This window comes from Bradyrhizobium sp. dw_411 (assembly GCF_018449695.1).
In the GTDB taxonomy this organism is placed as follows: Bacteria; Pseudomonadota; Alphaproteobacteria; order Rhizobiales; family Xanthobacteraceae; genus Bradyrhizobium.
Genome location: NZ_JAAVUY010000012.1, coordinates 115,210 through 172,880 on the forward strand (window position 1 = coordinate 115,210; position 57,671 = coordinate 172,880).

A 57,671-nucleotide genomic window follows, 5' to 3' on the forward strand; every position below is an offset into this window, starting at 1 on the left:
AGAATACGGCAAAACCGGTTGGTTGCTTCCAGGGTTTTCCCGACATGTAGCTGAAGGGCCGAGAGCCTGATCTCGACCCGGATCAGGAAATAGCGATGGTCTGCGGCTTCGGCTTCGCGCTGCAGCTCCCGCAGCAGTGACATCGCCTCCTCAGGGCGCTCGCGTTGTGCCAACAAATGAGCGTGGGCGAGTTTGTAATCCCAGTGAATTTCCGACCAGGCGCAAAGCCGGGGCGCAGGGTATTTTCGGGAGAGTTGTTCCAGGCGATCGACGCATGCCGCGCCTTCATCGATGCGGCCTTCATTGAGGTAAAGCCGCGCCTGTTCTGCCGTCGCAGCCGCCGTCAGCCTTCCCCAATCCCGTGAGATGCCATGATTTTCACCCCGCTCCAGCAGCGTGTGAGCCCGTTCGAGGTTCATCCGGGCCGTGGCGGTCCTGGCCATCACGAAATAGGCACTCCGAACGCAGTCCAGCATCGTTCCAGAGCTTATCAGCGAATGGCGATCGACCACCAAGGCTTCGGCTTCGTCCAACTTCCCCTGCTCGTACAATATCCGTGCGATCAGACTGGCAGGCAAAGCCGCTGCAATCGAGTTCAGGCCGACATACTGTTCCGCGATGCGCAACCCCTCACGGTAGTGTCCTTCCGCCGAGGTAAGACGTAACTGCCGCAGCTCTGCGAGACCTTGAAGGCAGCGCCGATAGACCGACGCGAACACGTTTCTGCGGTCTTCCTCGACGGAATATGGGATCCAGGGTGTCGCATGGAACTGCTTGAGGTTGCCGGCCTGCAGGTGGCCGAAGCGAACGACATTGGAGGCGACATTTGCGGTCCACGGATCCTGTGATCGATTGACGCAATCTTCCGCCAGGGGCAGCGCGCTTTCGCTGTCATCCTTCAGCGCGGTGGCTACGGAACGGATCGCCTGGCATTCGCACAGCAATTTTTCATCCGGCAGAGGCGTTGCCGCGATATCGCTCTCGATGTCATTTGCGAGCTTAAGGGCCTCATCAAAACGAAGTGCAAGTGCCAACCCCCAGGCGATGGCCAGTCTGACCTCGCTCCGGCCCCGCATCAGTTCGTCGGGAAACTGGCGCTGCCAATCAAGCAACGTGAAGAGGTCGCCACGCTTGATCAAAGCCATTGCGCAATTCTTGATCCAGCTAATGGCACGATTGGAGTCGCCGGCCGCAATCGCGTGCTGAACTGCCTCGGTCCACAATTCCTGGGAGGCATACCAAAGCGCTGCGCGCCGGTGCAATTCAGGCGTTTCCATGCCGCGGTCTGCCTCGAGCCTCTGTCTCAAATACTCCGTGAGCAGCGCGTGATAACGAAACCAGACACCGTCATTGCCGAGCGGCGCAAGCAGCATTTGGCGCTGCGCAAGCGATGCCAAAATCGTGCGGCTGGAGCTCGAGCCGGTCAAGGCTTCGCACAAGGGACCGGAGAGCCGGTCAAGAATGGCCGTTCGCAGCATGAAGTCGACCACTTCGACCGGAAGCCCGTCCAGCATCTCCGTCAGATAGGCGGCGATCGGACGTTGCGAACCCGAGAGATTATGTACGTACTCCCTCAGGCCGGATCCGGACTGCGGGCGCATCGATGAGATAATTCGCAGGGCGGCGGGCCATCCTTCCGTCTTGCGTTGCAAGAGCTGGACGTCGGGAAGGTTAAGGACGCCGGGCTTGGTGCTGTCCAGAAACGCCTGTGTCTCCTGCAGATCGAATCGCAGGGCGACGGAATCGATCTCGATCAACTGATTCTGGGCTCGCAGGGTTGCCAGGGGCAGTGCCGGTTCGGTGCGCGTCGTAAGCACCACATGACAGTGAGACGGCGCGTGCTTCAGGAAATACGCGACCGTCTGATGGATGCGCGAAGCGCTGATCCAGTGATAGTCTTCGAGAAACAGATAAACATCATCTTCTATCTCGGCGAGGTCGTTGATCAGGCTCGACAGGATCGCCGTCGGGTCGATCAGGTTGTTCTCGAGGATCAGCCCGATCGCGCCGGCGCCGACGTCTGGACAGGCATGGTGCAGGGCCTGAGAAACGTAATACAGAAATCGCGTGGCGTCGTCGTCGTCCGAATCGATCGTCAGCCAACCGACGTAGTGGCCGTCTTGCTCGAGCTGCTCGGCCCAGGCGGCCGCGAGCGAGCTTTTGCCGAATCCCGCCGGCGCCTTGATGACGCCAAGTCGCTTGGCCGGGAGTTCGGACAGGATGGCGAGGAGCCGGGGACGTGCCACCAGACCGCTGAATCTTGCCGGTACGGTCTTGGTCGCCAGGAATGGCAGCTGTCCTGCGCCGGGCGAGGGGCTTGTTCCATATACAAGATGGCTGGAGCGCGGCTGGCGCAAAGGCCCCCCTTATCCGTGTCGGTCCTCCCCCCATTCGGGGGGTGCACACAATGGTGGAAGTGTACGATCTCTGTCAGCGGGAAGGAAGTGCTGGGCCTCTCGGCATCGGCACCCCGCATGTGATCGCGGTGTGTTGATCCCCGGGCTGGGCTGCGCGCAGAGAGCCGAAGCAAGCAATCGCCGACCAGGGACACGCCTGGGTTTTGTACGATTGATTGATCAACCCGGAAAACCCACGACATCATTGTTGAAAGTCATGGCTGACAGTTTTGACGGCAATCTGCGTTTTGGCCCCTTTGAGCTTTCGAGCCGGGAGAGGGTACTGCGGCGCGAGGGTGTGGCGCTGACCCTAGGCAGCAGGGCCCTCGACATCCTGATCTACCTTGCCGAACGTCCGGGCAAGGTGATCGCAAAGCAGGAACTGATCGATCAGATCTGGAGGGACGTAACGGTCGAGGAGGGGAGCATCCGGGTCCACGTGGCCGCGATCCGCAAAGCGCTTGATGACGGCCAATTCGGCAACCGCTACATCGCAAACATCAAGGGACGAGGCTACTCGTTCGTCGGCACCATTGTCTCCGTCGCCGGCGGCACGGAAAGCAATGATACCAGCCTGCGGCACAAAGGCAGGCTTCCCGCGCGACCGGTCATGATGATCGGTCGCGACGCGATGCTCAGTGAAGTCAGGGACAATCTTCGGGAAGAACGGTTCGTTACCCTGCTGGGCCCCGGTGGCATCGGCAAGACGACGATTGCGCTGGCGGTCGGCCACGCCGTCGCCGGAGAGTTCGGCGGAGAAGTTTACTTTGTCGACCTGGCAAGCATTACCGATTCGGATTTCGTTGTTCGGGCCATCGGGACGTCCCTGGGGCTGGCGCTGAAATCGAACGACGCCGGCCCGGAGCTCGTCGATTTCATCCATTCGAGAAAGCTCCTCATCATCCTTGATAATTGCGAGCATGTGATTCAGGCAGCCGCGTCGATCGCCGAGCAGATCTTTCAGGGAGCCGGACAAGTCCATCTTCTGGCCACCAGTCGTGAACTACTGAGGGTCGAGGGTGAACATTGCTACCGCGTCGACCCGCTGGATTTTCCGCCGGCCGATTTGGAGCAAACGGCAGATGCCGTGACCAGGTATTCGGCCGCGCAGCTCTTCGTTGAGCGCGTGGCGGCCCGAGGCGGCAATTTCGTTCTCACCGACCGCGAGGCGCCCTTTGTCGCCGATATGTGCCGAAGGCTGGATGGTGTGCCGCTCGCGATCGAATTGGCCGCCGGCCCTGCGGCCGCGTTGGGCATCAGGGACACGCTTGTCCGTTTGGCATCCCGGCTGGAGTTGCTGAAACGTGGCCATCGAACCGCCGTCCCCCGGCATCAGACGCTCAAGGCAACGCTGGATTGGAGCTACGATCTGCTGACGGGCGCGGAGAGAATTGTCTTTCGGCGAATTGCCCGGTTTGTCGAACATTTCAGCCTTGAGGGAGCGAGGCATGTCGCGGGCGACCAGGGCTCCGACGATGCAGAGGTTTTTGACGCGATTGCCGGTCTGGTCGAAAAGTCGTTGATCGCGACCCGGCTTGGGCACGGGGAGCCCCAATACCGGTTGCTGGAAACGACGCGCGCTTATGCCCTTGGGAAACTGGAGCAGCATGGTGAGTTCGATCCGATCTCCCTGCGGCATGCGGAATACATCATCCAACAGCTCGACTCGCAAAAAGAGATGCGATCCGCTCTGCCAAGGGCCGAAAGGATCGCGGCCTATTCCTGGCAACTCAGCAACGTTCGGTCGGCGCTCGAATGGAGTTTTGGGCCGAACGGTAACGATGAGATCGCGACGAGGCTCGCAGCGGCTTCAACGCACTGGTTTCTCGAATTGTCCATGTTGATCGAATGCCGGATCTGGGCGGAACGAGCGCTCGCCCGTCTTGGAGGTCGACGCAGAAACTCTCGCCGGGAGTTGGAAATATCTACGTCACTGTCCCTGGCTCTGATGCACTCCGAAGGAAGCAGCGAACTGGTGCGCCAGGCATTTTCCCGGGCGCTGGAAGTTGCGGCCGTACAGGAAGACCCTGCGCACGAATTGCGGCTGCTGAGTGGGCTTTTCATGTATTACCGTTGGAACACCGATATCAATGCCGCGCTCGACATCGCTTCTCGAAGCAAAGAGGTGGCTTTGAAAGCCGGGGATCACGACGGCCTGGCGCTCGCTGAATCGATGCTGGGCGCAGCGCATTTTTTGAGCGGAAATCACCTCGTCGCGACAGAATATTTCGAATCGGGACTGACCCACTCGGCGTCGGGGTCGCGTTTTCGCACGGGGCGATACTTGTTTCATGACAACAGCCTTTTGCTGGTCGGGATGGCGCGCAGTCTTCTGTTCCAGGGGTTCCTTGACCAATCGCTGGACTACGCAAGACTAGCCCTGGAGGAAGGAGAAAAATCCGATCACCCAGCCACGCTGTGTCGATCTCTAAGCTTCGTTATTCCGGTCTATTTGGCGATGGCGGACTTTCGCCGGTCTGAAAAGTACATCGTGGAATTGGCCGAGCTTGCTGCGACCTATTCCCTGAAGCCCTATTGTGCCATAGCGACCGGCCTGCGAGGTCAGTGGCTGCTCCTTCAAAATGATCTGTCCAAGGGGATTCCAATGCTGAAGAGAGCTTTGGAGGAGCTTCACGCTCAACATCACGACTCGCTCAATATGGAATTTATCTGCGACCTCGGTGCGGGTCTTGTCGCCATCGGCGAGCACCAGGAAGCGCTGACGCTGACTGTGGACGCAATTGACGTGCAGCAGCGCGGCGGAAAATTTCTGTACATGTCCGCGTTGTTCAGGATGAAAGGAATTATCCTGGCGTCCAGGTCGGCCGAGGATTATCCCGAGGCAGAAAAAAGCCTGCTGTCATCGATCGGGTGGGCAAAACGTCAGTCTGCGGCCCTGTTTGAGTTGAAGGCTGCAACGGACCTTGCGGAGCTTTTGCAACAGCAGGGGCGCGCAGCAGAAGCCGGCAAATATCTCAGTGAGGCGTTTGATCGAATGCCGGCTGGAATGACATCTCCCGTTCACGAACGGGCCATGCAAGTCCTCGACCGGCTCCGATCCGGCACCGAGGCCCTCGGCTGAAGCGGATCACGCCCGACGGCTGTGCACGGCCTGCGCAGAGATGTTCAAGTCACCGCATACCGATACAAGCCCGGGCCTGCAGCCGGGTGAATATTGCGACAAACGGTCACAGCGGAGTCTGAATACGATGAGCAAGAAGGTTGCGGACATCATCGTTGAGACGCTGGTGAGTGCGGGCGTCAAGCATTGTTACGGCGTCGTGGGGGATACCCTCAATCGGATTGCGCACAGCATTTCCGAAAGCTCGATCGAGTGGGTGGGGATGCGCCATGAGGAGGCCGGGGCCTTTGCGGCCCAGGGCGAAGCCTTGTTAACCGGCAACCTCACCGCAATCGCCGGAAGCTGCGGTCCCGGCAGCCTGCATTTCATCAACGGCATTGTCGAGGCGAACCGCAATCGTGCGCCCGTCATCCTGATCGCCAGCCAGATCATTCGCGACGAATTGGGGTTCGATTTTCCCCAGGAGGTCGACTTCAAGGCGATCTACGGCAGTTGTAGCGTCTATTGCGACATGATTCTGACCCCCGAACAGGCCCGGCGCAAGATCGTGATGGCCTGCCAGACCGCGATCGCGAAACGCGGTGTGGCGGTGCTGATCGTCCCGGTCGACATCTCGCATTCCGATGTCCATGACGATGTACCGTTCGCTGTGCACACAAGCCATCCGATCGTACGTCCTGCGGATGCCGATCTGGACGATATCGCCCACATCATCAATGCCGGCCAGCAGATCGCGATCTATGGCGGGTCAGGTTGCCGCGACGCGCATGACCAAATTATTCGCGTGGCCGAAATCCTCAAGGCCCCGATCGCCCACACCTCCCGGGGCAAGGATTCCCTCGAATACGACAATCCGTACAATGTCGGCATGACCGGGCTGATCGGGAACGAGGCGGCCTGTCAGGCCGTGCTGGAATGCGACACCTTGTTGCTGCTCGGCGCGGATTTCGCATGGCGGCAATTCTATCCCAATCACGCGAAGATCGTGCAGATCGACATCGAGCCGACCCATCTCGGCCGCCGCCATCCGGTGACGAGGGGATTGGTCGGCGATATCAAGCCGACTCTCGAAGCATTGATCCCTCGGCTGCGCGAGAAATCGGACGCCGGTTTTCGCGACAGCTTCGTCAAGCGCCACCGCGAAGTGATCGCCCACCAGAAAGAGAAGGTCCAACCGAAGCATCGTGACACCATTTCCGGGATCTACCTTACCGAACTCATCGACCGGATGGCGGATGACGATGCCCTCGTTGCGGGGGATGACGGAACGGCGACCGTCTGGATGCACCGCTATTTTACCGCGACCGCCAAGCGCCGCTTCTATGCCAGCCTTCTGCACGGAACCATGGCGGCGGCAATGCCGACCGCGCTCGGCTTGCAAAAAGCGGCGCCCGGCCGTCAGGTCATTTCGCTCTCGGGCGATGGCGGGATCGCGATGTTGTTCGGCGACCTGATGACCGCGGTCCAGCACAAGCTGCCGATCAAGGTGGCCGTGTTCGACAACGGCAAGCTGGGTTTCATCGATATCGAGCAGAAATCGGAAGGGTTGCTGCCGCTCTACACCCATCTGCAAAATCCTGATTTCGGCGCGGTCGCTGCCGCGATGGGCCTGTGGGGCCACACCGTTGCCAAGGCGGACGAACTCGAGGCGGCGATAGGAGAGTGGCTCGCTCAGCCCGGCCCTGCATTGCTCAATGTGAAGGTCGAGAACATGACTTTGGTGATGCCGCCAAAGATCGAGTTTGGACCGGCCTACGGGATGACTCTCTATTCAGCGCGGGCGATACTCGGCGGACAAACCCACGACCTGATCGACATGATCCGGCAGAACATCTGACCGGAAGAGTATCGTCAGTGCATTGCTGTTAAGGCTGAATCCAAACCGTCATGCCCGGCTCAAAACCAGCCGAGGCCCCCTGCGGGTCGAGGCGCAGGCGCAGCGTGTTGCGGTCATGATCGCCGATGACCCGCTCGGCCTGCCAGGTGGCAAAGACTCCGAGCGGCCGCAGTTCGGTGATGACGGATTTGATCATGCCATCGGCACCGTTACGGATCACGCTCACGGTATTTCCCATCGTGAGACCGCTGAGATGGTCTTCGCGCACATTGAACGAGAGCCATTGCTGGCCTGTGGCTTCGACCATCAGGATCGGCTGGCCCGGGCGAACATTCTCACCTACCTCCGCGGCGATCACGCTGACCACCCCGTCGGCAGGCGCCCGCAGAATCATCTTTTCAAGACGGCGCTCCAGTACGGTCACCGCAGCGGCCGCAGCCTGCACCTGCGCGTCGGCGATCGCGCGCTCCTCGCGGGTCGGGCCCGCGACGGCCGCGTCATAATTCGCCTGGGCTTCCGCCACATCGGCGCGGGCACTGGCAGCGTCGTTTTCAGCCTGGTCAAGCGCCTGCTGGGATTCAAAGCTCTGGCGCGCCAGCGTGCTGGTCCTTGTCAACTGCGCCTGCACATAATCGAGGCGCGCGCTGGCCTTGGCGATACCGGCTTTCAGCGAGTCGACCTGTTCACGGCGGACGCCGGCATAGACGTTGTTGCGGTTCGCGGTGGTCGAGGCGAGCGCGGCGCGCGCCTGGTCCACCTGCGCCGTCAATTCCACCGCGGAGAGCCGCGCCAGGACATCGCCGGCATGGACGCGAGCGCCTTTCTCGACCGCGATCGACATCAGTTGGCCGGTCACCTCTGGTTCCACCCTGACTTCGGTCGACCGCACGACGCCAACGATCGCCGTCGCCGCCGCGGAACGGCGCTCGTTGTAAATCAGCGCGGCGGCGACGAGCGCGATTACGACGATGGCGGCAATTCTAGCTTTGCGCATGTTGTCGTCCTTTCCTGACTGCAAACGCCGAGATCACGGCGAGCGCGAAATAGGCCAGCACCAGACACCACAGTCCGAGCCAGTCATGCGCGACTTCCCAGATGTTCGCACCCAGTTGATTGATGCGCACGAGGCCATCGATCGCAGAATCCGCGGGAAACAGCCGGCCCAGCGCGATGGCCGCGTCGGGGATGGCCTCGCGCGGCCATGCGAAGCCGGCGGTGAAGAATTGAGGCAGGCTGGTTGCCAGCAGCAGGATGGTCGCGTTTTCTGGCCGCGTGAACCAGGCCCCGATGGCTTGTCCCATAAAACTCGTCGCCAGCAAAAACACGGTCGCCAGCGCGAATAGTTGCGGCAAATGTCCGAGCGTCGAAAAGCCGTAGAAACGCGGCAGCACGATGAGATAAAGCGCGAGCGCCGGAAGATAGATGGTCAGATGGGCGATGCCCCGGCCGAACACGCCTGCAAACGCTCCGCCGCCTGCGGCCAGCGCGGTGCCGGTCAACATCGCCGCACCGATCAGGAGGGTTTGCTGCAGGATCAGCACGAACGCTGCCGGAACGACGTAGCTGGCATAGCCGCCGACCGGATTGAAGATCGGTTGCAGCAGAACGTCGGCCGGGCTCGAACTCGCCAATTTCGCCTTGACGAGACTGCCATCGGAGCGGGCGCCTCGCGAAACCAGGTCGGACGTCAATGCGCCGATTGCGGTTGCGACTCCGCTTGCGGTCGATCTGAATATGAACAGGTAGGTGGCATCCGCATAGATCGGGATGTGAGCGGTGAGGCCTTTGAGCACATCGCGCTCGGTGCCCGGGGGGATTTCGACGGCGGCAAAGGCCTCCCCGCGATTGATGGCCGTGCGCGCGTCGGCCAGCGTGCGGGTGCGAACCACGACACTCAACGCGCCGCTCGCATCCAGGGTTTCGACGATCTGGCGGCTAAGGTCGCTTTGATCGTTGTCGACAACCGCAATAGGAAGCTTGCGAAGGATCTGGTTCAGATAAGGCTGCGGATAATAAACGCCGTAAATCAGAGGGGCCAGGAACAAGAGGGTGAAAGCGCCCTTCATTCCCAACACGCGCCGCCACTCCGCCTTGAAGGCGCCGCCGATGCCCCGGGGCACTTCGAGGACCTCCTGTTTTTCGGGAAGCGGCGCCGTCTCGAACCGGCCGTTGCGCTTGAGGCTCGCCATGCGCAGCAACGCGAAGCTGGCATAGAGCACGGCCAGCCCAGCGAGTACCGTAAAGGAGAAGGCGGATTCCGAGACCGGCAATCCCCGCGCCGCCTGACCCAGCAAGACGGACATGTACCAGCGCAGCGGCAGGATAGCGCTCCATCCTTGCGCAAACGCATTCATGCCGACGGTTGGAAAGCCAACGCCGGCATAGCCGAATGCCGGAGAGACGAAGAGACCAGCCAGTCCGAGCCCGGTCGCCAGCTCACCGGTCAGGAGCTGCAGCAAGGCTCCCAGCGACAGATGTGCAATAATCAGCAGCGAGGCTGCAGCCACCATCAGCGGTATGTCGCCCCGGAAGGGGATTTGCATCACGCCCTCCAGGAAGAGCGCTTCGGCCAACATCAGCACGAAGAAGATGACGAATAGCGGCGCGAGCTTGCCGGCCAGCGCGATCACCGGATTGCCGCCGGCGCTTTCAAGCCACGCCCGCGCATCGCGACGGCGGAATTCGGATCCGACCGAATAGCCCGCGGCCAGGGTGATCACGACATGGATGATCATCGGCAGCAGCGCGCGCAGCAGGAATTGCGCATAGTTCTTTTGCGGATTGACCAGCGCGATGGTCTCCCCGGCCATCGTTCCGATGGAAGCCGCCGTGCGTGCGGCGCGCTTGGCGGGAGCGGCGGCGCTCGAAGCGACGGAAAGCACGTCGCTCAGGCCCGAAGATGCAATGCCGGCTGCCGTCAGAAACTGCTGGTTATAGAACCCGACGACCTGCGGACGGCGGTCGGCCTTGAGATCGCGCTCGAAATCCGGCGGGATAAAGATCGCCGAAATCGACTTGCCGGAGCGTATATCCTTCACGGCGGTCGAAAGCGTGCCGGCGCGGTCGACGATATGCAGGCTCGGAGACGCCGCGACGTATTCGATCAGCGCACGCGAGGCGTCCGATCGGTCCTCGTCGACTACGGTCACGCCGAGCCCCCGGATGACCGGATGGCTGAACACGGTCGTAAGAACCACGAACGCAAACAGCGGCACGCCGAAGATCAACAGCAGCGCCACGCGATCCTGAAACAGCCAGCGCCACTCGCGCTGCGCGACCCGCAGAAAGCCTGGTTTTGCCGCCAGCCTCATTGCTTTAACCGCCAGTCGAGATAAGCGCTCATCCCGGGCCGCAGCTCCGGCACCGGCTGGACCGGATAGGCGCGGATCGAAAACGTCCGCAAGTCGAAATCGCCCGAAGCGCGCGTGGCCCGCCAGCTCGCATATTCGCCCTTGGTCGCAATCAGCTTGACCTCGACCGTGATGCGGCGGTCATCGAGCGCCGGAATACGGACATCAAATTTATCGCCGACCTTCAAGCCCTTCACCAGATCTTCGCGAAGATCGAAATGGATCCAGACATCGGCCAGATCGATCAGGGTAACGAGCGGCACGCCCGGCGAGACGTATTCGCCCGGCTCGACGTTGCGCTGGTAGACCTGCGAGGGGAGCGGCGCATAGACCACGAGTTGGTCGATGATCGATTGAACGCTCTGGGCATCGGCATTGGCCTTTTCGACATTGGCGCTGGCGATCGCCCGCTCTTCCTTAGTGTAGCCATTGACCGCCTGCTGATAGGCTGATGTGGCCTGATCGACGGCGCGCTCGCTTTCGTGCAGCGCATCGGTGGCCTGGTCGAGCCGGGCTTGCGGCGCGTTGCCCTGGTCGGTCAAGGTGTGGACGCGGTCGAAGGTCTTTTGCGCCAGCACCAGGCTGGCCTGCGCGCGCTCCATTTCCGCCTTGCGGGCGGCGACGGTTTCCGCCCGTGTTCCGGCGAGCACATTGGCGAGCTGCGCCTGCGCAACGGCCATGGCCGCCTTCATCTGCTCGTATTTGGCAACAGTTTCGGGATTGTCGATCCGCACGAGGACGGCGTTCGCCGCAACGTTCTGGCCGCGTTGCACGGGTATCTCCTTGACCCGTCCGTCGACGCGCGCGGCGATGTCGAGCCGTGTGGCATCGGCTTCGCCCTGCACCAGCAGCGGTTCAGGTCTCAGGAGATAGAAGGCGGACAGCGCGACGACAACAGCCGCAACGATACCGACGATAATGGAAGGCGTGCGTGTTGCGGCGTGTGGTTCCTTCGGTCCGGTATTCGGAGCCTCGGATGCCGTTTGAGTTTCTTCACCAGGAGTCATGTTCTTGCCCGCCTCTACTCTCCTCGTGACTGGTATAGGTAACAGCTATGCTGTTGGTCGTCACGTCGCGTCAAATCTCGATTGGCTGTTCTGGTCGAGTGAACTACCCGAGCAGGATGACAAACGATTGGCGGGGGCGCACGTCGCCATCCATCTTGCCGCAGGGACATCACCGACGGTCCTGCGCTGGGCAGCGCGGCTTCAAACATCCCGCCTATCGATTGCCTGAGCTTGGACATTCGATACTCTGTTTGGTGAAAGCTGCTGCTTTCGTACCATGGCCCATGAACTGACAAGCGCGCCCCGGTAATTTTGCCAGGATCACAGTGATTTGACATGTTCACCCCTGATTTCGCTGGGCGATTTGTCGGTCCAGCGGCGAAAGGCGCGGCGGAAATTTGCAGCGTCGCTGAATCCGAGCGCCAGCGCAATGTCTTCGTTTGCGAGTCTGGTGGTGCGCAGATATTTCAGCGCGATTTGCATGCGCAGTTCATCCAGCAGGCCGCGGAAGGAAATGCCTTGCTCCTGCAATTGGCGCCGCAGCGAGCGATCGCTGATCTCAAGAAGCTTCGCCAGGGCGGTCAGCGTGGGAGGGTTGGCGATGTCCCGGATCAGGTGGGCGCGAATCTCTCCGGCTACGCCAACGCGCGAGTTCAGGTCGTCGAGCAACGCGTCGCAGAGCGCCACGACCGCGGGGTATGTCGTCCGGTTGCCGAGATTTGCAGCCTGGTCCAGCCATTCCGACTTGAAAATCATCTGGTTGGTGCCGGCTGAAAAGTCCAGGCGACATCCGATCCGGTCCGCGGGCAGGCCGAAGTCATGGGCTTGCGGATAGGTCAGGCTGATCTGGTCCGGCGCGAAGGTGGGCCCCATGACATCGCGCATCAGGGATATATGAATGCCGATCTGCATCTCGGTCACAAACCTATAGAGCTGCGGATCGGTGGCTGCGCGCGCATGGGGCTCGATGACCCAGCTCGCGAATCCGTCCTTCTCGGTGAATTCGATGGTGGCCAATGGTGCGGCAAGCGCGTGATACATTTTGGCAAAGGCTACCGTCTTGCGAAAGTCGGGGCAGCAGAGAATCGCGAACCCGTACATGCCGTAGGCGGAGATGTGGATCGATGTACCGATGCGATATGGCAAATGCGGGTCGCGCGAGAGCCGAATGGCGTTTTCGCAAGCCGTCATCAAATCCCCGAGCGAAATCCGTGACCTCGGAGAGTGCATATCGTCCGCGCTCAGGCTGACGTTCTTCAGGATTTCGTCAGGCGGACAACCCTGCTCGACGAGATTCTCGAACAGCGCGGCAAGTTTGGTCGGTTCGTGCACGCGCTCGTTCGGTCCAACGACAGGCTTTTCCTTCGGATTGTTCGAGATGAAGTTTGAGGCGGAAGACCTGCCGGGCGGTTTGGAGTCGGGCAACTGAACCTGCTTTTGAATATCCGAGGGCCGAAGCTTCACGTGTCGTCAGGGCAGGATAGCAGCTTTTCGAATTGCACATAGGCTTGGCTGTTCAGCCTCCGGTCTTTCGCCGGATGCGAATGCAGCAGTTTTATTCAAGACCTCGGCGTTGAAGACGGGCAGCCTGTCCGGCTCGGACCTGCTCACATCCGTTTCGGACCCTCACCTGCTCGAGAACCGCATCGGACGTTTCGTGGCCGATGCCGAAGCGATCTATTCCTATGAGGGCACGCGCGCGATGAACACGCTGATCGTCGGCAAGTCGATTACAGGGCTGAGTGCTTTCGTATAATGCGCACGCTTCAGTGAGGGATGATGTGAGCGCGCCGAAAGCAGCCGCTTTATCAAAATCGCGACTCGATCGTACAAGCGTCGCATGACGCCTGCGGCAAGATGGCCTCACCCGGATGCCCCTAGTGATCGAGCCATGCGCCTCTACACCGGAACGGCGCAGCACGGCTTTCTGTCATCGGGCCAACGGGACGTCATGGCTTCCGAGCTTGTGCGTGTCATACTGCGGTAACAGGCGTTTCGGTTATTCGCTTTCCTATTCCGTCATGGATCTGAAAATCCTCGAGGACTACACGGTTTGTATTTCGAACGCGTCATGACAAGCTCGCCACGAAATCGCCTCGGCAACGGAGCGATATGCGCGTCCCACCTACGTCACTGCTGCCGCCGGTCAACGATCAAAAAGGAACTCTCGCCATGAGCAGAACTGCAGCCGAATTTCTCGTCGAGGCTCTCGAAAAGACCGGGGTGAAGCGCGTCTATGGCGTGGTGGGTGACTCGCTCAACGGGTTCACCGATGCGATGCGGCGACGGAAGTCGATCGAATGGATTCACATGCGCCATGAGGAGGCCGGGGCATTTGCCGCCGGCGCCGAAGCTCATTTGACCGGAAACCTTGCCGTTTGTGCCGGAAGTTGCGGTCCCGGTAATCTGCACTTGATCAACGGCCTGTTCGATTGCCAGCGAAGCGGTGTGCCGGTGCTGGCGATTGCGGCGCATATTCCGAGCACCGAGATCGGTATCGACTATTTCCAGGCGACGCATCCGGAAAACCTGTTCAAGGACTGCAGCCATTACGTCGAGCTGGTCTCCAATCCCGCGTTGCTGCCGCAGATCCTCAAGCGCGCAATTCGAGTGGCGATCGCCAAACGCGGCGTTGCCGTCGTCGTGCTGCCCGGTGACGTCGCGCTGATGAAGATCGACACACCGGTGCCGAACTGGCTGGTTCCGACAGTGCCGGTGGTGCGTCCCGCTGGAAGCGAGATCGATCGTCTGGCGGAGTTCCTCAACGGTTCTTCGCGCGTGACGCTGCTCTGCGGCGCGGGATGTGCCGGTGCGCATGCCGAGGTGGTCGAACTGGCGCGAAAGCTGAAGGCGCCGATCGTCCACTCCTTCCGTGGCAAGGAACATCTGGAATACGACAATCCCTATGATGTCGGAATGACCGGTCTGGTCGGCTTCGCGTCGGGTTACAACGCGATCAAGAGCTGTGACGCGCTGTTGATGCTGGGCACGGATTTCCCCTACCGCGCGTTCTATCCCGACCATGCCAAGATCGCGCAGGTCGATATCCGCCCGGAAGCGCTCGGCAACCGCTGCGCGCTCGACATCGGATTGCTCGGATCCGTCAAGGACACGCTTGACGCGCTGTTGCCTTCGATCAAGGAGCGGCACGCCTCTGATCATCTCGACACCGCGCTGGCCGATTACAAGGCCGCGCGCAAGAATCTCGATGCGTTGGCCGAAAGCGGGCCGAACAGCAGCATCATTCATCCGCAATATGTCACACGGCTCGTCAGCGAGATGGCGTCGGAAGACGCGGTCTTCACCTGCGATGTCGGCACGCCGATCATATGGACCGCCCGCTATTTGAAGGTGAACGGCAAGCGCCGCATCATCGGTTCCTTCAATCACGGATCGATGGCGAACGCGATGTTGCAGGCGATCGGCGCGCAAACCGCCTATCCCGACCGGCAGGTGATCTCGCTATCGGGCGACGGCGGTTTCACCATGATGATGGGAGATTTTATCACGCTGACGCAGATGGGATTGCCGGTGAAGGTCATCGTGCTCAACAACGGCACGCTCGGCTTTGTTGAAATGGAAATGAAGGCGACCGGCTTCCTCGACACCGGAACGGACCTGAAAAATCCCAATTTCGCCGCGATGGCGGAAGCGATGGGCGTCCGCGGCATCCGTGTCGAAAAACCGCAGGAATTAAAGGGCGCAATCGAGGCGACGCTGGCCCACAAGGGCCCGGTCCTGCTCGACGTCGTCAGCGCCAGACAAGAACTCGCGATGCCGCCGAAAACGACATTCGGCCAAGCCTATCATTTCGGGATGTTCATGATGGCTGCGGTTCTCGACGGCCGCGCAACCCAACTGATCGATCTCGCCAAGGTGAACCTGACGCGTTAGAGCGGGATGAAGTTGGAGTCATCTGTAACGGCAACGAAGGTGCGCCCCTCTCCCGCGCTTTGCGGGGGAGGGTTGGGGTGGGGGCTGCCTCCGCAAGCGTGCTAGATGATTGACTTCCCCCACCCGCCGCGCTCTGGAGCGCAATTGCGCTCCGAGCGCGTCGACCTCCCCCGCAAGCGGGGGAGGTGAAAGAGCCCGTTGACAGAGCGGTTACGGCGCTTTCGGAGCCGCGCCGTAATTCGTTTGCAGATAGGAGATGATCTGCCCGGCCTGGTTGGCATCGATCGGCGCGCCGATGGCGACCATGCGGTGCACGATGGCTTCCCACTGCCGGCCGGGACGTGCGACGGCGACCACGCGGTCGACGCCGTGGCAAGTCCCGCAGGCGCCGGTGACGAGGTCCGCGCCGGCGCCGTCAGGCAATTTCACCGGCGTGGGCGCCGGACCGGGAATCGGCACGCCGGGTCCAAAGTTGGTCGCGAGATATTTGACGACATCGTCGATTTCGTCCGGCTTTATCTGCGCGCCGCGCAACATCATGTTGTAGACCTGCCGGCGCCAGCCATCCTCGCCCATGCGCAATTGCGTGATCGGCCCCGCCCGGTGGCACTGCGTGCAAGCGACGGCGATGGTGTCGCGGCCCGCGCCAGCCGGGAATGGGTTGCTCTGTTGGGCCTGCGCCGTAACGCCCAGAAGCAGGATGCCTGTCAGTATGCCCGCGGCCCCGAGAATGAAGCTTCGCATGATCAAGCCTTCCGCGTGCGCTTGGCGGCGATCGAATAGGGCGGATACCATTCCGAGGCGGCGCCGACACCGGCGCGGTCGACGATGATATCGAGCAAATAGGGTCGGCCTTCGATGTTGGCGCGCTTGGCGCGGGCGAGGTGCTCCTGGATCTTCGAGGGATCGGTGACCGTCTCGCCCTCGACACCATAGGCCGCGGCGGATTTGGCAAAATCCACATCGGGACTGCCATTGTAGCAGGTCATGTCCTTGCCGGAATTGAACTGCTGCGGGCCGGTAAAACTCCAGATCCGGTTGCGCTCGTTGTTGTAGCTGCGGTTGTTGACCACGAGGTTGGTGATCGGCGCCTTGTAGCGCGCTTGGCTCCACAGCGGCTGCGGGCCGCCGAACATCGCGCTGCCGTCTCCCATCGCGGAGACAACAGGGCGGTTGGGCCGGGCTAGCTGCGCGCCCATTGCGGCTGCCTGCGCCCAGCCAAGGATATTGGCCGTCGTGGAGTAGAACGCCTTGTCGGTGCCGCCGAAATTCATCACGGAATCCATGATGCGGCCCGACTCGCAATCGGTGACGAAGATCGTCTCTTTGTCGAGGAAGTTTTCGAGTTCGATGCCCAGGCGTTCCATGGTGATGGACGAATTGTTGTCGACATTTTTCACGATATCGGCGCGCAACTTGGCGGTGCTCGCGGTGTAGGCGCGGGTGCGGGCGGAGCGCGCGTCGGCGATCTGCTTCAGGCGCTCGGCAGTGGCCATGCTTTTGACGGCCGCGATGATGTCGGCGAGGCCGAGCTTGATGTTGGCGACGATGGGCATGTCGATCGGCCACGAACGCGCCAGACCGGTCGGGTCGTTTCGCATGGAAATGGTAATGGCGTTCGGCATGCGCTGTTCGCCGACCTGACTGCCAATATTGAAGTGAACGTCGACGGGGCTGGAGAAGTGCCCGCCGGGGACGAAATAGCCGACGAATTGTGGGTCGCGGGTCGGATAAGGTTTGGACCAGTTGCCGAGCGAGCCGCCGACGGTAGTCACCGGAATCCCCAGCAAATTGGCGAGTTCAACCACTTCGGCTTCCGCCTGGCACAGCGTGACTTCGTCGCCGGCTGTGATCAGCGGATTGCGCGCCTCGATCAGTTGTTTGGCGATCGCCTCGACATCGTCGCGGTCGGGACGGAACTTCATCGCCACGTTGAACAGGCGGCCATCGTAAACATCGGCGGTGACGGTTGCGCGCAACAGATCGTCGGGGATCGAGAGAAACACCGGGCCGGTCGGTGGCGTGTTGCCGAATTTGATGACGCGCCTTGTCACGTCGGCGATCCCGGCCGCGCTCTCGGCCACCCAGAACGATTTGGTGATCGGCGTGACCATCGGCTCCTGGTGGTCGTAGTCCTGCGGATAGTCGCGCCCGGTGGTTTCGGTGCTGAACGCCGCGACGGTGAGCAGCACGGGGATATGGTCTTTCCAGCTATTGACCAGTTGCGTCATGCCGCTGGGAAGGCCGACATTGGCGATCTGGGCCACGCCGATCTTGCCGGAGACGCGGGCATAACCGTCGGCCATCGCGACAACGGCGCCTTCCTGGACGCCCTTGATGAGTTGGATCTCGGGCATGTCGACCAGCGCATCGTAGATCGGCGCGTCGCCGGTCGATGGATTGAAGAAGATGAATTCCGTGCCGGCGGCCTTGAGCTGTTCGATATAGAGCTTGCCGCCAGTGCCGGTCACCTGGCGGATGCCCCCGCCGCCGGTGGCTGATTGAGCCATCGCGGGGCTTGGTGATAACGACTCGACGATTGTTTTGGCCGCGGCAGCGGTCAGCCCGGCGGCGCCGAGGCCGCGCATCAGACCGCGCCGTGAAATGCCATTGTTAAGGTATTGCCGAACGAGCTCCTTCATCGTCGTTCTCCCGCAGGTCCGATCTGGTGTCGGCTTTTTTGACGTGACGCTGGCGCGTGCTTTTAGCTGTGCTCGTCAGGTTAGCGCAGCGTGATTGAATATCAAGCGCTTCGTGCGGGCTGCCTAAGGTCTTCGCCCGCTCCAATCTTTAAGGACCTGGCGCGAGGGACGGCTCCTTTTTGATGGTCTCATTTTATCTCGACGCCGCGCTCAATCTTGGTCTCCATCCGCGAGAATTTTATATCGTAACCCTAAAATCGCTTTGATTTGATGGCAACTGAAGGTTGGCTTTTCTCTTACGACTGAAAGCCGGGTTGATCGCCGGGCCCTGCCGAGCGGGTACAAAAGCTCAGGGGTGCTTTGTCCGGGGTTTCAAAAGGGAGCGCTGTCATGCCTGCTTATTCGTACACCAACATCGGCTATCCCTTCGGCCTCGACACCAATGCACAAGCCATCAACGATACCGGCCAGATCGCCGGATACTATTACGACGGCAGCGGCAGCGTGCACGGGTTCCTCTACAGCGGCGGCACTTACACCGCCATCGATGATCCCCTCGGCGTCGGCTCAACCACAGCAGTAGGCATCAATGCCTTTGGCCAGATCATAGGAGCATACAGCAACAGCAGCGGTGTCGAGCTTGGGTTCCTCTACAATGGCGGTACTTACACCACAATCGATGATCCAGTTGCTGCCAACGGCACTTCTCCAACGAGAATCAACGACACCGGCCAGATCATCGGGGAGTACTACGACAGCAGTTACGTCGCGCACGGGTTCCTCTACAGCGGAGGTACTTACACCACCATCGACGATCCATTCGCCACCACCGGCACTTTTCTTTCGAGCATCAACACCTCGGGCCAGATCGCGGGATACTATTTCGATGCCGCGGGTAATTCACACGGCTTCCTCTACAGCCACGGCAGTTTCACCGCTATCGACGATCCGTTCGCCACTACGACTTTTCCAACGGGCATCAACGCCTCAGGTCAGATCACAGGGGAATACCGGGTCGGGAGTGTAGCCCACAGCTTCCTCTATAGCGGCGGCACTTACACCACCATCGACGATCCCCTGGGCGTCGCAACCTATGCACAAGCCATCAACAACAACGGCCAGATCGCCGGGTGGTACGCCGACAGCAGCGGCGTCGCGCACGGCTTCCTCTACAGCGGAGGCACTTACACCACTATCGACGATCCGCTCGCCACTCCGGGTGGCGGCACTTATACATTTACTATCAACGACTCTGGCCAGCTCGAAGGATTTTACCAGGACGGCAGCGGCATAAGCCACGCCTTTTTCGCTACTCCGATCCCAAATCCCGTAATTATCGATGTGACGAATCCCGACGGCGGAACGACCGTCAATGGGGCAACCGGGGGCACGGTCCTTGTCGGTGGCAACGGCACGATGGGAGCCGACGATCTCATCATAATCTCGAACGGCGTCGTGAACATGGCAAACGACGCCCATGCGGATGTCCTGGGAGGCAACAACTCGATCACCGTCGGACAGGGTGACGAGATTGGCATCGAGGGCGGCAGCAACGATACGATCACGATCGCGAGCGGCAGTTATCTCTGGCTCAACGACGGAAGCGGCCACGTCGTGAATGGCGCGACCGGCGATACTTTCACCATCGGCGGTAACGGCCAGTCGGAAAACGCTGACGTCATCAATGCGTCGAACAGTTCGTTCCTCATCGAGGCAAATACGAATGTCACCATACATGGCAGCAACAATACGGGAAGCGGTGCGGCGAATGACACGATCGATGTGACAGGCGGAGCTGACAATGATCTGCAGATCACCGGCAGCGGCACCGATGTCAGCCTCAATGACAATGGCGGCGATATTATTGTGGCAGTCGCTGGCACGACAATTGCCGTTGCCGGAAACGGCATGTCCGGTGCCGATGATGTTCTGGTGATGTCTGGCGGCGCCGTTACCGTAGCAAATAACGCCCATGCGGACATCATAGGTGGAAGCGACGTCCTTGCCGTCGGACAACATGACACGATTGGCGTTCAGGGCGGCAATAACAATGCCATCACCATGGGGAGCGGCAGCGAACTCTGGCTCAACAGCGGCAATGGCGACACGGTTGCCGCATCCGGATCGGTTATCCTCATTGCCGCTGGCGTCACCAACACCAGTATCTCGGGTACCGGCGATACAATTAAGGCCGCTAACGGAGATATCTTCAATCTGACAGGCTCGAACGACTCCATCAGCGGGTCGTCCGATATCATCTATCTGAACGCCGGCACGACAAATGTCGCGATCACGGGCGACAACGACACGATCCATATCCGCAGTGGCGACACCTATACGCTCAACGGATCAAACGACACGGTGGTGACGGATACAGTCACCAGCGTGACCAATGGCAGCACCGTTTTAAACTTCAATGCAACGACCAGCATCCTCGACCTTACCAGCCTTGCGTATAACTCCAGCGTCACGGCAACACCGAACCTGAACTCCGGACACACCGCCGGCACGCTCGTGATCGCCGATCACGGTGTAACGGTGGATACCATCAACCTGACCAACATCACGAGTATTGGCAGTTTCACGGTCAGAAGCGACGGGTCCGGCGGCACACTGCTGGTTGACCCTCTCGACGGAACGCCACAACCCGGTGCTTCAGCACCGCTGGTGTCAGTGTCTCACGGCGGCGATCGATTTGTGTTCACCGAGTTGGCGACCCCACATTCAAGCCCGCAGCATGTCGTACCGGATCAGGACGCTCACCCTACAGCCTTCGCCCAGGCGGCCGGGCTTGCGGGCATTGGTCAGTTCTTCCCTGAGGTACATGCTGCGGGCCCCGCAGCCCTCGCGGAGCCGCACATCCCGAACATGCATTCGCTTCATGGACCCGATGGATTCCATCTGGTGTAAGCGGACGCCATAACAAACAGGATGGGTAGCCATTACGCCATCCTAGCGGTCCTGAAGTCCTGCCATGCCCGTTAGTTTTCCGGTGCCAAAAAACGTCCAGCAAAAGATTCTGGCGCGTGCTAACTAATTGTTTTACAGACGTCCCCGGCTTATTGCGGAGCTCTTCACCCGCTCCAAAATCCAGAGCACCGAACTCTCGCCCCGACAGGGGAAAACGCGAAGGCGGATTGAAAGTACAAAACCTTTTCAATGGTTTGCGGGCGTAGTTCAATGGTAGAACGGCAGCTTCCCAAGCTGCATACGAGGGTTCGATTCCCTTCGCCCGCTCCAATCCTCTCCGAATTTCACACAGACCGAAGCCTATCTTTCGCCACCGAACCCGCGTAGGGTTTTCGGGTCGAAAGACGATGGCGCTGAAACTCAGAGCGGACTGCGGGCAGACCCGGGGGCAGTACCCGGCGCCTCCACCTGAGCAGCCCCGAGCTTAAAGGTCTCATTGCGGTGAGATCGATTTTGCCGGAAGGCAAAATCCCGGGGGCTGCTGAGGCGGGGGCGAACCAGGATCGATGGTCGCGAAGAAGGTCTGAATTGTTCCCGGCATGATACCGCCGTTATCGGGTCAAAAACCTAAATGCAAACGATAACGTTGCATTGAACGAAGTGCGCCTCGCGGCGTAACCTGTTCGGGGTCCGGAGCACCTGGCAACAGAAGCTTCATTGCCGCGTCAACCCTCGGGTTGGCGCGGCTTTGTTTTGCGGGGATCTACTCGATCTAGAAGCGGGCTTTTTCACCTCTCCCGCTTGCGGGGGAGGTCGACGTGCTCGGAGCGCAATTGCGCTCCAGAGCGCGGCGGGTGGGGGAAGTCTATCGACGAGCACGCCTGCTGAAGCTCCCCCACCCCGGCCCTCCCCCGCACGCGGGAGAGGGGGCGCATCTGTTTTCGCCGCGTTACTTCGCCGCGATGACCATGATCTCGACAGTGTTTTTCGGCGAGGCCAACTTGGCTTCGACGGTGGCGCGGGCCGGGGTATTTCCGGCGGATACCCAGGGTTCCCACACCGCATTCATCTCGGCGAAGGTGCCGATGTCGGAGAGGTAAATCGTGGTCGACAGCAGCTTCGACTTGTCGCTGCCGGCTTTCGCCAGGTGGCCGTCGATGATGCTAAGAATTTCCTGAGTCTGCTTGGTGACGCTTTCACCGGCGGTCTTGCTGGCGACGACGCCGGCGAGATAGACGGTGTCGCCGTGGACCACGGCCTGGCTCATGCGCGGGCCGGTTTCGAAACGCTGTATAGTCATGTTGTTCTCCCGATTGGTTTCGCCGCCTGCTTAGCGCGCGGACGCGTATTGCGCCACAGGGTTTTCATACCATCGCAGCCATGCGGACGTATGGGTTTAGCTCGCCTTCGCCGCCGCGCGCCCGGCGTTGCGGCCGGAGAACAGACAGCCGCCGAGAAATGTCCCCTCCAGCGAGCGATAGCCGTGCACGCCGCCGCCGCCGAAACCGGCGGCTTCACCGGCCGCATAAAGCCCCGGGATGATCTGGCCGTCCTGGCCGAACACGTGGGAGTCGAGATCGGTCTCGAAACCGCCCAGCGTCTTGCGCGTGAGGATATTGAGTTTGACCGCGATCAGCGGGCCGTGGGCGGGATCGAGAATCCGGTGCGGCTTTGCGGTGCGGATCAGCCGGTCGCCGATATAGCGCCGCGCATTGTGGATGTTCATCACCTGCGTATCCTTGACGTAGGGATTTTCGATCTCGCGGTCGCGCGCCTCGATCTGCGCCTTGACGTATTCGGTCTTCAGCATGCCATCGCCGGCCAGCGCGTTCATCGCGCTGACGAGGTCCGCAATATTGTCGCGCACGATGAAATCGGCGCCGTGTTGCTTGAAGGCTTCGACCGGGGCCGGGGCGCCCTTGTTGGTCGCGCGCCGCGCCGTCATCATCCAGCTCTTGCCGGTGAGATCGGGGTTCTGCTCCGAGCCCGAGAGCGCGAATTCCTTCTTGATGATGCTTTGCGTGAGCACGAACCAGGAATAATCGTAGCCGGTCGACTGGATATATTGCAGTTGCCCGAGTGTGTCGGAGCCGGGAAACAGCGGCGAGGGCAGCCGCTTGCCTGACGCGTCGAACCACATCGACGACGGCCCGGGCAGGATGCGAATGCCGTGGCGCGGCCAGATCGGCGACCAGTTCCTTATGCCCTCGACATAATGCCACATCCGGTCGCGGTTGATCAGCCGCGCGCCGGCGGCCTCTGTAATGCCGATCATGCGGCCGTCGACATGTTCGGGCACGCCGGAGATCATATGCGCGGGTGCATCGCCCAGACGCTTGGGCCAGTTCTGCCGGACCAGATCGTGATTGCCGCCGATGCCGCCGGAGGCGACGATTACGGCCTGGGCGCGCAGCGCGAAATCGCCGACAACCTTGCGCGAACTGCTCTGGCCGCGCGCGACAGTATCAGGCTCGAGGATCGAGCCGCTGACGCCATCAACAGTACCGTTGGTGATGCTGAGCGCATCGACGCGGTGGCGGAATTTGAAACTCAGCATGCCCGCGGTTTGCGCTTCGCGCGCGCGCCGCTCGAACGGTTCGACAATGCCGGGGCCGGTGCCCCAGGTGACATGAAACCGTGGCACGGAATTTCCGTGGCCCATCGCATCATAACCGCCGCGCTCGGCCCAGCCGATCACTGGAAAAATCCGGTGGCCCATCGCCCGCAGCCATCCGCGTTTCTCGCCTGCCGCAAACGCCACATAGGCTTGCGCCCAGCGTCTTGGCCATGCATCTTCGTCGCGGTCGAAGCTGGCCGATCCGTTCCAGTCCTGCATCGCGAGATCGTAACTGTCGCGGATGCCGAGCCTCCTCTGTTCGGGGGAGTCCACCAGAAACAATCCGCCGAACGACCAGAAGGCCTGGCCGCCAAGGTTTTGTTCGCCTTCCTGATCGACCACGATGACGCGCTTGCCGGCGTCGGCGATTTCCGTCGCGGCAACCAGCCCCGCAAGGCCGCCGCCGACGACAATGACGTCAGCTTCATCAGCCATTACGTCTCCCTTGGCCTGCCCCTTGGTCTTTCCCCGGATTCTTACGGATGATTGAAGCGGCGACATCCGAAGCGGTCAACGGTAAACCATCTCTTAAATGGCGCGTTGCGGCCGCCGCGCCCGGAATGTTCCAGTTTGGGACCACCCGCGGCTCAAGTGAAGCCGGCCGGCAACACTTGATTTGAATCTGATTTGAGGCACCTTTGGCATCTGGACAAAATGGCGGTCTCGCAACACGCTGGTGACACTCTCAAGACGACAGGATTCGCTAGAAGATCAGATTCGGGTTCGACAGGTTCAAACTGGGGCTGAATATGAAGTTCATGACGGGTTTGCTGACGGCCGTTCTCCTCCTGGCAGGCGTGGCGGCGAGCCATGCGACGGTTCGCATCGGCGAAGACCGTGGCGGCCGTATCGGCACCTACGTGGACAAGTATCAGGACATGCGCAGCTCCGGCGAGACCGTCATCATCGATGGCCTGTGCGCTTCGGCCTGCACCATCGTTCTCGGCGCGATCCCGCACGACAAGATCTGCGTGACGGCGCATGCCAGCCTCGGGTTCCACGCGGCCTGGGACTTCGGCGATGACGGCCGTGCCATCACCAATCCCGAAGCCACCCAGATGCTGTATTCGATGTATCCCTCGCAGGTGAAACGCTGGATCGTCTCGCGTGGCGGTCTGACGCCGCACATGATTTTCCTGCGCGGCAAGGAACTGGCCAGCATGTACCGCCCCTGTTACATGGACGCCCGAGCGCAATCCCCCCGCTGAATCCTGCAATTCACATCAGCATGACGTGATCGCCATAGCGGTCCGGGAGTGGCCGGGATGCTTGCCCGGCCCTGCGACTGGCTCTATCTGAATGAGGTAATCCGGTGAGCGGCGGCTTTTGGCCGTCTCCCCGTTTCAGTTGATTCAGCCGGTCGCCAATGGCTTTGCCGATTTCCACGCCGCACGAACTGCCCGGGATGCGCAAGCCCGCGAGCCGGGTCGCGTCTGCGATCGCGATCGGCGCCGCCGGCCTCGGCGCGGTGCTTCTGATCGGCGCCTGCGCGCTCTGGTTTCACTATGGCACGGCGGTGTTCTTCGAGATGATCGCCTCCGGCATCTCCGCCTGCTTCTGATCGGTACCTTAAGGAAATATCACGATGGATCGGACCACCCGCCCGCTTGTCATTGTCGCCGCCTTTGCCGGAAGCTTGGTGGTCGGGCTGGTGCTGATGCTGTGGGCGCTCGGCGGATTGCGCAATGTCGCCGCCCCGTCCGCGATCGGCGGACCATTCCAACTGACCGACCAGGCGGGCCAGACCGTCACCGAAAAGAGCATGCAGGGCCATCCGACATTGGTGTTCTTCGGTTTCACCCATTGCCCGGATGTCTGCCCGACCACCTTGTTTGAGATTTCCGAGGTGCTGAAGGCGATGGGCAAGGATGCCGACCGCGTCAACGCCTATTACATCTCGGTCGACCCCGAGCGCGACACGACGGCTGCGATGAAGGAATATCTGTCGAGCTTCGATCCGCGCCTCAAGGGCCTGACCGGTTCCCCCGAACAGATCGCCAAGGTGATTTCCAGCTACCGGGTCTATGCCAAAAAGGTGCCGTTGAAGGATGGCGACTACACCATGGATCACACCGCGCTGACCTATCTGATGGACCGTGACGGCAAATTCGTCTCGCCGTTCAGCCTCAACCGGAAGCCCGAGGAAGCCGCGGCCGACCTGAAAAAGTACCTCTGACGCTTAGTCTGATCTTGGGGGCCGCCGCCACCAGAACTGCGACGTTCCGGCGGATTCTATATTTTATTTTGACGCGTTTTCTTCACGCGAACCGGTATCCACTTCGCTCGAAAACGCTCTAAACGGCATTCCTTTGCCGGCCGGATGGTCTATAAGGCCGTCTCCTTCGGAACCGTGTCGGCGATGCAACCCCTGATAATCGCAAGCCAATTTGGAAAAGCCCGCGTAAACGCCTGCGCTGTGCTGGTGCTGGCCGCCTTGTCGCTGCTGGCCTTGGGCTTAAGCGCGGACGGCGCCCGCGCGCAAACGGTTGCAAAACCCGCCACCGAAGCCGCACCCCAAGCCGTCCCGGGCTTCTGGGACCCGAGGCGGCGGCCCGACCGGCCGGACCTGTCGCGCCTGACCGTGATCCGGTTCCTGACCGAGACGGATTACCCGCCGTTCAACTTCACCGGTCCCGACGGCAACCCGGCCGGCTTCAATGTCGATCTGGCGCGGCTGATCTGCGACGAGATCAAAGTGACGTGCACGATCCAGATGCGCCGGTTCGAAACGCTGATCGACGCGATCACCAGCAACCGCGGCGACGCCATCATCGCCTCGCTCGCGGTGACGCCGGAAATGCGCGCCAAGGTCGATTTCAGCGATCCTTATTATCGCGCGCCCGCGCGCTTCGTGTCGCGGCGCGATGCCGTCATGCGCGAGGTCCGCCCGGAATATCTCGAAGGCAAGAAGATCGGCGCCATCGCCGGCACCTCGCACGAGGCCTATCTCAAGGCGATGTTCACCGACGCTGAACTACACGCCTATCCCACCGACGACGCGCTGCGCCAGGCGTTGCGGCGCGGCGAGGTCGACTTCATTTTCGGCGACGCGATCTCGCTGGCGTTCTGGATCAACGGCACGGATTCCCAGGAATGCTGCGCCTTCTCCGGCGGTCCGTTTGTCGAGAGCCGCTATTTCGGCGAGGGCATCGGCATCGCGGTCCGCAAGGGCAATGATTTGCTGCGACAGTCGCTGAACTGGGCGCTGTTCCGGCTCTGGGAAAAAGGCCGCTACACCGATCTGTGGCTGCGTTATTTCTCGGTGAGCCCGTTTTAGGAGTTTCAACCTCCGTCATTCCGGGTCTGGTGCTAACGCACCATCCCGGAATGACAGCGAGAACGTTATCTCCCGTCATGGCGAGGAGCGAAGCGACGAAGCAATCCACACTTGCTTTGTTGCCCTATGGATTGCTTCGCTTCGCTTGCAATGACGGTTATATTACAAAGAGACTAGGCCTTCTGGCCCCGGAGAAAGTTTCCTAGATGTCCACCACAGATCCTTCCGCTTTGCGCGCGCTCGCCGAACAATCCAACGCCTGGCCGTTCGAGCAGGCGAAAGCGATCGTGGCGCGGCTGAAGAAAAAGCCAAAGGACGAGGTGCTGTTCGAGACCGGCTACGGTCCCTCCGGCCTGCCGCATATCGGCACTTTCGGCGAGGTCGCGCGAACCACCATGGTGCGCCATGCGTTTCGTGTGCTGACCGAAGACAAGATCAAGACCCGCCTGATCGCGTTCTCCGACGACATGGACGGGTTGCGCAAGGTGCCGGACAATGTGCCGAACAAGGAGATGCTCTCGGAGCACCTCGGCAAGCCGCTGACCAAGGTGCCTGATCCCTTCGGCACCCATTCCAGTTTCGGCGCGCATAACAATGCCCGGCTGCGCGCGTTTCTTGACACCTTCGGGTTCGATTACGAGTTCGCGAGTTCGACCGATTACTACACCTCGGGAAAATTCGACGCGACCTTGCTGCTGGTGCTGGAACGCATCGACAAGGTGATGGCGATCATGCTGCCCTCACTTCGGGAAGAGCGCGCGGCGAGCTATTCGCCGTTCCTGCCGATCTGTCCGCGCACCGGCGTGGTGCTGCAGGTGCCGATCACGGCCCATGACGTGAAGGCCGGGACCATTACCTATGACGATCCGGACACTAAAGAGCCCGTCACGCTTCCGGTCACCGGCGGCCATTGCAAGCTGCAATGGAAGCCGGATTGGGCGATGCGCTGGGTCGCGCTCGGCATCGATTATGAAATGGCCGGCAAGGACCTGATCGACTCGGTCAAGCTGTCGGGCAAGATCTGTTCGGCGCTCGGCGGCCTGCCGCCCGAAGGCTTCAACTACGAACTGTTTCTGGACGACAAGGGCCAGAAGATTTCCAAGTCAAAGGGCAACGGGCTCACCATCGACGAATGGCTGCGCTATGCGTCGCCGGAATCGCTGTCGCTGTTCATGTACCGCGAGCCCAAGGCCGCCAAGCGGCTGCACTTCGACGTGATCCCGCGCAATGTCGACGACTACCAGCAGTTCATCGACGGCTTCACGCGGCAGGACCCGAAGCAACAACTCGCCAATCCGGTCTGGCACATCCATGCCGGCCATCCGCCCGCCGCCGATATGCCGGTCACGTTTCAGCTCTTGCTGACGCTGGTGTCGTCGTCGAACGCCGAAAATGCCGCGACGCTGTGGGGCTTCATCGGGCGCTATCGATCTGGCGTCACGCCGCTGACCCATCCCAAGCTCGATGCGATGGTCGGCTATGCGATCAATTACTATCGCGACTTCGTGGCGCCGACCAAGCAGTTCCGCGAGCCGACCGACACCGAGCGCGCCGCGTTGCAGGATCTGCGCGACGCGCTGTCGCAGCTTTCGCCGGAATCTTCGGCCGAGGATATCCAGAACGTCGTCTACGAAATCGGCCGCCGCGAGCCGTTCCTCGATGCCGTCAAGAAGGGCAAGGACGGCCGGCCGGGCGTCTCGCTCGACTGGTTCAACATGCTCTATCAGGTGCTGCTCGGCCAGGAAAAAGGCCCGCGCTTCGGGTCGTTCGTCGCGGTGTATGGTTTGGCGAATGCAGTCGCAATGATCGACGGGGCGCTGGCAAGGAGCGCGTAGCATTCTTCCTTCCTCCCCTTCTTCCCTTCTCCCCCTGTGGGAGAAGGTGGCGCGAAGCGCCGGATGAGGGGTTTGCATCAGCGGATACAAACCCCTCACCCGTCCGCGCTGCTTCGCATCGCGGCCACCCTCTCCCACAAGGGGAGAGGGGAAGAAGTATCACGCGCGGATGACCAATGCGCATGACGCGCGGGCACTGACGATGACTGCCGCTTCAAATTAAGCTACAATCGTTCCAAAGCGATAACAGCTTCGCTAGGGAGAGCGCTCATGCAGTTCAGAGTTTCGCCGAAGACACTGGAAGAAAGCAGCGTCGGGGCAAGCAGCGCCGAGGAATGGCAGGCGCGGGTCGATCTGGCGGCGGCGCATCGCCTTGCCGTCATGCACGAGTTCAACGAAGGCATCTTCAATCATCTGACCTTCGTGGTGCCCGGCCGCAGCGACCGCTACTACCAGATCCCGTTCGGGATGCACTGGTCCGAAGTCACCGCGTCGTCCTTCATGGAAGTCGGCATCGACGACGGCGAGGTCAAGCGCGGCGAGGGCGAGGTCGAGCGCTCCTGCTTTTGCATCCATGCGCCGATCCACAAGGCGCTGCCGCAGGCCAAGGCGGTGTTTCACACCCACATGCCCTATGCCAGCGCGCTGACGCGGCTGGAAGATCCACGCATCAAGGAAATCGGCCAGACCGAAGTCGGGATGTCGGGCAAGATCGCCTATGACGATGAATATACCGGCCCGGCGCTCGATCCCGCCGAAGGCGCGCGCCTCGCCAGGGTGATCGGCGACAAGACCATCCTGTTCATGGCCAATCACGGCATCTCGACCGTCGGCGAAAGCATCGCCGATGCCTACGACCGGCTCTATTACATCGAGCGCGCCGCGCAAGTGCAGATCTACGCGATGTGGACCGGGCAACCGCTCAAGAAATTGCCCGAACCCGTGGTCGAAAAGACCAAGCGCGATATCAGCGGCGCCTATCTCTACAAAGGCCCGACCCCGGCCGAGCGCCACTTCGCGGCGTTGAAGCGCATCCTGGATCGCAAGGAGCCGGATTACGCGACGTAGGGAACGTTCGCCGGGGACGACTCGTGGAGGGGTTATCGCGCTGCAACTGCTTTGCTCACCATGACCACGCCCCCACATGGGCTCCGCGATGCTGATGCCGTCAGATCGGCGCAGCACGTCGATGACGTGGCGCATCCCTCGCTCGTCATCGCGACAACCATCCTGGCGTCGAGCCTGGCATTCATCGACGGGTCTGTCGTGAACGTCGGGCTTCCTGCGATCGGGGCCGGCTTCGGTGTCGGTGCCGACCATCTTCAATGGGTTGTGAACGCATACCTGTTGCCGCTCAGTGCGCTGCTGCTGCTCGGGGGAGCTGCCGGCGACCGCTATGGCCAGCGGCGGCTACTCATTGTGGGCACCGGTTTGTTCGCGCTGGCTTCGCTCGGTTGCGCATTGGTGCCGACGATCGGGTGGCTGCTGGCCGCACGTTTTCTCCAGGGCGCGAGCGCGGCGATGCTGATGCCAAACAGCCTGGCCATTCTCGGACAGACCTTCTCCGGCGAGGCAAAAGGGCGAGCCGTCGGGATTTGGGCCGCGACGGGCGCCGCCGCGGGGGCCTTCGGCCCGGTACTTGGCGGCTGGCTCATCGATATTGGAAGCTGGCGCCTCATTTTTCTCATTAATATTCCAATCGCGATGACCGCCATCGCGCTAGCCCGGGTGTATGTCCCGGCGGACCAACGCCGCGACCAGAATTTCCTGGACTGGATAGGCGCTACGCTCGCGACGGCAGGTCTGGGAATTGCAACATGGGCGCTCACCGAAAGCTCGTCGCGCGGCTGGTCAACCGTCGCGCTCGTCGCCTTCGCCGCCGGCTGCGTGCTTCTGTTGCTGTTCGTGCTGGCCGAGAAACGGTTCGGCGACAAGGCGATGATGCCGCTCGCACTGTTTGGATCATCAAGCTTCGTCGGCCTCACATTGTTCACCGTGCTGTTGTACGGTGCCCTCGGGGGCATGGTCGTCCTGGTGCCTTACGTGCTCATTGTGGCTCTTGGCTATTCCGCCACGCAGGCTGGGGCCGCGCTGCTGCCGCTTCCTCTTGTCGTCGCCGTCGCGTCGCCGGTCGTTGGACACTTTGCCGCGAGGATCGGGCTTCGGCGGCTGCTGACGATCGGACCGGGCGTTGTCGCGATTGGCTTCCTTCTCGCATTGCGCATCGGCTCCGGCAACAGCTTCTGGGTGGACGTGCTGCCTGCGATGGTGGTCATGGCGCTTGGGCTGGCGATCGCGGTCGCTCCGCTCACGACCGCCGTTCTGGTGTCCGTTGATTCTCGGCACACGGGATCGGCGTCCGGGTTCAACAGTGCGGCAGCCCGGACGGGTGGCCTCGTCGCTACGGCGCTGCTTGGCTCCGTACTGGCGGTTTCGGGAGCCGCTTTGGTTGCGGCTTTCGATTTTGCAATGGTCATCGGCGCGGCCGTCTGTGTTGCGGCTTCGGCGAGCGCGCGCCTGATCGAATCACAGCCGTCGTCCCGGCCTTGAGCCGGGACCCATACCGCGTGATCTATCGATTGGGCATTGCTGCTAATATCTCCCGCGCAATCAACGCCGGTGGCTATGGTCCCGGCTCAAGGCCGGGACGACCCGTGGAGAGGTTCACGCTCTCGCCACTTCCGCGAACCGGTGCCACACCTCCGGCCGCCAGGCGCCGTTCGCCGCGCCTGATGTCGATGGCAATATCCAGATTCGTGTATCGCCAATTCGCTCGACCTGCTCGCCATACCCTCTTGCGCCGCCGAGAAACTTCTGTCCTCCGGTCTTGCTGGTAAACGCCAGAAACTTCGGCCGGAATGCCAGCATCGAGGCCCGCAAACGCGTCCGCGACATCTCCGCGAGTTTAGACAGCGGGATCTGATGATCCATGCCAAAATGCGTTTTCACGAAATCGGTGAGACCGATCCGGTAATTGAGAAGATCGCGGTACTGATCCGGCCGCAATAATTCCGGGGTCAGCCGGGTCTCGTGAAGAATCTTCCAGAACTTGTTCTGCGGATGCGCGTAATACGCGCCGGCTTTGGCGGATACCGTACCCACGGCGGTGCCGCAAAACACGATCTGAAGGGCTTCGCTCAAGACGTCGTCTAGAACATCCAGCATTTCCTACTGCGTCGCCCACACGATGCGCGCGATCCATTCGACGTCGGCCGCCGCCAGCGTGCGATCGGCTTCAGCCGGATTCAGCGATTGCAGTTCCAGCGCCTTCGCGGTCCGGCGTTTCAACTCCCGGACCATCACCTCGCCATCTCTGGTTTTGACCACCACGCGATCGCCGCGCCGGATCGGGGTTGCGGGCGACACCAGGATCACGTCGCCGTCGCGGTAGGCCGGTCGCATCTCGTCGCCGGAAATCTCCAGTGCGTAGGCATGCTCGTCATCGACCGAAGGCAGCGCCATCGCCTCCCAGCCCTTGCCGGCGGGAAAGCCGCCATCGTCGAACGCGCCGTTCGCTTTCGCCTGCGCCAAACCGAGCAACGGCACGGTCTGCGCGGTCCGTGCGTTATCGCCGATCAACTGCACGAACCCGTCGATCGAGCTGTTGGTTGCGGCGAGCGCTTTGGCGACCGATTCGGTCGATGGCCACCGCTCGCGGCCGTCGGCGGTGACGCGCTTGGATTTGTTGAAGGTGGTGGGGTCGAGACCGGATTTTTTCGCCAGTCCCGAAGCCGACATCCCGGCGCGATCGGCCAGCCGATCCAGCGCGGTCCATATCTGGTCGTGGGTCAGTATTTTCGGTGATTTTGGATGTCTGGCCATCCGGCGGTTGGGCTCGAAACCTAGGAATTATTCCCTGACTAAACCGATTTTCACAGCCCGGTGCAAGACCTTGCAAGGGCCGCAAGGCAACCCTTGAAGTGTGCCGATGCCGCCGATACGGTCGATCCGCATGATCTGCCGAGCCCAAATAGAAGACCAAACAGTTCCGGGGAAAACCCAGGCCATCCGGACCACAAGCAGGACTCCGGACGCGTGCCCATGATCTATAAAATCTGTCCCGCTTCGGCCTGGCGCGAGGCCGAACGGCAGGGCGTGTTCCGCGGCAGCCCGGTCGATCTCAGCGACGGCTATATTCATTTTTCGACTGCGTCGCAGGTGGCGGAGACCGCCAAAAAACACTTTTTCGGCCAGACCGGACTGTTTTTAATTGCGGTGAATGCCGATGCGCTGGGCGCGTCCCTGCGCTGGGAGCGGTCGCGCAACGACGAATTGTTCCCCCATCTCTATGGCGATCTCGATATCGGCATGGTCACCGCGGTGCTCAGCATGCATGCGCGCTCCGACGGCTATCATGACATTCCGGAGCTGACGCCGTGATTCGCGCTTTCGATGCTTTCTCATTGCCGCTGCTGCGCTGGTTCGATCCAGAGGACGCGCATCGCCTCGCACTCCAGGGGTTGAAACTGCTGCCGCCGGTGCGGCCGCGGACTGACGATCACAAATTGACGGTGCGGGCTTTTGGCCTGAATTTTCCCAATCCGATCGGGATGGCCGCCGGCTTCGACAAGAACGCGGAAGTATCCGACGCGTTGCTGAAGCTAGGGTTCGGCTTTGTCGAAATAGGGACGGTGACGCCGCGGCCGCAATCCGGCAATCCGCGGCCGCGGATTTTCCGGCTGGAGCGCGACGAGGCCGTGATCAATCGCCTCGGCTTCAACAATGACGGCTCCGAAGCCGTGCTGCGGCGACTGGCCGGGCGCGCGCATCTCGGTGGCATCGTCGGCGTCAATGTCGGCGCCAACAAGGATTCCGCCGATCGTACCGCGGACTATGTGAGACTGATCGAGACCTTTGCGCCGGTCGCGAGCTATTTCACCGTCAACGTGTCGTCGCCGAATACGCCGGGCCTGCGTAATCTGCAGCAGGCGGAGGCGCTCGACGATCTCCTGGCGCGGGTGATCGATGCGCGCGAGCGCGTGCGCCAGAACGCGGGTGACTCGCCGGTGCTGCTGAAGATCGCGCCGGATCTGAGCCTGGCCGAACTCGACGATGTCGTGCACATCGCGCGCTCGCGCCGCGTCGATGGCATGATCGTGACCAATACGACGTTGTCGCGGCCTTCGACCTTGCGCGAACAAGTCCGGGCCAAAGAGTCCGGCGGCCTGTCGGGACGGCCGGTATTTCGATTGTCGACGCGCATGGTGGCGGAAACTTACGTGCGTGCCGAGGGCGCGTTTCCCCTGATCGGCGTTGGTGGCATCGACAGCGGCGGCGCCGCGTTGACCAAGATTCGCGCCGGCGCCAGCCTGATCCAGCTTTATTCCGCGCTGATCTACAAGGGCCTTGGCCTGGTCGACGATATCAAGAACGATCTGTCCTCGACGCTGTTGCGCACCGGACGCGACTCGTTGTCCGAAATCGTCGGCGCCGATGCCGCGACGATCACCGCCGAGGATTGGCCGGTGAGCTAAATCTCAACCACCATGCCGTCGCTCGCCGTTGTGTGGGCGAGCGTATCCAGCCGTCCCAGCATGTCGTCGCTCATATGGGTCAGCACCAGCCGTTTCGGCTTGATCTCGTCAAGATGCGCCTCGAGCGTCTTCAGGCTGAGATGATTTTTCACCACTTTGTCGAAGGTGTAGGCTTCGGCGATGAACAGATCGGCATCGCGCCCGGCAGGGACAAGCGCTTCGGTCCATTCGGTATCGGCACTATAGGCGATGACGCGGTCCTCGGCTTCGATCCGGTAGGCCAGGAACGGGCCGCCGGACTCGCCATGCACCACCGGGAACGGCGTGACATCAACCGCGCCGAACGTGTATTTTTGCTCAGGGGTGAGCGCGACAATTTTCAGATCGAAGCGCGGTCTGGTTTTGGACGAATGCTCGAACAGCGCTTCCATCACCTGCCCCAGCCGCATCTCGATTCCTTGCGGCCCGGCGATTGTCAGCGGCCGGGTCCGGCGGCCGAATTGCGCATCGAGCATCAGAAACGGCAGGCCGCCGAAATGGTCGCCGTGGAAATGCGTGATCAGAATGAGGTCGATATCCTCGCACGCGATGCCCCGCCGTTTCAGCGCGGGCAGCGACGAGGCGCCGCAATCGATCAGGAAATTGACGTGCGCGCCGGTGACATGAAAGCAGGTGTGGGATCTTCCGCCGGACCCGAACGCATCGCCGCAGCCGATAAAACGCAATTGCATCGGTTGGATTCTCCTGGAACCAATCCCGCGGCGGCTACTCCTGGAACGAAGCGCGCAGCAGCGCCGGATAGCGCCGCGCCTGCAATCCGCCGCGCGCGGCATAGAATACCAGCATGGCGCCCCACAGCCCGGCATTGCCGAACGATTTCAGCGAAAACCACGCCGCAAAGAAAATCAACAGCGACAGCACCATCAGATTGCGCATGTCGCGCGCCCAGGTCGCGCCGACGAAGATCCCGTCATAGGCAAAGGCGAACACCGCGAGGATCGGCGATAGCGCGACGAACCACAGCATGTCGCGGGCCGCTTGCCGGACGTCCGTGCTCGTCGTCATCGCGTCGATCAGCGACGGGCCGGTCAGCACGAATACGGCGATGACAACAAGCGCAAAGCCGGATCCCCATAGCATCACCAGCCGGACCGCGCCGGAGAACGCGGAGCGGTCGCGCGCGCCATAGGCGCGACCGCAGAGTTGTTCGGCGGCGTTGGCGAGGCCGTCGAGGAAGAAGGCGCTGATCATCAGGAAATTGTTCAACACCGCGTTGGCGGCGAGGATCACGTCGCCGGCACGCGCGCCTTGCGCCGTGAAAAACAAAAATGCCGCGATCAGAGCCGCGGTGCGGATCATGATGTCGCGGTTGACGGTCACCATCCGCATCAGCTTGGTGCGGTCGAACAAAGTCGCGCGGGAAATGCCGGGCTTTCCGCGCAGCAGGCGCCATGCGATCAAAACGCCGAGCGCCAGCCCGGCCGCTTCCGCGATGACAGCGGCCATCGCCGCCCCCGCGATGCCGGCATGGGCGACCAGCACCAGTACGACTGTCGCCGCGACATTGATGAGGTTGATCGCGATCTGCACCGCGAGCGCCAGCCGGGCGCGCGCTTGTCCGATCAGCCAGCCGAGCACGACATAATTGGCGAACGCCAGCGGCGCCGACCAGATGCGAATGCTGAAGTAGATCCTGGCGGTACGGGTGACGCCTTCGCTGCCGCCCATGGCGCCCATCAATAGAGCACTGAGCGGTATCTGCAGCGCGATCAGCACTGCGCCGGTTAGCCCGGCCACCACCAAACCCCGCAGCAGCAACGCGCTGATTTCCTGGGTTTCGCCGGCGCCCAGCGCCTGCGCGGTAAAGGCGATCGTGCCCATGCGCAGGAAAGCGAACAGCCAGAACAAGCAATCGAAGATCACCGACGAGACCGCCACGCCGCCGAGCTGCGTCGGATCGCCGAGCCGCCCGATCGCGATGGTCGCGACGATGCCGATCAGCGGCGTCGTCAGGTTCGCGACCATCGCCGGTCCGGCGATGGCGAAAACCTGCGCGGTCGTCACTTTGGGTGTGGGGGCTAACAAGCTTGGCCTGATTTTATGGCCCGATGTTCCGGCCTGGTTTCCTTGCCTGCGCGGGATTTATCGCCCGCGCGGCGCGCCGAACATTCGCGACAACAGCCATACCGGAATCACGATCACGGCGCCAAGCAGGAAGTAGCGCCACAATCCGTTGACGGCATCGAAGCCGAGATCCCAGATGCGCTGGAACAACAGCCGGATGCTGTTGACGATATTCCAGGGATCGAAGCCGATCGCCGCCAGCACCACGCCGACCAGTATAGACAGCAGGATCAGCCGGAACGCCACCGCCAGCGGCGAGCCGCCGAGAAAACGGGAGAGGCCGTCATGGCTTGCCGGCAATTCCCTGGTGTCGTTTGGCATCGTGGTCTCCCGCGCGGATTCGCTATCTATTCTAATACAGAGCAGGGGACATGGGGAACCCGCTCGTGGGCGTCAATGGCCGGCAATGGCAGGACTTCTTTATTTTGACGCGTTTTCTTCACGCGAGCCGGTAGCCACCTCGCTTGAAAACGCTACGTCTTTCAACATCCGCTCCAGCGTTTCCAGCCGGTCGGCCTCGCGCGGCGGCTTGTCCCAGCGCAGCCGGTTGATGCGTGGAAACCGCATCGCGACGCCGGATTTATGCCGGGGCGAGCGTTGCAGGCCCTCGAAGGCAACTTCCAGCACCAGCCCCTGATCCGGTTCATGAACGACATGCCGCACCGGGCCGAATTTCTCGGTGGTGTTGCGGCGCACGAAGCGGTCGATCTGCAGCAATTCCTCGTCGGTGAAGCCGAAATAGGCCTTGCCGACCGGCACCAATTGCTCGCCGTCGTCGCCCGAGGTCCAAACCCCGAACGTATAGTCCGAATAATAGGACGAGCGCTTGCCGTGGCCGCGCTGCGCATACATCAGCACCGCGTCGATCAGATGCGGATCGTGCTTCCATTTCCACCATTGGCCCTTGGGCCGCCCCGGCAGATACGGCGCGTCGCGACGCTTGAGCATCACGCCTTCGACTGCCTCCGCGTCTTCGCCCGCGCCGGTACTTGCAGGATCTTTCCGCGCGGCGGCCAATTCATCCCAACTTCCGAAAGGAATGGTTGGTGACAGATCGATCCTGGAATCATTCAGCTTGCCGATGAATGCCTTGAGCCGCGTGCGCCGCTCGACAAAAGGCAGCACGCGCAAATCCTCATCGCCTTCGCTGAGCAGATCATAGGAGCGCAGGTGAATCGGATATTCCTTGATCAGCTTGGGCGAGACGATTTTGCGGTTGAGGCGTTGCTGCAGCACATTAAAGCTCTGCACCCGGTCGTCGCGCAGCACCAGCAACTCACCGTCGAGCGAAGCGGGTAGGTGCAATGACGGCAGCAGATCCGGAAAGCTCTTGGTGATGTCCTCGCCGCTGCGCGAATAGAGCCGCGCCACGACGTTGCCGTGCTCGTCGCGCCCGCTGACGGCCTGAACGCGGATGCCGTCCCATTTCCATTCCGCAATGAAAGCCGAAGCATCGAGATGGGCGAAGTCGTCATCCTCGATCGCATGCGCCAGCATCACAGGCCGGAACGGTGCCGGATCGAGATTGACGGGTTTTTCGGCTCGGTCTTCCAGCCATGCGAACAGATCAAGATAGGGCGCGGTCAGTCCCGGCCACATCAATTCAATATCGTGCGGGTCCTTGTCGCCAAGCTCGGCCGCGGCAGTCTTGGCCAGCCGCGCCGAAACCCCGATCCGCATCGCGCCGGTGACGAGTTTTAGAAGTGCCCAGCGGCCGGTCTCGTCGAGTTCGTCGAGCCAGCGCGTGAGTTGCTTGGGAAGTTCGGTCTTGCCGAGCGTGCGGAGTGTGGTGACGACTTCCGTGAGGGTAGGAGGTGGGGGATTGTTGTGAAGGTGATGTGCGACACCATCAACACTGCGCCCGCTGTACCCCTCTCCCTGGCCCTCTCCCACAAGGGGAGAGGGGACCGAGAGAGTCGCGGGCGTGGCTTTGTTGGATTTTTTGCGAGTTTGTTGCGCAGCGTGTTTCTCCCCTCCCTCCACGCGCAACGCGCGTGGCGGGGAGGGGTCGGGGGTGGGGGGTGTATCAGCGGAAAACGCTGCTTCCGAAGATGCCGCGCTACCCCCCACCCCCGACCCCTCTCCGCCGCTGCGCGGGGGGAGGGGGGAAGATTTCGGCCACATCAGCGCGACCGTTTCCGAGAGATCGCCGACATAATCATACGACAGCGCGAACAGCACTGGATCGGTGCGTTCAGCGATCAGGTCCCGAATCAGTCCCGCCTTGGCGTGCTTGAACGATAGAGCCCCGGTCAGAGCCGCGAGCGCGTAGCCGCGATCGGGGTCTTCGATCTCGCGAAAATAGCGCGTGATCAGCCGCAGCTTGTTGTTGCGGCCGGGCTCGTAGGCGAGGCGGTCGAGCAGTTCGGCAAATCGGTTCATGCCTCGGCGTCCTCGCTCACGGGCGCGTCGCCTTCGTCCTCGTCGCCATAGCCCACGAGATCGAGCGGCCGCGCCATGAGGCCGCGTGTCTGGCACCAATGCACCAGTGCGTCTTCCTGACCGTGCGTGACCCAGATTTCACCGGCGCCGGTCGCGTCAATCGTCGCGGTCAGGCCGTCCCAATCGGCGTGATCGGAAATCACCAGCGGCAATTCGACGCCACGCTGGCGTGCGCGGGCGCGCACCCGCATCCAGCCCGACGCAAACGCGGTGACCGGATCGGGAAATCGCCGCGTCCAGATGTCTGATGTGGCCGAAGGCGGCGCCAGCGTGATGGTGCCGGCGAGATCGGCCTTCTTCACGCCCTTGACCGCGCGCAATTCGCCGAGCTCCACGCCGCGGCTCTGGTAATAGCTTGTGATCTTTTCCATCGCGCCATGCAGATAAATCGGCGCGTCGTAACCGGCGGCGCGAATCAGCGCAATCACGCGCTGCGTCTTGCCGAGCGAGTAAGCCCCGACCAGATGCGCGCGCTCCGGAAACAGCGCGACGGATTCCAGTAGCTTCCTGATCTGGTCTTCCGCGGGGCCATGGCGAAACACCGGCAGGCCGAACGTGGCCTCGGTGATGAAGACATCGCACGGCACCACCTCGAACGGCGCGCAGGTCGGATCGGCTGCGTCCTTGTAGTCGCCGGACGCGACGATGCAGGTGTCCTTGCAGGACACGGCAATCTGCGCCGAGCCCAGCACGTGCCCCGCCGGATGAAATTTGACGGTGACGTCGCCGAGTTTGATCTGCTCGCCATAGGCGATCGCTTGCGTGCTGCGGGCAAAATTGTCGCCGTAGCGCAACCGCATCATGTCGAGCGTTTCTTGCGTGGCCAGCACCGCGCCGTGGCCGGGCCGGGCATGGTCGGAATGGCCGTGGGTGATCACGGCCCGCTCGACCGGCCGCACCGGATCGATATGAAAGCCGCCGGGCTTGCAGCACAATCCGGCGGGGACCGGCATCAGGATGTCTTGCGGGCGCATGTCGGTTATATAGTCCGGCAAACGCCTCATTCGAGTCTGTTGCGAACCCGGAATCCACCTCAAACATGCCCGTGCGATTGTTTCTCTCTTCCGGCGACCTGATGGCGGACCGCCGGTTCGATTTCGCCCGGGATCTGCAGCTCAAGGGCGACCTTGTCGCCGCCGCCGATCTCCTGTTGCAGGCGACGGAACTGGCGCCCGGCTTTGCCTCGGCCTGGTTCACTTTGGGCGAAATTCGCGAAAGGCTCGGCGAGCGCGAGGCGGCCATTGATGCCTTTCGCAAGGCGCAGGTGTCGGACGCCGAAGACCGCCACGGCGCGACTTTACGGCTGATGCTGCTTGGGGCCGCACCATTGTCTGACATGCCGGCGGCCTATGTCCAGGCGCTGTTCGATCAATATGCGCCGCGATTCGAGGCGTCTTTGGTGGGCGATCTCGGCTATCGCGGTCCGGCGCTGTTGTTCAAGGCGGTGCTGGCGGTTCGCGCCGCGATCCGCAAGCCGGCCTTCTTCAAGCGTGCCATCGATCTCGGCTGCGGTACCGGTCTGGCGGCGACCGCGTTCGCCAATGAGGTCGATCACTTCACCGGGATCGATCTGTCGCCGCGCATGATCGAGAAGGCGCGCGCGACGGGCTTCTACGCGGAACTTGAAGTCGCCGACATGGTGCAGGGTCTCGCCGGCAAGCCCGACGGCAGCGCCGATCTCATTCTGGCCGCGGATGCGATGGTCTATGTGTCGGATCTCGCGCCGGTGCTGCGCGAGGCGAAGCGTGTCTTGGTAACCGGCGGCCTGCTGGCGTTCACGGCCGAAACCCATGGCGGCGACGGCGTGATCTTGGGCGAGGGGTTACGCTACGCGCATGGCGCGCTCTATGTGCGGGCCTCGATCGATGCCGCCGGCCTGAAGCTGACGCATTTCGACGCCCTGTCGGCCCGCAATGAGGATTATGCGCCGGTGCCCGGCCTGGTCGTGGTGGCGGAAAAGTTCTGATGGGAACATCCCGGTTTTAAATGCTCGACCCGCGCGGCCGGACGGGCTTAACCTGTTGCCGTGAGCAGTGCCGACCCCAAAAATCCCGCGCCTTCCTTGTTGCCCGAAATCTTTCTGCGCTGGTTCGAAAGCCGCGGATGGTCGCCGCGCGAGCATCAACTGGCGCTGCTCGAGAAAACCCGCCACGACCGCTCCGCGTTGCTGATCGCGCCGACGGGTGCGGGCAAAACGCTGGCGGGTTTTCTGCCGACGCTGGTGGAGTTGAGCGGGGTTGCGCGCGCTCCTTCTTCTCCCCTCCCTCCGCGAAGCGGCGGGGAGGGGTCGGGGGTGGGGGGGCTCTCGGCTCGCTCTGTTGCTAATGTTGATACCGAATCCGCCGAAACACCCCCCACCCCCGACCCCTCCCCGCCACGCGCTTCGCGCGCGGGGGGAGGGGAGAAGATTGTCCAGCGCAGCCGGGGCCTGCACACGCTCTACATCTCGCCATTGAAAGCGCTCGCAGTCGATATCGCGCGCAATCTGGAGACGCCGATCGCGCAGATGAATCTGCCGATCAAGGTCGAGACCCGCACCGGCGACACACCCGTATCGCGGCGGCAGCGGCAGCGGCGCTATCCGCCGGATATTCTGCTCACCACGCCCGAACAATTGGCATTGCTGTTGTCGTCCGACGACGCGCCGTTTCTGTTCGGCTCGCTCAAGCGCATCGTGCTTGACGAGTTGCATGCGCTGGTGACCTCCAAGCGCGGTGATCTCTTGGCGCTCGGCCTGGCGCGGCTGTGGCGGCTGGCGCCGCAAGTCAGGGCGATCGGGCTGTCGGCGACGGTGGCCGAGCCGGAATCGCTGGCGCGGTTTCTGGTGCCGCAGCGCGACGGCAATGTTGAAGCGGCCGATATCGTGATTGCCGGCGGCGCCGCGCCGCCGGTGGTCGAAATGCTGGATACGCGCGAAAGGCTGCCATGGGCCGGTCACAGCGCGCGCCATGCGCTTGGCGAAATCTATGAGCTGATCAAGCGCAACAAGACCACGCTGGTGTTCGTCAACACCCGCAGCCAGGCCGAGATGCTGTTTCAGGATCTGTGGCGCATGAACGATGACGGGCTTGCGATCGCGCTGCATCACGGTTCGCTCGATGTCGCGCAGCGCCGCAAGGTCGAGGACGCGATGGCGGCGGGAAAATTGCGCGGCGTGGTTTGCACCTCGTCGCTCGATCTCGGCGTCGACTGGGGCGATGTCGATCTTGTGATCAATGTCGGCGCGCCCAAGGGCGCCTCTAGGCTGATGCAGCGGATCGGCCGCGCCAATCACCGCATCGATGAAGCCTCGCGCGCGGTGCTGGTGCCGGCCAATCGCTTCGAGGTGCTGGAATGCGCGGTGGCGATCGACGCGGTCAACGAAAACGCGCAGGATACCCCGCCGCTGCGCATCGGTGCGCTCGATGTGCTGGCGCAGCATGTGCTCGGATGCGCCTGCGGCGAACCGTTTCTGTCCGATGAGCTCTATCGCGAAGTCCTGACATCGGCGCCCTATTCGGGCTTGACCCGCACCGATTTCGACGATGTGGTCGATTTCGTCGCCACCGGCGGCTATGCGCTGAAAACCTATGAGCGCTTCGCGCGCATCAAGCAGGACAAGACCGGCCGCTGGCGCGTGACCAATCCGCGGGTACGGCAAAGCTATCGTCTCAATGTCGGCACCATCGTCGAGGAATCGATGCTGAAAGTGCGGCTGGTGCGCTCGCGCGGCGGCGGGTCGGGCTCGACCGGCGCGCTGGGCCGCGGTGGCCGGATGCTCGGCGAGATCGAGGAATATTTTATCGAAGGCCTTGTCGTCGGCGACACCTTTGTGTTCGGCGGCGAGGTGGTGCGCTACGAGGCGCTGGCCGAAGATCAGGTCTATGTGTCCCGCGCCAACGACGCTGACGCCAAAGTGCCGTCCTATATGGGCGGCAAGTTTCCGCTTTCGACCTATCTCGCCGAACGCGTGCGCAAGCTGCTCGCCGACAAGCGCGCCTGGAGCGTGCTGCCGGATCAGGTACGCGAATGGTTGTCGCTACAGGCGCATCTGTCGCGCGTGCCCGGCGTGCGCGAAATGGTGGTCGAAACCTTTCCGCGCGCCAACAAGCATTATCTCGTCTGCTATCCCTTTGAGGGCCGGCTGGCGCACCAGACGCTCGGCATGCTGCTGACGCGCAGGCTCGAGCGCGCCCGCGCCCGGCCTTTGGGTTTCGTCGCCAATGAATATGCGCTGGCGATCTGGGGGCTCGGCGATATCTCCGCGATGATCCGTCAGGGCAGGCTCGATCTCAACGCGCTGTTCGACGCGGACATGCTGGGCGACGATCTCGAAGCGTGGCTGGCAGAATCCGCGCTGATGAAACGCACTTTTCGTACCTGCGCGATCATCTCGGGCCTGATCGCGCAGCGCTTCAGCGGCGAGGAAAAAAGCCGCCGCCAGGTCTTGTTTTCGACCGATCTGGTCTACGACGTGCTGCGCAAGCACCAGCCGGATCACGTTTTGCTGCGCGCCGCGCGGGCCGATGCCGCGACCGGGTTGCTCGATTTGCGCCGGCTTGGTGATATGCTCTCGCGGATCAAGGGGCGAATCACCTTTCGGGAACTCGACCGGGTTTCGCCGCTCGCGGTGCCGGTGATGCTGGAAATCGGCCGCGAAGCGGTCTATGGCGAAGCCTCCGACGAATTGCTGGCGGAAGCGGCGGAAGAACTGGTTAAAGAGGCGACTGGATAAATCGTGACGGCCCGCGCGCAATCCCTGCATAAAGAGAAATCAACCGCTCGCATCGCGACGCTCGATGTCGTCGATGTGACGCTGGTCGCCGACCTCTCCGGTGCGCTGTTCTGGGAAGACGAACGCCTGCTGGTCGTCTCCGACCTGCATCTGGAAAAGGGCTCCAGTTTTGCGACCCGCGGCGTGCTGTTGCCGCCTTACGATACGGTCGCCACGCTGAGCCGGCTCGCGGCCGTGATCGCGCGGCACGATCCGCGCACCGTGATCGCGCTGGGCGACAGTTTCCATGATCGCACGGCCCATGACCGGCTGTCGGCGCCGGACCGCGACGCGATCGCGGCCATACAAGTTCGGCGCGACTGGATCTGGATATCCGGCAATCACGATCCGGCATTGCCGTCCGATCTCGGCGGCGTCGTCGCCAGCGAAGTTGCGATCGGCGGAATCGCGTTCCGCCATGAGCCGACCGGTGCAGCAGGCGAGATCGCCGGACATCTGCATCCCAAGGCACGGGTGAGCACGCGCGGCCGCTCGATGGAGCGGCGCTGTTTTGCCTGCGACGGCGAGCGCGCCGTGATGCCGGCCTTCGGCGCCTACACCGGCGGCCTCAGCATTCGCGACGCGGCGTTTGCGAAGATTTTCAAGACGCCGGGTTTTGTGGCGCATGTGCTGGGTGATGCGAAGTTGCACATGATTGCTGCGACGCGCTGCTACTGAGCTTTCTTAAACCTCGCCCTTGTTCTTCACCTCTCCCCTTTTGGCTTTCGTCTACCCGACGGGCAAATCAGTGCGCATGGCGCCGGGTGGTCTGTCCAGTCCTTCTCATAAAATATTCCGATTTTCAGAAATCGCGAATCAATCTATATCCAACGCCATCCCGTTCCCACAAGAGGGGCGTTTCGCGGTCGTCACGGACGTTGGGTGCGGGATGCAGTGGACGCGGCAGCGTTGGCGCACGAAAGTGTGCAGACGAACGATGCTGACGCGGACGGTGAAGTCGTGTGGTCCTGACACCCCGACGCTGGTGTCAAGTTGGCGGAGTTATCCGCTGATGACGGTGGCAAGAGAGCCCGGTCACCGGGGAGAGCGCGAAATAGACCGTTAAAACCATTGCGCGGGGAAAGCCGGATGTTTCCGGTGAACTCGTGGTGACTAACGCGCGTGCTACCACCACACTACACGCGCGGCTGCGGGTGCATCGGACATCCGGCTTTCCCTGCGCCCTCTGTTTGGAGGGAGCGAGAATTTCCACCAAAACTTCGGGCGCATCGCGCCGCGGGAACGCGGATGTGTGTCCCCACTGTCGTCCCTGCGAACGCAGGGGGACCCATAACCACAGGACGTTGTGTTGTGCAGAAGCCGTCGAACAGCGTCCTCCAACGACAGGCCGCGGCGTGTGGGTCCCTTGCGTGCGCAGGGACGACGTTGAAAGAGGTATCCGTCATTGCGAGGAGCGAAGCGACGAAGCAATCCACTCTTTCTTTACCCGGCGAGATGGATTGCTTCGCTGCGCTCGCAATGACGAAGATCCAACCCTACGCCGCCTTGGCCTGCACAGTGTTGCAGAATTCCGCGAGACGATCGGCAAGCCGCAGCGTTGCGGCGCTGGCGTCGGGGGAGGCCACCAGCGCGACTTCGGTGCGGTCGATTGGCTTGAAGCCGTCCTTGGCAGTCAGCACGCGATGATCGGACTGAATCGCCATTTCAGAGAGGATGCTCAGGCCCATGCCGGCGGCGACCGCGGCCTGGATGCCGGAGAGGTTGGAACTGGTATAGGCCATGTACCAGGTCCGCCCGGCGCTTTCGAGCGCGTGAATCGCGCCGGCCCGATACAGACAGCCGGTGGGAAAACCGATCAACGGCACCGTGCCGGTAGTGGCATGGCGCGGATGGCTTTTGCTGGTGACCCAATGTACGCGTTCCGGCCACACCGCGATGCCGCCCTTTTCGCCGGCGTTGCGCTTGAACAGCGCCAGATCGAGATCGCCGCATTCGAGGTCACGCTTGAGATAGGCGCTTTGGTCGGCGCGGACATCGAGCCGCAAGGTCGGATGCGAGCGCGAGAACGCCGCCAGCAATTTCGCCAGCCGGTAGGCCGCAAAATCTTCGGGAACGCCGAGCCTGACCGCGCCCTCGGTGCCGGGCCGCGCCATCACGTCGCGGGCTTCCTCCGCGAGCGACAGCAGCCGCCGCGCATAGGGCAACAACTGCTCGCCGGCTTCGGTCGGCGTCACGTCCTTGCCGGTTCGATTAAGCAACGGCTGGCCGACATCGTCTTCCAGCCGCTTGATCTGCTGGCTGACGGTGGACTGGGTGCGGTGGACCCGTTCACTGGCGCGGGTGAAGCCGCCGGAATCGACTACCGAGACGAAACTGCGCAGCAGTTCGAGATCGAGCATGGGAGTACCTCGGGGACCCGGAACTATTCATTTATCCACTGATGCCAAGTTTATCATTTAATTTCCAAATATCAAGGCGCGGGCCTATATCGGAGCCGCAAGGAGAAATTGCCATGTCGTCCGCACCCTCCATCGCGGTTCCCCGCGCCGGTTTTAATCCGCTGCCGCTTTATATCGGCCTGTTCTGCCTGCTCTGGAGTTTTGCCTTTGTCGCAGGAAAGATCGGCGTCACCGATTGCCCGCCGCTGATTCTGCTCGCGGCGCGGTTTTCGCTGGCCGGCGTCCTGATCCTCGGCATCTCGGCATTTCGCCGCGAGGGCTGGTCGTTGTCGTGGCGCGACACGCTCGTGTTCGCGATTATCGGCATCGCCAACAACGCGCTCTATCTCGGCCTCGGCTATACCGGATTGCAGACCGTCTCCGCCGGCCTTGGCGCGCTGATTGTCAGCGCCAATCCGGTCTTCACGGCCGTTTTCGCCGCGCTGTTTCTCGGCGAGCCACTCACCTGGCGCAAAGTGGCGGGGCTGCTGCTCGGCATCATCGGCGTCGGCTTCATTGTCTGGCACCGCATGTCGGTCGGTACCGACAGCCTGCACGGCATTCTGTTCACGCTGGCATCACTGGCGTCGATCGTGGCCGGCACCATCCTGTTCAAGGTGCTGGCGCCAAAGGGCAGCCTGTGGATCGGCAATGGCGTGCAGAATCTCGTCGCGGGACTCGTGCTGATCCCGTTCGCGTTCACGCTGGCCGATGTCGGCGCGATCGTGCCGAGCATGCGGCTGCTCGGAGCCTTCGCATTCCTGACGCTGGGCGGATCGATCCTGGCTTATCTGTTGTGGTTTCATCTCTTGAAAGTGTGCGGCGCGACCGCGGCCAGCGCCTATCACTTCCTGATGCCGCCGCTCGGCATGCTGTTCGCATGGATGGTGCTGGGCGAGCATGTCGAGAGCCGGGATCTGATGGGAATCATTCCGGTCGCGCTCGGCATCTATCTGGTGACGCGCCCGGCCGCGGCGACCGAGACACCGCGTGTACAGACCGCAGGCTGAGGAGGCGACTTCAATCCTTTCGAAACACAATCGACGCCATCCAGCCGGTCATCAGCGCCATGAAGGCGGTGACGAGGCCATAGACCAGGCCGTTCTGGCGCGCGGAGGTCGCGACGAACTGTTCGAAGCCGACCTTGACGATGTCGAATGCAGTTTCCGTCCGTGTCACCAATTGGCCATCGGAAAACAGCTTGATCTCGACGTCGTATGTGCCGATCGGCACCTCGGCCGGGAGCGGAATGCCGGTGCGAAACAACGTCGGCGTCAGGAACGTCACCGCCGAGGTTTCCTCGCGATAAAGACCATGTTCGGAGCGCAGCCGCACGAAGGCGCTTCGGAACGGATCGTTCGGCACTACGTCGGCATAGTCAGGTCCGACGCGCTGCATCAGCAGCACATTGTTGAGTCCGAGCTGTTGGCGCCGCTCGACCTCGGGCGAGGCGATCGCGTCGAACGGACGATTGGAGAACAGCGCGAGATAGCTCGGCACTTTGAGGAATTCGCGGTAGTCGGTGTTGATCCAGATGCCGAATTTGCGCTCCTTGCGCCGCGTCACCATGTCGGCGCGGGGGCCGCTGACGGTCACGACGAGATCGTAAGCGGTGCGGGTCGAAGGCGTATTGGCGTCCTTTTCGACCGAGCCGAACAGCACGAGCTCTTCGCCGGAATAATTCGGCGTCACCGTTACGCGATGGTTGGAGACCGACACGATCAGCCGTTCCGCGCGTGTAGGTGTGGCGGCGGAGAGAACGCCGAGCGCCAGCATCATGCCGATCATCGTGCGGAAGCGGATTTCGCTCATCCCGCACCTCCGGCTTCCCGGATGGTGAAGAGATCGTCGGGACGGATCACCAGTTCGACCGCAAAGCGGATGCCGACCGCGAGAATCAGGAGTCCGAGCAGCAGCCGCAGATGTTCGCCGCGAATCTTCTGGCCGGCGCGTGCGCCGAACTGCGCGCCGGTCACGCCACCGATCATCAGGATCAGCGCCAGCACGGCGTCGACCAGATGATTGGTGACAGCATGCAGCAAAGTGGCGAACACCATGGTGACCAGCGTCAGCACCATCGAGGTGCCGATCACGGTCGAGGTCGGCACCCGCAGCAGATAGATCATGATCGGGATCAGGATGAAGCCGCCGCCGATCCCCATCACGGCGCCGATGAAGCCGATAATCAGACCGACTGCGACCACGGGAATGACCGACAAATAGATCTTGGAGCGCTTGAAGCGCACCTTCAGCGGCAGCCCGTGGATCCAGCCATGGCTGCCCGAGCGGCGCAAGGGAATCGCGACACCGCGCCGCACCCGCAGGATCGCGCGCAAGCCCTCCCAGAACATCAATCCGCCCACGGTCGTGAGCAGCACGACGTAAGACAGCGCAATCATCAGGTCGAGCTGGCCGAGCGAGCGCAGCAGCGTGAAGGTCCACACGCCCAGCGCGGTGCCGATGACGCCGCCGCTCAACAGCACCAAAGCGAGCGCGGGATCGATGGCGCGGCGGCGCCAATAGGATATCGCGCCGGAAAACGACGAGGCTGCGATGTGGCTGGCGACCGAGGCGACCGCGACCGCGGGCGCGATGCCGATGAAGATCAACAGCGGCGTCATCAGGAAGCCGCCGCCGATACCGAACATGCCGGATACGAAACCAACCGCCGCGCCCATCGCCAGGATGAGGAAAACATTGACCGGGATATCGGCGATCGGAAGATAAAGCTGCACGCGCGTCGCTTCGGAGTTAGCCCTGAGGCTGGCCGAAACCGCTCATGGCGTGGTTTCCTGGAATGCGGATCAAATGCCGGGCCCCTGCATAGCCGAAATCGTTCATCGGAGGGACTAAAGAATCCATGGGAGGCCGGTTTTTTGCCGCTGGCGGCCACACAATTTCCGATGTGGTGAATGATTCAGATTAACGGCCGCAAGGAGCTTCAAACAGGCTCAATGTTTGGCGACGGAATCGGTCACGATGTTGGTGATGAGGTTCATTGTCGCAGCCTCCCTGGCGCCGAGCCAGCGGACATCACGGGTGGCCGACATCGCTTCCACGACGGAGGAGGCAACACCCATCCTGGTCATATAGCTCAGTACGATCCCTGCGGTGCGCTGGGTTTCGGCGACGGGATCGCTGCCGGGCGAGGTCGTCACAAAGCGGTGGACGCCCAGCGCCGAGCCCTCGATGCCATAGCGGGTCGTGCCGCCGGCAAAAACAAGGACGCAGGCACTGGCGCAGTAAGACGGCTTGATATGGCCGGGGGCATCGGCGATGCCGACAGCCGTGACCAGCCCGCGCGATCGAATGGTCTCGCCCATGATGATCGCCTGATTCACATCGCCGCCCGGCGAGGACAGCAGGACGACATCGCCGGCCACCAGATGGGCTTCGTCCAGCCGGTCGCGGAACCAGCTCGCGGCGGCGGGGCCGATCTTGCCGGTGATGGCCAGTCCGGGCCGGGCGCGGCCGGAATCGTCGAGATCGGCTTTGGCGATCGGCGAGGCGGTCAGGCTTGGCGAGACATACTGGTCCTTCCAGTAGGCCCAGGCCTCCGGCCGCGACAGGTCCCGGTAGGCGCGGATGCCAAGGCCCGCGACCAAAAGAATAAAGATCAGCGTCGATCCGAGTCGCCGCGTACTGCCGGTGGGCAGGCGGCAGCTCGCCGGAGGCTGCTTGACCGGCTCAGCCTGCGCGCGCGGGGCCGCGACCGCGGGTCCGGTCGGCGAGGTTCGGAAGCGGCTTGCTTCGTCCCGGCCATCATCGACAGACACGGTGATCCCTCCGGCAATAACAACCGAGTCTATCTATACCTGCTTCGTTGTCGGGAATATGCCGCAACGCCCGAAGGCGGTGCTGTGGCGTCAATGCGCAGCGGCGGTGCGCTTAGGCGCGGCCGGCTTGGCGGCGGGTTTTGCGGCTCCGTTCTGCGCCTGTGCGGGCGCAGAGTCCCACCCGCCAGCGGGGGTCGCTACATTGATGGCGTCGTCAGGCTGGGGTTCCGGCGTGAAGGTCTGGATCGCCAGCTTGGCCGCCGCCAGCGACTGGGCATCGAGCCGCTTGGCGATATCGTCGCGCTTGCGCCCGGAATCCGCATCGCCCTGCGCTGCGGCCAGACTGAACCATTTGAAGGATTCGGCGAGGTTCTGTTCGACGCCGATGCCGCGGGCATAGAGGATGCCGAGATTAAACTGGCTGTCCGCGACGCCGCGATCGGCGGCCTTGCGGAACCACTGTGCCGCGTTCTTGTAGTTGGCGCCCTTGCCGTCGCCATCAGCGTCGAGCACGGCCAGATTATGCATCGCCTTGGCGTTGCCGCGCTCGGCGGCCTGCATGTAATAGCGCCGTGCGGTGTCGATGTCCTTCTTCACGCTCAGGCCCTTTTCGTAGAGGGTTCCGAGCCGGAAGACCGCCGGCACCACGCCGGCCTGCGCCGCGCGGTCATACCATTTCGCGGCTTCATCGTAATTCGCGGTCACGCCTTTGCCTTCGGCGTAACGCACGCCGATCTCATATGCCGCTGTCGGGTCGCCCTTGAGGGCCGCCGTGCGCAGGACCGGTCCACCGATCGCGTCGGGCAGCCGTTCGGCGGCGGGAATTGCGACCAGGGTGAGCTTGCTGTTGCTTGGCGCGATTGGCCTGGACGGAAGCGTGCCGGTGACGTCGCTATTGGTTTGCGGGATCGCGACCGAGGCAATGCCGTCGGGAGCATCGGGCGCGGCGTTGTTGTTCAGAGACTGCCGTCCGATCGGAGTCGGCGAGGTCATCGAAGGCATCGCGGGCGCGGGCTTGGGTGCGTCGCCGACAGGCGGTTGAACCGCGGGCGGCGGCTCGCTCGCACTTTCCGTTGCGGGCTGCAGTGCGCTGCTGCTGTCGAGCAGATTCATCGCCATCTTGAAGGTGCCGAGCACGATCACCACCACGCTCGCGCCCACCAGCAGCGAGCGAATCTTGGAGGTGATGGTCGAGGCTTCCTTGGCCTGGCCGTTGGCGGGTTGCTTGGCCGAACCGCGGCCGCCCTTGGCGTCGGGCTGTGCGGCGGCGGCGGCCTGAGCCGCGCGGCGCGCGGCGGCAATGAAACTCGAGGTGCTGACCGGCGCGCTCGGGCTTGCCGGAATTCCGCTGATGGCGCTTTCGGAAGCGGCGATGCGTTCGGTCGGCGAAGCCACGCGTGCGCTCGGCCGGGTGCCCGGCTCAAGCGGATGGTCGGGCGGCAGATCGGGCTCGATCGCGACGCGCGGCTGCGTCGGCACCAGAATTTCGCTGATGGCTTTCGGCGCTGCTGCAGCGGCGGCAATTTGCGGCGCCGGCGCCGATGCGGCATGAAATTCCCGCGGCGCCGCGGCGAACTGTTCCGGTGCGGCGACGGGATTCGGCAATTCAGGTTTGGGTTGCGGCGCCATCGCGACGCGAGTTGCGGCAGCCGGCTGCGGCGGCGCGTAGGCAGGCGCGAGCGGGGGTTCCGGCTGCGGCGCGACCGGCTGGCTGCGTACCGCGCGCAGATCGCCTTCGATCATGGCGAGACGATCGACCACATGGCCGAGCGTATTGTGAACGGCTTCGAGCGAATCCTGGGTATGGCGGCCGGCTTCCGACTGGCTGAAACGAATGTCGGACAATTCGCGCTTGACGAGATCGACGATGCCGCTGTCGGCAGGCGCAGCAGCGCCGCCTCGGCTGTTTTCGCTCAGCGCCGCAAAGCTCGCATGCTGGGTTTCGAGATGACGCAGAATATCCTGCAGGCCGTCCTCGACCCGTCCGAGATTGCCGCCACGGTTCTCGCTGGAGGCCTCGAGGCGTTCCAGCAAATAGGAGACGCGCTGTTCGAGATGCGCGAAAGCCGAAGCGTTGTCGTTGCCGACCGGCAGCCGGTCGATGCGATCGGACAATGTGCGCAGCGCGCTTTCGAGCTGTTCGGTATTGTGGGCCGGCGCCGCGCGCTGTTCGCGGCTTTCCAGCGACGAGGTCAGCGCGGCAATACGCTGCTCGAGGACCGCGAAGGTATCGCTTTGGCCGTCCGAACGGGTCATCAGATCGACCTTGGACGACAGCATCCGCACGTCTTCGCTGAGCCGCGCCAGCGCGTCGTTGGACGCGACGTTGGAAACGATGGAGCGCAGCGCGGTGATGGCGCCTTCGAGCTGATGGATCGTGGAAGGATCGTCGCTGGCGCGCAGGATCATGTCGAGCTTGGCGCCGAGATTGCGGATCGCCTCGTCATAACCCGCCAATTGTTCGGCGGGAGTGAGCGAGCGCAACGCCTGGCGAATTTCGCTTAACGCGCGTTCGATGCCGGCCAAGGCCTGGCCATCGGTGCCGCTCTGGCGGGTGTCGTCGATACGGCGCGACAGCGAGCGGATTTCATTCTCGATCGATTCGATCGCCCGGCGCGGCATCGCTTCGGTGATGACGTTGCGAATTTCGGCGAGCTCGCTCCGGAACGCCTTGACCGATTGCTCGATATGGTCGGGACGCTGCAGCGCCTCGATCTGGCTGGTGATCTTGACCAGATGGCGTTCCAGCGACGAGAAATCCGGCCCCGCCGGCATGGAGGGCGTGATCGGCATCGCGGGCGCCGCCGGCATCGATGGCGCGGTCGGCGGCGCATAGCGCGGCGGCACCGGACGCGGCGGCGGGCCATCGAGTTCGTGCTGGCGCGCCGAGATTTCAGCAATCGCGCTGTCGAACGAGGCCGGGCTAAGCGGCGGTGACGGGCGATAGGCTTGTGCGGTGTAGACTTGGGCGGCCGCGCGCTCGACCATCTCGGCCTGGCGCTGCCTGTCGTCATGTTGAGGTTGCCGCGCCGGTGCGGCGCTCGAGATCTGCGACAGCCGCGCATCCAGCCGCGAAATCGCGTCGTTGAGCTGGCGGGCCACGCCGGGATCATGACGCGCCGCATCGCTGCGTGGTGCATCGTTGCGCAGCATGTCGCCGCGGGGAGCGTCAACGGGAGGCAGCGGACGCGAAATCCGTTCGATCTGGCGGGTGATCGAATCCAGCCGTTGATGAATGTCGGCGACGTCCTGGGTTTCCTGGGCCGGCATGGCAGGGCGTTGATCCGGCAAGCGATCGGCCGAACGATCCGCCGCGTGATCAGGCCTGGCGCGGAAGTTGGGCGGGGCGGGATCGCCGATGGTGGAATTGAGCCAGTCGCTCAGCGACATGCCGGCACGGCGAGCGGCAGCCTCGGCGCGCTCCCGCACGGATGGATCGATGCCTTCAACACTCCACGATACGCGCGAATTCATGCTGTCGTCCGGTTCCGAATCCGGCGCGCCACCCCGCGCCTTCAGCCTCCCCGCGCGTCCCTGAATGAGAGACAATCGAATTCCGCGCAGGTCGTCTGCCTCTGACTTCGACTTTTTCGTGTTACGGTAAATAACCGGTTAAGGAATCGGTCAGCGGGCTTCGAAAATTAACCGGCCGGCGTGAAATCAGCGGGATTCGGCGGCGTCGCTGCTGGCGGGAAGGGCATTGAGCGCTTCCTCGCACCATTCCACCACGGCGCGTTCGTGCCGGACACCCAGGCGAAGCGCCAGCAACTTGCCGGTATCGGCCAGCGAGGCGGTGCCGTCAGGGAAGCGTTTGCCGAGAATATGTTCGTAGCGGGAACAGCGGTCGCGGTGGTGTTCCAGCCGCGCCATCAGGTCGGCGCGCAAGGGATCCATGTCGACGCTGTCGAGCGCGTAAAGCCGCACCAAAAGATCGTCCTTGATCGAAGGCGTAACGCTGGGCTTCGCACCCCAGTGCCTGAATGCAGCCCGGCCCTCAGTGGTGAGCGTGTAGACCAGTTTGTTTGGCTTGCCGGTCTGGACCACCTCGCAGCCTTCAATGTGGCCGCGGTCGCGCAGCCTGGTCAGCTCGCGATAGATCTGTTGATGGTTTGCCTTCCAGTAGAAGCCGATCGACGAATCGAACGTCTTGGCGAGCTCGTAGCCCGTCATGGGACGCTCCGTCAGGCAGGCGAGAATGGCTTCACCGAGCGCCAAGCACCAAAACTCCTCAGTAGCCTTGACTATATGCTCAGATTTGCATATGCGTCAATAAGCATATGTTTTGAGCCCCGCTGCGCTTTCACGCACAGGAGACGGCCGATGAGCATGACCGCCCTCGACAAGTGGTACGGCTACATAAAGTCCCATGACCGCGCCGCGCTCTGGGACCTGCTTCATCCCGATGCGATCTTCGAAAGCCCGGTCGTGCATACGCCGCAGCGCGGGCGCGAGATCACCTTCAAATATCTGTCGGGCGCGGAAAAGGTGCTGGGTGGTCCCGGCTTCGTCTATATCGGTGAATGGCGCAGCGATGACGGCGCGGTACTCGAGTTCGAAAGAGAAATCGACGGGATCAAGATCAACGGCGTCGATATCATCCGCTTCAGCGACGATGGCCGGATCGTGCACTTCAAGGTGATGGTGCGGCCGCTCAAGGCGATAAACCTGTTGCACCGGCTGATGGGCGAACAACTCGCCGCCGCTGTAAAATAAAGCCATGCTAAGGTCCACTCCGGAAACGCCAGCGATTCCTGCACTAAGAAACGCGCATAAAAAAGCATCCGCTAATTCAAGCCTGTCCGCCTGTCGGGAGAACGCCATGCCGATCTACAAAGCCCCCCTGGAAGACGTCAATTTCCTGCTCAACGACGTGTTTCAGATCGACCGCTACGATAATCTTCCCGGTCTCAGCGACGCCTCCGCCGATGTGCGGGAAGCGATCCTGGGCGAGGCGGCAAAACTCAGCGAGGAAGTACTGCAGCCGCTCAATCGGGTGGGCGATATCGAGGGCTGCGTCCGACACGACGACAACAGCGTGACGACCCCGAAAGGCTTCAAGGAAGCGTTCAAGCAGGTGGCCGAGGGCGGCTGGCTCGGGCTGTCGGCGCCGACGGAATATGGCGGGCAGGGGCTGCCGATTACGCTCAGCCAGGTTGTCACGGAGTTCCAGAGCGCGGCCAACATGGCGTTTTCAATGTATGGCGGCTTGACCATGGGCGCGACCGCGGCGTTGATCGTGCACGGCAAGCCGGAGCAAAAGGCGATCTTCGTACCGAAGATGGTGGCGGGGCAATGGACCGGCACCATGAACCTCACCGAGCCGCAATGCGGCACCGATCTCGGCCTGTTGCGCACCAAGGCCGCCAAGCAGGCCGACGGCAGCTACAAGATCACCGGCACCAAGATTTTCATCTCCGCCGGCGAGCATGACCTTGCCGAAAACATTATTCACCTTGTGCTGGCGCGGATCGAAGGCGCGCCGGCCGGCATCAAGGGCGTGTCGCTGTTTGTGGTGCCGAAGATTCTCGTCAACGCCGATGGATCGCTGGGCGCGCGCAACGGCGTGTCCTGCGGTTCGATCGAGCACAAGATGGGCATTCACGGCAATTCCACCTGCGTAATGAATTACGACGGCGCCATCGGCTGGCTGATCGGCGAGGAAAACAGGGGTATGCAGGGCATGTTCGTGATGATGAACGAGGCGCGGCTTGGCGTCGCCGTTCAAGGACTGGCGCAATCCGAAGTCGCCTACCAGAACGCCGTGGCCTATGCCCGCGATCGTCTGCAGGGCCGCGCGCTCTCCGGACCGCAGGCGCCGGACAAGCCGGCCGATCCGATCATCGTACATCCCGATGTGCGCCGTACGCTGCTGACCATTCGCGCCTTCAACGAAGCCGCGCGTGCGATGGTGGTGTGGACGTCGCTCAAAAGCGACGTCGCCCATCGCTCCAACGATCCGAAAGATCGTCAGGCGGCGGACGATCACATGGGATTGATGACGCCGGTGATGAAAGGCGTGCTGACTGATGTGGGATTTTCCAACGCCGTGCTGGCGCAGCAGATGTATGGTGGCCACGGTTATATCGCCGAGAACGGCATGGAGCAGTTCGTGCGCGATGCGCGCATTGCGATGATCTATGAGGGAGCCAACGGTATTCAGGCGCTCGATCTGGTCGGGCGCAAATTGCCGCGCGATGGTGGCCGGGCGGTGATGGCGTTCTTTGGCGAGGTTGCGGCCTATGCCAAGGACCTTGGCGCAGACGAGGCGATGAAGCCTTTTGTGACGCCATTGAGCACCGCGCTTGGCCATCTGCAGCAGGCTACCACCTGGCTGATGCAGAATGCGTTTGCGAAACCGGACAATGCCGGTGCGGCGGCGACCGACTACATGCAATTGTTCGGCCTTGTGACCTTTGCCTATATGTGGGCGAAGATGGCCAAAGTCGCGCAGGACAAGATTGCTGCCGGAGGTGCTACGCCCTATTTGTCGACCAAGCTGGTGACCGGCCGCTTCTTCATGGAACGGATGTTGCCGGAAACGGCGCTTCATCTAGCGCGTATCCAGACCGGAAGCGCGACCACTATGGAATTGGCGGCGGAAGCTTTCTGATCCAAGATCTCGCTGACCCAAGTTCTTGCTGACCGAAGACCTTCTAACCATCCGTCTATATATTGTGATCCTCATACCAGGAGGGCGTCATGCCTGAGGCATATATCTACGATCACGTTCGCACGCCGCGCGGCCGCGGCAAGGCCGATGGTGCGTTGCATGAAGTGACGGCGCTGGCGCTAGCGACAGCGCCGCTGCGGGCGCTGAAGGAACGCAACAATCTGGCGGAGGGCGTGATCGACGACGTCGTGCTCGGCGTGGTCGATCCGGTCGGCGAGGCCGGCTCTGATATTGCACGCTTCGCGGCGATCAAGGCCGGTCTGGGTGAATCCGTTCCCGGCGTCCAGATCAGCCGCTTCTGCGCGTCGGGCCTCGATGCGGTGAATTTCGCTGCGGCCCAGATCATGAGCGGTCAGAATCAACTCACGATCGGCGGCGGCGCCGAATCGATGAGCCGGGTCGGCATCGGCGCCTCCGGCGGCGCGTGGCCGATGGATCCCTCTATCGCAGTCCCGGCCTATTTCATGCCGCAGGGCGTGTCGGCCGATCTGATTGCGACCAAATACGGTTTTTCCCGCGATGACGTTGACGCCTATGCCGTGCAGAGCCAGCAGCGCGCCGCCAAGGCCTGGGATGAGGGCCGCTTCAACAATTCCGTAGTGCCTGTGAAGGACGTCAACGGGCTGACGATTCTGGCCAAGGACGAGCACATGCGGCCGACCACGACGATGCAGTCGCTCGGGCAGTTGCAGCCGTCATTCGTCACCATGGGTCAAATGGGCGGCTTCGATGCGGTCGCGATCCAGTCGCATCCGGAAATCGAACGCATCAACTATGTGCATCACGCCGGCAATTCCTCAGGGATCGTCGACGGCGCGGGTGCGGTTCTGCTCGGCAGCAAGGAAGCCGGTGAAAAACATGGCCTGAAGCCGCGTGCCAAAATCCGCGCCTTCACCAATATCGGCTCGGAGCCGGCGATGATGCTGACCGGTCCGGTCGACGTGACCCGGAAACTGTTCGAACGCTCGGGCATGAAGAAATCGGACATCGATTTGTTCGAGTTGAACGAAGCCTTCGCCTCGGTGGTGCTGCGCTATATCCAGGCGTTCGACATCGACAACGCCAAGATCAACGTCAATGGCGGCGCGATCGCGCTCGGCCATCCACTCGGCGCGACCGGCGCGATGATTCTCGGCACTGTGCTCGACGAGCTCGAGCGCACCAACAAATCGACCGCGCTGGTCAC

General features: G+C 62.3%; 43 protein-coding genes, 1 tRNA gene and 1 other RNA gene (2 of these 45 only partly in view). 23 read left to right on the forward strand and 22 right to left on the reverse strand.

What is annotated here, in order from left to right; all coding sequences use genetic code 11:
• Positions 1 to 2,246: the 5' portion of a LuxR C-terminal-related transcriptional regulator gene (locus HB676_RS34270; RefSeq protein WP_213740062.1), read on the reverse strand. It extends 394 nt beyond the left edge of the window; the window shows 2,246 of its 2,640 coding nt (coding positions 1-2,246); the start codon lies at positions 2,244 to 2,246; the stop codon falls past the left edge of the window.
• Between the two features lie 322 nt (positions 2,247 to 2,568).
• Between HB676_RS34270 and HB676_RS21110 the strand changes: the two genes are divergently transcribed.
• Positions 2,569 to 5,478, forward strand: coding sequence for a winged helix-turn-helix domain-containing protein (locus HB676_RS21110; protein ID WP_213740064.1), 2,910 nt, complete (start codon positions 2,569 to 2,571; stop codon positions 5,476 to 5,478).
• 127 nt (positions 5,479 to 5,605) lie between these two features.
• A complete protein-coding gene (locus tag HB676_RS21115) occupies positions 5,606 to 7,315 on the forward strand; it encodes a thiamine pyrophosphate-dependent enzyme (RefSeq protein WP_213740066.1) in 1,710 nt (569 codons plus the stop codon).
• Between the two features lie 28 nt (positions 7,316 to 7,343).
• Here HB676_RS21115 and HB676_RS21120 read toward each other — a convergent pair whose 3' ends face one another.
• The 4 genes from HB676_RS21120 to HB676_RS21135 form a co-directional block, all read right to left on the reverse strand.
• Positions 7,344 to 8,309 (reverse strand): HlyD family efflux transporter periplasmic adaptor subunit, encoded by a 966-nt coding sequence (locus tag HB676_RS21120; RefSeq protein ID WP_213740068.1) that lies wholly within the window; start codon positions 8,307 to 8,309, stop codon positions 7,344 to 7,346.
• A complete protein-coding gene (locus tag HB676_RS21125; protein WP_213740070.1) occupies positions 8,296 to 10,626 on the reverse strand; it encodes an ABC transporter permease in 2,331 nt (776 codons plus the stop codon). The genes HB676_RS21120 and HB676_RS21125 overlap by 14 nt, the downstream gene beginning before the upstream one ends.
• Complete coding sequence (locus HB676_RS21130; RefSeq protein ID WP_213740072.1) at positions 10,623 to 11,672, reverse strand: efflux RND transporter periplasmic adaptor subunit; 1,050 nt, start codon at positions 11,670 to 11,672, stop codon at positions 10,623 to 10,625. Before HB676_RS21130 ends, HB676_RS21125 begins: the two co-directional genes overlap by 4 nt.
• A 321-nt stretch (positions 11,673 to 11,993) precedes the next feature.
• On the reverse strand, positions 11,994 to 13,097 hold the full coding sequence (locus HB676_RS21135; RefSeq protein ID WP_213740074.1) for an AraC family transcriptional regulator: 1,104 nt from the start codon (positions 13,095 to 13,097) through the stop codon (positions 11,994 to 11,996).
• Positions 13,098 to 13,245: 148 nt separating this feature from the next.
• On the opposite strand from HB676_RS21135, the gene HB676_RS21140 reads away from it, so the two are divergent.
• On the forward strand, positions 13,246 to 13,428 hold the full coding sequence (locus HB676_RS21140) for a hypothetical protein (protein WP_249780373.1): 183 nt from the start codon (positions 13,246 to 13,248) through the stop codon (positions 13,426 to 13,428).
• 416 nt (positions 13,429 to 13,844) lie between these two features.
• A complete protein-coding gene (gene poxB, locus HB676_RS21145; RefSeq protein ID WP_213740076.1) occupies positions 13,845 to 15,566 on the forward strand; it encodes a ubiquinone-dependent pyruvate dehydrogenase in 1,722 nt (573 codons plus the stop codon).
• Between the two features lie 210 nt (positions 15,567 to 15,776).
• Here poxB and HB676_RS21150 read toward each other — a convergent pair whose 3' ends face one another.
• Positions 15,777 to 16,310 (reverse strand): hypothetical protein, encoded by a 534-nt coding sequence (locus tag HB676_RS21150; RefSeq protein WP_213740078.1) that lies wholly within the window; start codon positions 16,308 to 16,310, stop codon positions 15,777 to 15,779.
• Between the two features lie 2 nt (positions 16,311 to 16,312).
• Entirely contained in the window at positions 16,313 to 18,208 is a 1,896-nt protein-coding gene (locus HB676_RS21155; RefSeq protein WP_213740080.1) for a thiamine pyrophosphate-binding protein, read from the reverse strand.
• A 390-nt stretch (positions 18,209 to 18,598) separates the two neighbouring features.
• Here HB676_RS21155 and HB676_RS21160 point away from each other — a divergent pair, with 390 nt between their 5' ends.
• The 3 genes from HB676_RS21160 to ssrA all read left to right on the forward strand — a co-directional run bounded on the left by HB676_RS21160 (position 18,599) and on the right by ssrA (position 21,837).
• Positions 18,599 to 21,118 (forward strand): hypothetical protein, encoded by a 2,520-nt coding sequence (locus HB676_RS21160; RefSeq protein ID WP_213740082.1) that lies wholly within the window; start codon positions 18,599 to 18,601, stop codon positions 21,116 to 21,118.
• A 256-nt stretch (positions 21,119 to 21,374) separates the two neighbouring features.
• Positions 21,375 to 21,448 (forward strand) — tRNA-Gly (locus tag HB676_RS21165).
• A 27-nt stretch (positions 21,449 to 21,475) separates the two neighbouring features.
• Positions 21,476 to 21,837: a transfer-messenger RNA gene (ssrA, locus tag HB676_RS21170) on the forward strand.
• A gap of 230 nt (positions 21,838 to 22,067) precedes the next feature.
• Here ssrA and HB676_RS21175 read toward each other — a convergent pair.
• Positions 22,068 to 22,418 carry a RidA family protein gene (locus HB676_RS21175; protein WP_213740084.1) on the reverse strand — a complete coding sequence of 117 codons (351 nt, stop codon included), beginning with the start codon at positions 22,416 to 22,418 and terminating at the stop codon, positions 22,068 to 22,070.
• A 96-nt stretch (positions 22,419 to 22,514) separates the two neighbouring features.
• Entirely contained in the window at positions 22,515 to 24,170 is a 1,656-nt protein-coding gene (locus HB676_RS21180) for an FAD-binding dehydrogenase (protein WP_213740086.1), read from the reverse strand.
• A 314-nt stretch (positions 24,171 to 24,484) separates the two neighbouring features.
• On the opposite strand from HB676_RS21180, the gene HB676_RS21185 reads away from it, so the two are divergent.
• The 7 genes from HB676_RS21185 (at position 24,485) to HB676_RS21215 (ending at position 31,397) form a co-directional block, all read left to right on the forward strand.
• Positions 24,485 to 24,943: a hypothetical protein gene (locus HB676_RS21185; RefSeq protein ID WP_213740087.1), complete on the forward strand. Its 459-nt coding sequence runs from the start codon at positions 24,485 to 24,487 to the stop codon at positions 24,941 to 24,943.
• Positions 24,944 to 25,101: 158 nt separating this feature from the next.
• The gene (locus tag HB676_RS21190) at positions 25,102 to 25,296 is read left to right on the forward strand and encodes a hypothetical protein (RefSeq protein WP_213740246.1); all 195 of its coding nucleotides are present in this window, start codon (positions 25,102 to 25,104) and stop codon (positions 25,294 to 25,296) included.
• 24 nt (positions 25,297 to 25,320) lie between these two features.
• Positions 25,321 to 25,911, forward strand: coding sequence for an SCO family protein (locus tag HB676_RS21195; RefSeq protein ID WP_213740089.1), 591 nt, complete (start codon positions 25,321 to 25,323; stop codon positions 25,909 to 25,911).
• Between the two features lie 183 nt (positions 25,912 to 26,094).
• Positions 26,095 to 27,012, forward strand: coding sequence for a transporter substrate-binding domain-containing protein (locus tag HB676_RS21200; RefSeq protein ID WP_213740091.1), 918 nt, complete (start codon positions 26,095 to 26,097; stop codon positions 27,010 to 27,012).
• 206 nt (positions 27,013 to 27,218) lie between these two features.
• The gene (locus HB676_RS21205) at positions 27,219 to 28,847 is read left to right on the forward strand and encodes a lysine--tRNA ligase (RefSeq protein WP_213740093.1); all 1,629 of its coding nucleotides are present in this window, start codon (positions 27,219 to 27,221) and stop codon (positions 28,845 to 28,847) included.
• A gap of 270 nt (positions 28,848 to 29,117) precedes the next feature.
• Entirely contained in the window at positions 29,118 to 29,915 is a 798-nt protein-coding gene (locus tag HB676_RS21210; protein WP_213740094.1) for a class II aldolase/adducin family protein, read from the forward strand.
• Positions 29,916 to 29,975: 60 nt separating this feature from the next.
• On the forward strand, positions 29,976 to 31,397 hold the full coding sequence (locus HB676_RS21215) for a DHA2 family efflux MFS transporter permease subunit (RefSeq protein WP_213740096.1): 1,422 nt from the start codon (positions 29,976 to 29,978) through the stop codon (positions 31,395 to 31,397).
• A gap of 114 nt (positions 31,398 to 31,511) precedes the next feature.
• Here the strand turns inward: HB676_RS21215 and HB676_RS21220 are convergent, their stop codons facing one another.
• A complete protein-coding gene (locus tag HB676_RS21220) occupies positions 31,512 to 32,012 on the reverse strand; it encodes a mismatch-specific DNA-glycosylase (RefSeq protein ID WP_213740098.1) in 501 nt (166 codons plus the stop codon).
• 3 nt (positions 32,013 to 32,015) lie between these two features.
• Complete coding sequence (locus HB676_RS21225) at positions 32,016 to 32,669, reverse strand: helix-turn-helix transcriptional regulator (protein WP_213740100.1); 654 nt, start codon at positions 32,667 to 32,669, stop codon at positions 32,016 to 32,018.
• 213 nt (positions 32,670 to 32,882) lie between these two features.
• On the opposite strand from HB676_RS21225, the gene HB676_RS21230 reads away from it, so the two are divergent.
• Both HB676_RS21230 and HB676_RS21235 read left to right on the forward strand, forming a co-directional pair.
• The gene (locus HB676_RS21230; RefSeq protein ID WP_213740102.1) at positions 32,883 to 33,227 is read left to right on the forward strand and encodes a DUF952 domain-containing protein; all 345 of its coding nucleotides are present in this window, start codon (positions 32,883 to 32,885) and stop codon (positions 33,225 to 33,227) included.
• A complete protein-coding gene (locus HB676_RS21235; RefSeq protein WP_213740103.1) occupies positions 33,224 to 34,321 on the forward strand; it encodes a quinone-dependent dihydroorotate dehydrogenase in 1,098 nt (365 codons plus the stop codon). Before HB676_RS21230 ends, HB676_RS21235 begins: the two co-directional genes overlap by 4 nt.
• Here the strand turns inward: HB676_RS21235 and HB676_RS21240 are convergent.
• The 5 genes from HB676_RS21240 to HB676_RS21260 all read right to left on the reverse strand — a co-directional run bounded on the left by HB676_RS21240 (position 34,318) and on the right by HB676_RS21260 (position 39,861).
• Positions 34,318 to 35,052, reverse strand: coding sequence for an MBL fold metallo-hydrolase (locus tag HB676_RS21240; protein ID WP_213740106.1), 735 nt, complete (start codon positions 35,050 to 35,052; stop codon positions 34,318 to 34,320). The two genes, HB676_RS21235 and HB676_RS21240, sit on opposite strands and share 4 nt — an antisense overlap.
• Before the next feature lie 34 nt (positions 35,053 to 35,086).
• Positions 35,087 to 36,406: an MATE family efflux transporter gene (locus tag HB676_RS21245; protein WP_249780374.1), complete on the reverse strand. Its 1,320-nt coding sequence runs from the start codon at positions 36,404 to 36,406 to the stop codon at positions 35,087 to 35,089.
• A gap of 57 nt (positions 36,407 to 36,463) precedes the next feature.
• Positions 36,464 to 36,766 (reverse strand): DUF6460 domain-containing protein, encoded by a 303-nt coding sequence (locus HB676_RS21250; RefSeq protein ID WP_213740108.1) that lies wholly within the window; start codon positions 36,764 to 36,766, stop codon positions 36,464 to 36,466.
• A 99-nt stretch (positions 36,767 to 36,865) separates the two neighbouring features.
• Positions 36,866 to 38,827 (reverse strand): ATP-dependent DNA ligase, encoded by a 1,962-nt coding sequence (locus HB676_RS21255; RefSeq protein WP_213740110.1) that lies wholly within the window; start codon positions 38,825 to 38,827, stop codon positions 36,866 to 36,868.
• On the reverse strand, positions 38,824 to 39,861 hold the full coding sequence (locus HB676_RS21260; RefSeq protein WP_213740233.1) for a ligase-associated DNA damage response exonuclease: 1,038 nt from the start codon (positions 39,859 to 39,861) through the stop codon (positions 38,824 to 38,826). Before HB676_RS21260 ends, HB676_RS21255 begins: the two co-directional genes overlap by 4 nt.
• A gap of 65 nt (positions 39,862 to 39,926) precedes the next feature.
• Here HB676_RS21260 and HB676_RS21265 point away from each other — a divergent pair, with 65 nt between their 5' ends.
• Genes HB676_RS21265 through pdeM form a run of 3 tightly spaced genes read left to right on the forward strand, consistent with a single transcriptional unit; the run spans position 39,927 to position 44,318 of the window.
• Positions 39,927 to 40,853 carry a methyltransferase domain-containing protein gene (locus HB676_RS21265; RefSeq protein WP_213740112.1) on the forward strand — a complete coding sequence of 309 codons (927 nt, stop codon included), beginning with the start codon at positions 39,927 to 39,929 and terminating at the stop codon, positions 40,851 to 40,853.
• A gap of 60 nt (positions 40,854 to 40,913) precedes the next feature.
• The gene (locus tag HB676_RS21270) at positions 40,914 to 43,601 is read left to right on the forward strand and encodes a ligase-associated DNA damage response DEXH box helicase (protein WP_213740113.1); all 2,688 of its coding nucleotides are present in this window, start codon (positions 40,914 to 40,916) and stop codon (positions 43,599 to 43,601) included.
• A 51-nt stretch (positions 43,602 to 43,652) separates the two neighbouring features.
• Positions 43,653 to 44,318 carry a ligase-associated DNA damage response endonuclease PdeM gene (pdeM, locus tag HB676_RS21275; protein ID WP_346347399.1) on the forward strand — a complete coding sequence of 222 codons (666 nt, stop codon included), beginning with the start codon at positions 43,653 to 43,655 and terminating at the stop codon, positions 44,316 to 44,318.
• Between the two features lie 818 nt (positions 44,319 to 45,136).
• On the opposite strand, the gene HB676_RS21280 is transcribed toward pdeM, so the two are convergent.
• Entirely contained in the window at positions 45,137 to 46,000 is an 864-nt protein-coding gene (locus HB676_RS21280; RefSeq protein ID WP_213740114.1) for a LysR family transcriptional regulator, read from the reverse strand.
• A gap of 113 nt (positions 46,001 to 46,113) precedes the next feature.
• Here HB676_RS21280 and HB676_RS21285 point away from each other — a divergent pair, with 113 nt between their 5' ends.
• On the forward strand, positions 46,114 to 47,049 hold the full coding sequence (locus HB676_RS21285; RefSeq protein WP_213740115.1) for a DMT family transporter: 936 nt from the start codon (positions 46,114 to 46,116) through the stop codon (positions 47,047 to 47,049).
• A 10-nt stretch (positions 47,050 to 47,059) separates the two neighbouring features.
• On the opposite strand, the gene HB676_RS21290 is transcribed toward HB676_RS21285, so the two are convergent.
• From HB676_RS21290 to HB676_RS21310, 5 genes are all read right to left on the reverse strand, one after another.
• Positions 47,060 to 47,851, reverse strand: a complete 792-nt coding sequence (locus tag HB676_RS21290; RefSeq protein WP_213740116.1) for a TIGR02186 family protein — start codon at positions 47,849 to 47,851, stop codon at positions 47,060 to 47,062.
• Positions 47,848 to 48,774 carry a TSUP family transporter gene (locus HB676_RS21295; protein ID WP_213740117.1) on the reverse strand — a complete coding sequence of 309 codons (927 nt, stop codon included), beginning with the start codon at positions 48,772 to 48,774 and terminating at the stop codon, positions 47,848 to 47,850. Before HB676_RS21295 ends, HB676_RS21290 begins: the two co-directional genes overlap by 4 nt.
• Positions 48,775 to 48,990: 216 nt before the next feature.
• A complete protein-coding gene (locus HB676_RS21300) occupies positions 48,991 to 49,815 on the reverse strand; it encodes a hypothetical protein (protein ID WP_213740118.1) in 825 nt (274 codons plus the stop codon).
• Between the two features lie 90 nt (positions 49,816 to 49,905).
• Entirely contained in the window at positions 49,906 to 53,289 is a 3,384-nt protein-coding gene (locus HB676_RS21305; protein WP_213740120.1) for a tetratricopeptide repeat protein, read from the reverse strand.
• 186 nt (positions 53,290 to 53,475) lie between these two features.
• Positions 53,476 to 54,030 carry a PadR family transcriptional regulator gene (locus HB676_RS21310; protein WP_213740122.1) on the reverse strand — a complete coding sequence of 185 codons (555 nt, stop codon included), beginning with the start codon at positions 54,028 to 54,030 and terminating at the stop codon, positions 53,476 to 53,478.
• A 105-nt stretch (positions 54,031 to 54,135) separates the two neighbouring features.
• Here HB676_RS21310 and HB676_RS21315 point away from each other — a divergent pair, with 105 nt between their 5' ends.
• The 3 genes from HB676_RS21315 to HB676_RS21325 all read left to right on the forward strand — a co-directional run.
• Entirely contained in the window at positions 54,136 to 54,528 is a 393-nt protein-coding gene (locus HB676_RS21315; protein ID WP_213740124.1) for a nuclear transport factor 2 family protein, read from the forward strand.
• Between the two features lie 106 nt (positions 54,529 to 54,634).
• The gene (locus tag HB676_RS21320) at positions 54,635 to 56,425 is read left to right on the forward strand and encodes an acyl-CoA dehydrogenase C-terminal domain-containing protein (RefSeq protein ID WP_213740126.1); all 1,791 of its coding nucleotides are present in this window, start codon (positions 54,635 to 54,637) and stop codon (positions 56,423 to 56,425) included.
• An 89-nt stretch (positions 56,426 to 56,514) separates the two neighbouring features.
• Positions 56,515 to 57,671, forward strand: the 5' portion of a protein-coding gene (locus HB676_RS21325) for an acetyl-CoA C-acetyltransferase (RefSeq protein ID WP_213740128.1). The gene runs 52 nt beyond the window's last position; the window shows 1,157 of its 1,209 coding nt (coding positions 1-1,157); it begins with the start codon at positions 56,515 to 56,517; its stop codon lies beyond the right edge, outside the window.

What these genes read in the sequence shown, in the direction of transcription:
- HB676_RS21195 (WP_213740089.1), top strand. Translation starts at nt 25,321, where the DNA reads ATGGATCGGACCACCCGCCCGCTTGTCATTGTCGCCGCCTTTGCCGGA.
- HB676_RS21180 (WP_213740086.1), bottom strand. Translation starts at nt 24,170, where the DNA reads ATGGCTGATGAAGCTGACGTCATTGTCGTCGGCGGCGGCCTTGCGGGG.
- HB676_RS21160 (WP_213740082.1), top strand. Translation starts at nt 18,599, where the DNA reads ATGCCTGCTTATTCGTACACCAACATCGGCTATCCCTTCGGCCTCGAC.
- HB676_RS21205 (WP_213740093.1), top strand. Translation starts at nt 27,219, where the DNA reads ATGTCCACCACAGATCCTTCCGCTTTGCGCGCGCTCGCCGAACAATCC.
- HB676_RS21210 (WP_213740094.1), top strand. Translation starts at nt 29,118, where the DNA reads ATGCAGTTCAGAGTTTCGCCGAAGACACTGGAAGAAAGCAGCGTCGGG.
- HB676_RS21130 (WP_213740072.1), bottom strand. Translation starts at nt 11,672, where the DNA reads ATGACTCCTGGTGAAGAAACTCAAACGGCATCCGAGGCTCCGAATACC.
- HB676_RS21260 (WP_213740233.1), bottom strand. Translation starts at nt 39,861, where the DNA reads ATGCGCCCGCAAGACATCCTGATGCCGGTCCCCGCCGGATTGTGCTGC.
- HB676_RS21225 (WP_213740100.1), bottom strand. Translation starts at nt 32,669, where the DNA reads ATGGCCAGACATCCAAAATCACCGAAAATACTGACCCACGACCAGATA.
- HB676_RS21255 (WP_213740110.1), bottom strand. Translation starts at nt 38,827, where the DNA reads ATGAACCGATTTGCCGAACTGCTCGACCGCCTCGCCTACGAGCCCGGC.
- HB676_RS21305 (WP_213740120.1), bottom strand. Translation starts at nt 53,289, where the DNA reads ATGAATTCGCGCGTATCGTGGAGTGTTGAAGGCATCGATCCATCCGTG.
- HB676_RS21200 (WP_213740091.1), top strand. Translation starts at nt 26,095, where the DNA reads ATGCAACCCCTGATAATCGCAAGCCAATTTGGAAAAGCCCGCGTAAAC.
- HB676_RS21120 (WP_213740068.1), bottom strand. Translation starts at nt 8,309, where the DNA reads ATGCGCAAAGCTAGAATTGCCGCCATCGTCGTAATCGCGCTCGTCGCC.
- HB676_RS21220 (WP_213740098.1), bottom strand. Translation starts at nt 32,012, where the DNA reads ATGCTGGATGTTCTAGACGACGTCTTGAGCGAAGCCCTTCAGATCGTG.
- HB676_RS21320 (WP_213740126.1), top strand. Translation starts at nt 54,635, where the DNA reads ATGCCGATCTACAAAGCCCCCCTGGAAGACGTCAATTTCCTGCTCAAC.
- poxB (WP_213740076.1), top strand. Translation starts at nt 13,845, where the DNA reads ATGAGCAGAACTGCAGCCGAATTTCTCGTCGAGGCTCTCGAAAAGACC.
- HB676_RS21125 (WP_213740070.1), bottom strand. Translation starts at nt 10,626, where the DNA reads ATGAGGCTGGCGGCAAAACCAGGCTTTCTGCGGGTCGCGCAGCGCGAG.
- HB676_RS21240 (WP_213740106.1), bottom strand. Translation starts at nt 35,052, where the DNA reads ATGCAATTGCGTTTTATCGGCTGCGGCGATGCGTTCGGGTCCGGCGGA.
- HB676_RS21315 (WP_213740124.1), top strand. Translation starts at nt 54,136, where the DNA reads ATGAGCATGACCGCCCTCGACAAGTGGTACGGCTACATAAAGTCCCAT.
- HB676_RS21185 (WP_213740087.1), top strand. Translation starts at nt 24,485, where the DNA reads ATGAAGTTCATGACGGGTTTGCTGACGGCCGTTCTCCTCCTGGCAGGC.
- HB676_RS21290 (WP_213740116.1), bottom strand. Translation starts at nt 47,851, where the DNA reads ATGAGCGAAATCCGCTTCCGCACGATGATCGGCATGATGCTGGCGCTC.
- HB676_RS21265 (WP_213740112.1), top strand. Translation starts at nt 39,927, where the DNA reads ATGCCCGTGCGATTGTTTCTCTCTTCCGGCGACCTGATGGCGGACCGC.
- HB676_RS21190 (WP_213740246.1), top strand. Translation starts at nt 25,102, where the DNA reads ATGGCTTTGCCGATTTCCACGCCGCACGAACTGCCCGGGATGCGCAAG.
- HB676_RS21155 (WP_213740080.1), bottom strand. Translation starts at nt 18,208, where the DNA reads ATGAAGGAGCTCGTTCGGCAATACCTTAACAATGGCATTTCACGGCGC.
- HB676_RS21280 (WP_213740114.1), bottom strand. Translation starts at nt 46,000, where the DNA reads ATGCTCGATCTCGAACTGCTGCGCAGTTTCGTCTCGGTAGTCGATTCC.
- HB676_RS21150 (WP_213740078.1), bottom strand. Translation starts at nt 16,310, where the DNA reads ATGCGAAGCTTCATTCTCGGGGCCGCGGGCATACTGACAGGCATCCTG.
- HB676_RS21285 (WP_213740115.1), top strand. Translation starts at nt 46,114, where the DNA reads ATGTCGTCCGCACCCTCCATCGCGGTTCCCCGCGCCGGTTTTAATCCG.
- HB676_RS21115 (WP_213740066.1), top strand. Translation starts at nt 5,606, where the DNA reads ATGAGCAAGAAGGTTGCGGACATCATCGTTGAGACGCTGGTGAGTGCG.
- HB676_RS21250 (WP_213740108.1), bottom strand. Translation starts at nt 36,766, where the DNA reads ATGCCAAACGACACCAGGGAATTGCCGGCAAGCCATGACGGCCTCTCC.
- HB676_RS21215 (WP_213740096.1), top strand. Translation starts at nt 29,976, where the DNA reads ATGACCACGCCCCCACATGGGCTCCGCGATGCTGATGCCGTCAGATCG.
- HB676_RS21175 (WP_213740084.1), bottom strand. Translation starts at nt 22,418, where the DNA reads ATGACTATACAGCGTTTCGAAACCGGCCCGCGCATGAGCCAGGCCGTG.